The sequence below is a fragment of the Ruegeria sp. BB10 genome (assembly GCF_056535725.1).
The window spans coordinates 455,533-510,816 of sequence record NZ_JBQFIW010000001.1 but is presented as its reverse complement, the minus strand read 5'-3'; the positions used below and the strand labels follow the sequence as shown (position 1 = coordinate 510,816).

Annotated in this window: 59 protein-coding genes, 2 tRNA genes and 2 pseudogenes (2 of these 63 cut by a window edge); 26 read left to right on the top strand and 37 right to left on the bottom strand. The window is 56.8% G+C overall.

Features of this window, described 5'->3' with window-relative positions; translation table 11 throughout:
* On the top strand, positions 1-130 hold the 3' portion of the coding sequence (locus ACR3EP_RS02630; protein WP_226688819.1) for a hypothetical protein. 113 nt of this gene lie to the left of the window's left edge; 130 of the gene's 243 nt are visible here — the last part of the coding sequence; its start codon lies off the left edge, out of view; the stop codon is at positions 128-130.
* A gap of 4 nt (positions 131-134) precedes the next feature.
* Positions 135-722 (top strand): TadE/TadG family type IV pilus assembly protein, encoded by a 588-nt coding sequence (locus ACR3EP_RS02625; protein WP_170348246.1) that lies wholly within the window; start codon positions 135-137, stop codon positions 720-722.
* Here ACR3EP_RS02625 and ACR3EP_RS02620 read toward each other — a convergent pair.
* Positions 685-1,176: a hypothetical protein gene (locus ACR3EP_RS02620; RefSeq protein WP_170393488.1), complete on the bottom strand. Its 492-nt coding sequence runs from the start codon at positions 1,174-1,176 to the stop codon at positions 685-687. The genes ACR3EP_RS02625 and ACR3EP_RS02620 overlap by 38 nt on opposite strands.
* Before the next feature lie 146 nt (positions 1,177-1,322).
* On the opposite strand from ACR3EP_RS02620, the gene ACR3EP_RS02615 reads away from it, so the two are divergent.
* The gene (locus tag ACR3EP_RS02615) at positions 1,323-2,234 is read left to right on the top strand and encodes a pirin family protein (protein ID WP_480636189.1); all 912 of its coding nucleotides are present in this window, start codon (positions 1,323-1,325) and stop codon (positions 2,232-2,234) included.
* Here ACR3EP_RS02615 and ACR3EP_RS02610 read toward each other — a convergent pair.
* A complete protein-coding gene (locus ACR3EP_RS02610; protein ID WP_170357779.1) occupies positions 2,231-2,818 on the bottom strand; it encodes a TetR/AcrR family transcriptional regulator in 588 nt (195 codons plus the stop codon). The genes ACR3EP_RS02615 and ACR3EP_RS02610 overlap by 4 nt on opposite strands.
* A 99-nt stretch (positions 2,819-2,917) precedes the next feature.
* On the opposite strand from ACR3EP_RS02610, the gene ACR3EP_RS02605 reads away from it, so the two are divergent.
* The 6 genes from ACR3EP_RS02605 (at position 2,918) to ACR3EP_RS02580 (ending at position 7,741) form a co-directional block, all read left to right on the top strand.
* A complete protein-coding gene (locus ACR3EP_RS02605; protein ID WP_170348242.1) occupies positions 2,918-3,166 on the top strand; it encodes a hypothetical protein in 249 nt (82 codons plus the stop codon).
* 127 nt (positions 3,167-3,293) lie between these two features.
* The gene (locus ACR3EP_RS02600) at positions 3,294-4,580 is read left to right on the top strand and encodes a homoserine dehydrogenase (protein ID WP_480636187.1); all 1,287 of its coding nucleotides are present in this window, start codon (positions 3,294-3,296) and stop codon (positions 4,578-4,580) included.
* A gap of 70 nt (positions 4,581-4,650) precedes the next feature.
* Positions 4,651-5,634 carry a class II fructose-bisphosphatase gene (gene glpX / locus ACR3EP_RS02595; RefSeq protein ID WP_480636185.1) on the top strand — a complete coding sequence of 328 codons (984 nt, stop codon included), beginning with the start codon at positions 4,651-4,653 and terminating at the stop codon, positions 5,632-5,634.
* A 93-nt stretch (positions 5,635-5,727) separates the two neighbouring features.
* Positions 5,728-7,470 (top strand): single-stranded-DNA-specific exonuclease RecJ, encoded by a 1,743-nt coding sequence (gene recJ / locus ACR3EP_RS02590; protein ID WP_480636184.1) that lies wholly within the window; start codon positions 5,728-5,730, stop codon positions 7,468-7,470.
* 98 nt (positions 7,471-7,568) lie between these two features.
* A tRNA-Glu gene (locus tag ACR3EP_RS02585) sits at positions 7,569-7,643 on the top strand.
* Between the two features lie 23 nt (positions 7,644-7,666).
* Positions 7,667-7,741, top strand: a tRNA-Glu gene (locus ACR3EP_RS02580).
* 9 nt (positions 7,742-7,750) lie between these two features.
* Here ACR3EP_RS02580 and ACR3EP_RS02575 read toward each other — a convergent pair.
* From ACR3EP_RS02575 to ACR3EP_RS02545, 7 genes are read right to left on the bottom strand one after another with little or no spacing between them, the layout of a single operon-like run.
* Entirely contained in the window at positions 7,751-9,592 is a 1,842-nt protein-coding gene (locus ACR3EP_RS02575) for a V-type ATP synthase subunit A (protein WP_480636182.1), read from the bottom strand.
* Positions 9,589-10,281 carry a hypothetical protein gene (locus ACR3EP_RS02570; protein WP_480636181.1) on the bottom strand — a complete coding sequence of 231 codons (693 nt, stop codon included), beginning with the start codon at positions 10,279-10,281 and terminating at the stop codon, positions 9,589-9,591. The genes ACR3EP_RS02575 and ACR3EP_RS02570 overlap by 4 nt, the downstream gene beginning before the upstream one ends.
* Position 10,282: 1 nt before the next feature.
* Positions 10,283-10,960, bottom strand: a complete 678-nt coding sequence (locus ACR3EP_RS02565; RefSeq protein WP_480636180.1) for a hypothetical protein — start codon at positions 10,958-10,960, stop codon at positions 10,283-10,285.
* Positions 10,960-11,403, bottom strand: a complete 444-nt coding sequence (locus ACR3EP_RS02560; protein WP_170348235.1) for an ATP synthase subunit C — start codon at positions 11,401-11,403, stop codon at positions 10,960-10,962. The genes ACR3EP_RS02565 and ACR3EP_RS02560 overlap by 1 nt, the downstream gene beginning before the upstream one ends.
* A complete protein-coding gene (locus tag ACR3EP_RS02555) occupies positions 11,400-13,196 on the bottom strand; it encodes a V-type ATP synthase subunit I (protein ID WP_480636179.1) in 1,797 nt (598 codons plus the stop codon). The genes ACR3EP_RS02560 and ACR3EP_RS02555 overlap by 4 nt, the downstream gene beginning before the upstream one ends.
* Entirely contained in the window at positions 13,193-13,798 is a 606-nt protein-coding gene (locus tag ACR3EP_RS02550; RefSeq protein WP_480636177.1) for a V-type ATP synthase subunit D, read from the bottom strand. Before ACR3EP_RS02550 ends, ACR3EP_RS02555 begins: the two co-directional genes overlap by 4 nt.
* Positions 13,776-15,137, bottom strand: a complete 1,362-nt coding sequence (locus ACR3EP_RS02545) for a V-type ATP synthase subunit B (protein WP_480636175.1) — start codon at positions 15,135-15,137, stop codon at positions 13,776-13,778. The genes ACR3EP_RS02550 and ACR3EP_RS02545 overlap by 23 nt, the downstream gene beginning before the upstream one ends.
* Before the next feature lie 244 nt (positions 15,138-15,381).
* Between ACR3EP_RS02545 and ACR3EP_RS02540 the strand changes: the two genes are divergently transcribed.
* From ACR3EP_RS02540 to ACR3EP_RS02505, 8 genes are all read left to right on the top strand, one after another.
* Positions 15,382-17,121, top strand: coding sequence for an ABC transporter substrate-binding protein (locus ACR3EP_RS02540; protein ID WP_170348231.1), 1,740 nt, complete (start codon positions 15,382-15,384; stop codon positions 17,119-17,121).
* Positions 17,122-17,204: 83 nt separating this feature from the next.
* Positions 17,205-18,254, top strand: coding sequence for an ABC transporter ATP-binding protein (locus tag ACR3EP_RS02535; protein WP_170357763.1), 1,050 nt, complete (start codon positions 17,205-17,207; stop codon positions 18,252-18,254).
* Between the two features lies 1 nt (position 18,255).
* Positions 18,256-19,332 carry an ABC transporter ATP-binding protein gene (locus tag ACR3EP_RS02530; RefSeq protein WP_170374698.1) on the top strand — a complete coding sequence of 359 codons (1,077 nt, stop codon included), beginning with the start codon at positions 18,256-18,258 and terminating at the stop codon, positions 19,330-19,332.
* Positions 19,329-20,192 carry a carbohydrate ABC transporter permease gene (locus ACR3EP_RS02525; protein WP_170348228.1) on the top strand — a complete coding sequence of 288 codons (864 nt, stop codon included), beginning with the start codon at positions 19,329-19,331 and terminating at the stop codon, positions 20,190-20,192. The genes ACR3EP_RS02530 and ACR3EP_RS02525 overlap by 4 nt, the downstream gene beginning before the upstream one ends.
* Positions 20,189-20,986, top strand: coding sequence for a carbohydrate ABC transporter permease (locus ACR3EP_RS02520; RefSeq protein ID WP_155139158.1), 798 nt, complete (start codon positions 20,189-20,191; stop codon positions 20,984-20,986). The genes ACR3EP_RS02525 and ACR3EP_RS02520 overlap by 4 nt, the downstream gene beginning before the upstream one ends.
* An 8-nt stretch (positions 20,987-20,994) precedes the next feature.
* Positions 20,995-21,399 carry a DUF2160 domain-containing protein gene (locus ACR3EP_RS02515; protein ID WP_480636173.1) on the top strand — a complete coding sequence of 135 codons (405 nt, stop codon included), beginning with the start codon at positions 20,995-20,997 and terminating at the stop codon, positions 21,397-21,399.
* 66 nt (positions 21,400-21,465) lie between these two features.
* Positions 21,466-21,861: a BlaI/MecI/CopY family transcriptional regulator gene (locus ACR3EP_RS02510; RefSeq protein ID WP_170348226.1), complete on the top strand. Its 396-nt coding sequence runs from the start codon at positions 21,466-21,468 to the stop codon at positions 21,859-21,861.
* Positions 21,848-22,945 (top strand): M56 family metallopeptidase, encoded by a 1,098-nt coding sequence (locus tag ACR3EP_RS02505; protein WP_480636171.1) that lies wholly within the window; start codon positions 21,848-21,850, stop codon positions 22,943-22,945. Before ACR3EP_RS02510 ends, ACR3EP_RS02505 begins: the two co-directional genes overlap by 14 nt.
* Before the next feature lie 5 nt (positions 22,946-22,950).
* Here the strand turns inward: ACR3EP_RS02505 and ACR3EP_RS02500 are convergent, their stop codons facing one another.
* Positions 22,951-24,354 carry an MATE family efflux transporter gene (locus ACR3EP_RS02500; RefSeq protein ID WP_480636169.1) on the bottom strand — a complete coding sequence of 468 codons (1,404 nt, stop codon included), beginning with the start codon at positions 24,352-24,354 and terminating at the stop codon, positions 22,951-22,953.
* A gap of 311 nt (positions 24,355-24,665) precedes the next feature.
* On the opposite strand from ACR3EP_RS02500, the gene ACR3EP_RS02495 reads away from it, so the two are divergent.
* Entirely contained in the window at positions 24,666-25,130 is a 465-nt protein-coding gene (locus tag ACR3EP_RS02495) for a putative molybdenum carrier protein (protein WP_480636168.1), read from the top strand.
* A 29-nt stretch (positions 25,131-25,159) separates the two neighbouring features.
* On the opposite strand, the gene ACR3EP_RS02490 is transcribed toward ACR3EP_RS02495, so the two are convergent.
* Both ACR3EP_RS02490 and ACR3EP_RS02485 read right to left on the bottom strand, forming a co-directional pair.
* Positions 25,160-26,695, bottom strand: a complete 1,536-nt coding sequence (locus tag ACR3EP_RS02490) for a trimethylamine methyltransferase family protein (protein WP_480636166.1) — start codon at positions 26,693-26,695, stop codon at positions 25,160-25,162.
* A 2-nt stretch (positions 26,696-26,697) separates the two neighbouring features.
* A complete protein-coding gene (locus tag ACR3EP_RS02485; RefSeq protein WP_480636164.1) occupies positions 26,698-28,044 on the bottom strand; it encodes an MmgE/PrpD family protein in 1,347 nt (448 codons plus the stop codon).
* Positions 28,045-28,291: 247 nt separating this feature from the next.
* On the opposite strand from ACR3EP_RS02485, the gene ACR3EP_RS02480 reads away from it, so the two are divergent.
* Positions 28,292-29,170 (top strand): LysR substrate-binding domain-containing protein, encoded by an 879-nt coding sequence (locus ACR3EP_RS02480; protein ID WP_480636162.1) that lies wholly within the window; start codon positions 28,292-28,294, stop codon positions 29,168-29,170.
* A gap of 13 nt (positions 29,171-29,183) precedes the next feature.
* On the opposite strand, the gene ACR3EP_RS02475 is transcribed toward ACR3EP_RS02480, so the two are convergent.
* From ACR3EP_RS02475 to ACR3EP_RS02450, 6 genes are all read right to left on the bottom strand, one after another.
* Positions 29,184-30,200: a D-cysteine desulfhydrase family protein gene (locus tag ACR3EP_RS02475; RefSeq protein ID WP_480636160.1), complete on the bottom strand. Its 1,017-nt coding sequence runs from the start codon at positions 30,198-30,200 to the stop codon at positions 29,184-29,186.
* Between the two features lie 10 nt (positions 30,201-30,210).
* Entirely contained in the window at positions 30,211-30,945 is a 735-nt protein-coding gene (locus ACR3EP_RS02470) for a TSUP family transporter (protein WP_170409264.1), read from the bottom strand.
* Between the two features lie 111 nt (positions 30,946-31,056).
* The gene (locus tag ACR3EP_RS02465; RefSeq protein WP_480636158.1) at positions 31,057-31,797 is read right to left on the bottom strand and encodes an aspartate/glutamate racemase family protein; all 741 of its coding nucleotides are present in this window, start codon (positions 31,795-31,797) and stop codon (positions 31,057-31,059) included.
* A 37-nt stretch (positions 31,798-31,834) separates the two neighbouring features.
* Entirely contained in the window at positions 31,835-33,073 is a 1,239-nt protein-coding gene (locus ACR3EP_RS02460) for an NAD(P)/FAD-dependent oxidoreductase (RefSeq protein WP_480636156.1), read from the bottom strand.
* Positions 33,074-33,077: 4 nt separating this feature from the next.
* Positions 33,078-35,291 (bottom strand): TRAP transporter permease, encoded by a 2,214-nt coding sequence (locus tag ACR3EP_RS02455; protein WP_480636155.1) that lies wholly within the window; start codon positions 35,289-35,291, stop codon positions 33,078-33,080.
* Positions 35,292-35,372: 81 nt separating this feature from the next.
* The gene (locus tag ACR3EP_RS02450; protein ID WP_170348216.1) at positions 35,373-36,380 is read right to left on the bottom strand and encodes a TAXI family TRAP transporter solute-binding subunit; all 1,008 of its coding nucleotides are present in this window, start codon (positions 36,378-36,380) and stop codon (positions 35,373-35,375) included.
* Between the two features lie 127 nt (positions 36,381-36,507).
* Between ACR3EP_RS02450 and ACR3EP_RS02445 the strand changes: the two genes are divergently transcribed.
* Entirely contained in the window at positions 36,508-37,476 is a 969-nt protein-coding gene (locus tag ACR3EP_RS02445) for a LysR family transcriptional regulator (protein WP_170409257.1), read from the top strand.
* A gap of 110 nt (positions 37,477-37,586) precedes the next feature.
* Here ACR3EP_RS02445 and ACR3EP_RS02440 read toward each other — a convergent pair whose 3' ends face one another.
* From ACR3EP_RS02440 to ACR3EP_RS02395, 10 genes are all read right to left on the bottom strand, one after another.
* A complete protein-coding gene (locus tag ACR3EP_RS02440; protein WP_170348214.1) occupies positions 37,587-38,342 on the bottom strand; it encodes an ABC transporter ATP-binding protein in 756 nt (251 codons plus the stop codon).
* A 9-nt stretch (positions 38,343-38,351) separates the two neighbouring features.
* The gene (locus ACR3EP_RS02435; protein WP_170348213.1) at positions 38,352-39,107 is read right to left on the bottom strand and encodes an ABC transporter ATP-binding protein; all 756 of its coding nucleotides are present in this window, start codon (positions 39,105-39,107) and stop codon (positions 38,352-38,354) included.
* 10 nt (positions 39,108-39,117) lie between these two features.
* Positions 39,118-40,323 (bottom strand): branched-chain amino acid ABC transporter permease, encoded by a 1,206-nt coding sequence (locus ACR3EP_RS02430; RefSeq protein ID WP_170348212.1) that lies wholly within the window; start codon positions 40,321-40,323, stop codon positions 39,118-39,120.
* 4 nt (positions 40,324-40,327) lie between these two features.
* The gene (locus ACR3EP_RS02425) at positions 40,328-41,359 is read right to left on the bottom strand and encodes a branched-chain amino acid ABC transporter permease (RefSeq protein WP_170348211.1); all 1,032 of its coding nucleotides are present in this window, start codon (positions 41,357-41,359) and stop codon (positions 40,328-40,330) included.
* A 112-nt stretch (positions 41,360-41,471) separates the two neighbouring features.
* Entirely contained in the window at positions 41,472-42,818 is a 1,347-nt protein-coding gene (locus tag ACR3EP_RS02420) for a substrate-binding protein (protein ID WP_170348210.1), read from the bottom strand.
* 512 nt (positions 42,819-43,330) lie between these two features.
* Positions 43,331-43,705: a nuclear transport factor 2 family protein gene (locus ACR3EP_RS02415; protein WP_170393452.1), complete on the bottom strand. Its 375-nt coding sequence runs from the start codon at positions 43,703-43,705 to the stop codon at positions 43,331-43,333.
* Positions 43,702-44,598: an alpha/beta hydrolase gene (locus ACR3EP_RS02410; protein ID WP_170374673.1), complete on the bottom strand. Its 897-nt coding sequence runs from the start codon at positions 44,596-44,598 to the stop codon at positions 43,702-43,704. The genes ACR3EP_RS02415 and ACR3EP_RS02410 overlap by 4 nt, the downstream gene beginning before the upstream one ends.
* Complete coding sequence (locus ACR3EP_RS02405; RefSeq protein WP_480636151.1) at positions 44,595-45,080, bottom strand: flavin reductase family protein; 486 nt, start codon at positions 45,078-45,080, stop codon at positions 44,595-44,597. The genes ACR3EP_RS02410 and ACR3EP_RS02405 overlap by 4 nt, the downstream gene beginning before the upstream one ends.
* Complete coding sequence (locus tag ACR3EP_RS02400) at positions 45,077-45,754, bottom strand: glutathione S-transferase family protein (RefSeq protein ID WP_480636149.1); 678 nt, start codon at positions 45,752-45,754, stop codon at positions 45,077-45,079. Before ACR3EP_RS02400 ends, ACR3EP_RS02405 begins: the two co-directional genes overlap by 4 nt.
* Positions 45,747-46,937: an LLM class flavin-dependent oxidoreductase gene (locus tag ACR3EP_RS02395; RefSeq protein WP_480636148.1), complete on the bottom strand. Its 1,191-nt coding sequence runs from the start codon at positions 46,935-46,937 to the stop codon at positions 45,747-45,749. Before ACR3EP_RS02395 ends, ACR3EP_RS02400 begins: the two co-directional genes overlap by 8 nt.
* A gap of 114 nt (positions 46,938-47,051) precedes the next feature.
* On the opposite strand from ACR3EP_RS02395, the gene ACR3EP_RS02390 reads away from it, so the two are divergent.
* Positions 47,052-47,657, top strand: a complete 606-nt coding sequence (locus tag ACR3EP_RS02390; RefSeq protein ID WP_170393444.1) for a helix-turn-helix domain-containing protein — start codon at positions 47,052-47,054, stop codon at positions 47,655-47,657.
* Positions 47,658-47,823: 166 nt separating this feature from the next.
* Here the strand turns inward: ACR3EP_RS02390 and ACR3EP_RS02385 are convergent.
* The 3 genes and pseudogenes from ACR3EP_RS02385 to ACR3EP_RS02375 all read right to left on the bottom strand — a co-directional run bounded on the left by ACR3EP_RS02385 (position 47,824) and on the right by ACR3EP_RS02375 (position 49,403).
* Positions 47,824-48,531, bottom strand: a pseudogene (locus ACR3EP_RS02385) (IS6 family transposase).
* Positions 48,532-48,794: 263 nt separating this feature from the next.
* Positions 48,795-49,175 (bottom strand): TetR family transcriptional regulator C-terminal domain-containing protein, encoded by a 381-nt coding sequence (locus tag ACR3EP_RS02380; RefSeq protein WP_480636146.1) that lies wholly within the window; start codon positions 49,173-49,175, stop codon positions 48,795-48,797.
* Positions 49,176-49,205: 30 nt separating this feature from the next.
* Positions 49,206-49,403 (bottom strand): TetR/AcrR family transcriptional regulator, encoded by a 198-nt coding sequence (locus ACR3EP_RS02375; RefSeq protein ID WP_480636144.1) that lies wholly within the window; start codon positions 49,401-49,403, stop codon positions 49,206-49,208.
* A 60-nt stretch (positions 49,404-49,463) separates the two neighbouring features.
* Between ACR3EP_RS02375 and ACR3EP_RS02370 the strand changes: the two genes are divergently transcribed.
* From ACR3EP_RS02370 to ACR3EP_RS02350, 5 genes are read left to right on the top strand one after another with little or no spacing between them, the layout of a single operon-like run.
* Positions 49,464-49,847 (top strand): NAD(P)H-binding protein, encoded by a 384-nt coding sequence (locus ACR3EP_RS02370; protein ID WP_480636142.1) that lies wholly within the window; start codon positions 49,464-49,466, stop codon positions 49,845-49,847.
* A 23-nt stretch (positions 49,848-49,870) separates the two neighbouring features.
* Positions 49,871-50,569, top strand: a complete 699-nt coding sequence (locus tag ACR3EP_RS02365; RefSeq protein ID WP_480636140.1) for an NmrA family NAD(P)-binding protein — start codon at positions 49,871-49,873, stop codon at positions 50,567-50,569.
* Between the two features lie 47 nt (positions 50,570-50,616).
* The gene (locus tag ACR3EP_RS02360; protein WP_480636138.1) at positions 50,617-50,784 is read left to right on the top strand and encodes a hypothetical protein; all 168 of its coding nucleotides are present in this window, start codon (positions 50,617-50,619) and stop codon (positions 50,782-50,784) included.
* Positions 50,781-51,188, top strand: coding sequence for a carbonic anhydrase (locus tag ACR3EP_RS02355; protein ID WP_480636136.1), 408 nt, complete (start codon positions 50,781-50,783; stop codon positions 51,186-51,188). The genes ACR3EP_RS02360 and ACR3EP_RS02355 overlap by 4 nt, the downstream gene beginning before the upstream one ends.
* A gap of 54 nt (positions 51,189-51,242) precedes the next feature.
* Positions 51,243-51,731, top strand: a complete 489-nt coding sequence (locus tag ACR3EP_RS02350) for a hypothetical protein (RefSeq protein ID WP_170348200.1) — start codon at positions 51,243-51,245, stop codon at positions 51,729-51,731.
* 316 nt (positions 51,732-52,047) lie between these two features.
* Here ACR3EP_RS02350 and ACR3EP_RS02345 read toward each other — a convergent pair whose 3' ends face one another.
* The 6 genes and pseudogenes from ACR3EP_RS02345 to cydB all read right to left on the bottom strand — a co-directional run.
* On the bottom strand, positions 52,048-52,815 hold the full coding sequence (locus ACR3EP_RS02345) for a GMC oxidoreductase (RefSeq protein ID WP_480636134.1): 768 nt from the start codon (positions 52,813-52,815) through the stop codon (positions 52,048-52,050).
* Positions 52,749-52,946, bottom strand: coding sequence for a GMC family oxidoreductase N-terminal domain-containing protein (locus ACR3EP_RS02340; RefSeq protein WP_480636132.1), 198 nt, complete (start codon positions 52,944-52,946; stop codon positions 52,749-52,751). Before ACR3EP_RS02340 ends, ACR3EP_RS02345 begins: the two co-directional genes overlap by 67 nt.
* Positions 52,943-53,362, bottom strand: a complete 420-nt coding sequence (locus ACR3EP_RS02335; RefSeq protein WP_480636130.1) for a GMC family oxidoreductase N-terminal domain-containing protein — start codon at positions 53,360-53,362, stop codon at positions 52,943-52,945. The genes ACR3EP_RS02340 and ACR3EP_RS02335 overlap by 4 nt, the downstream gene beginning before the upstream one ends.
* Positions 53,363-53,810: 448 nt before the next feature.
* Positions 53,811-54,517, bottom strand: a pseudogene (locus ACR3EP_RS02330) (IS6 family transposase).
* 410 nt (positions 54,518-54,927) lie between these two features.
* Positions 54,928-55,029: a DUF2474 family protein gene (locus tag ACR3EP_RS02325; RefSeq protein ID WP_170362893.1), complete on the bottom strand. Its 102-nt coding sequence runs from the start codon at positions 55,027-55,029 to the stop codon at positions 54,928-54,930.
* A protein-coding gene (gene cydB, locus ACR3EP_RS02320; RefSeq protein WP_170374659.1) for a cytochrome d ubiquinol oxidase subunit II crosses the window boundary here: on the bottom strand, positions 55,026-55,284 show its final stretch. 743 nt of this gene lie beyond the right edge of the window; 259 of the gene's 1,002 nt are visible here — the last part of the coding sequence; the start codon falls outside the window, past its right edge; the stop codon is at positions 55,026-55,028. Before cydB ends, ACR3EP_RS02325 begins: the two co-directional genes overlap by 4 nt.

Genomic DNA, 55,284 nt, shown 5'->3' with positions numbered 1-55,284 from the left:
GCTGATGATCTTGCGCGCTTGCGCACAGATTGATCCGGTTTTCCCCGGATCAGACATGGCAGTCGCCTTGGTCAGTGACGATGGCGTGATCTCTCTAACTTCAACGACCGCTTTTGTTCAGGAGCCTTGATACAATGCGTTTTCTTACTAGAATCCGACAGTATCTGAGAAGCTCCGCACGGCGTGAGAGCGGGAGCCTCACCCTGGAGTCCCTGCTGTTATTCCCGATCTTCGTTATGACGATCTCACTGACCTACACGTTCTTTGACGGCTTTCGCCAAAGCACTTTGAACGTGAAAGCCGCGTATACGGTAAGCGATCTGCTCTCGCGGGAAAAAGACACTGTTACTGACACTTACATCGAGTCCATGCACACCCTTATGCAAAGGATGGTAAACAGCACCGCCGAGATGAGATTGCGTGTGTCATTCATCCGGTATTTCGAAAACGGTGGCGACGACTACTACGATGTGGAATGGTCAACAACCTGCGGATTTCCCGGGATATGGGACAACGGCAATATCGACAGATTGCGCGACCGACTTCCACCCATGGCCGACCTAGAGCCGATGATTATCGTAGAATCGTCAAACGATTATGAATGGACAGTCAAGCCCGCCTGGCTGGATACCGACTATCAATTCGAGAACTACATCTTCACGCGTCCGCGCTTCGAAAATCAGATTATTGGGGTTGTTTCTCAACAGGGCTGCCAGTCGTAACCAGAGCCTGCAGTATTTCGCACATAAACTTGGTTTCGGCGGCCGTTGTTACCCCGCCGACACCCACCCGGCGTCCCAATCGCCACCACAGGCCAGGCGCCCAGCTATTTTCGGCACTTTGCCGTGTCTTTAGAAGAAACCCGTTTGAGGGTTTGAACGCAAAGACACCCCGGTCAATGCTCTCGATATCTTCGACTTTGGCAATCAGCCGCCCTGCCCCGGTTCTGAGTTCGGTTTGCGTCAACTCGATCGCATCATCGGTCGCGAACCACATTCGGTAGGCCAACCAGAAAGACGCACCACCCACCACAAGCAGGAAAACCAGCCATATCGGTTCGGATGGATGTGACAACGCGACATACAGAACAAGCACACCGACACAGCCCAACATTCCGGTGCCCAGCCAACGTCTGGCGATTGAGGGCCTGATGGTGGCCAAAACCTCTTGATGCATGTGACTCCCCGATATTTTCGTCACGGTTTAACGGTTTTGTTCCGGGAAGGACAGAGGGGTAGATTTCCGCACAGCACCCGTTCTTTTCTGCTGATTGACCCGACCCGCGCTTATCATACATGCAAGCCAAAGCTATGGAGGTCACAATGTCCCTACGACCAGTTTTGGAAACCCGTAAATCCACACCAACGCTTGAGGGCGCGGGCGTAAAACTGCACCGCGCGTTCGGGTTTCAGGACCCGACTGAACTGGATCCCTTCTTGCTGTTTGACGACTTTCGCAATGAGAACCCGCAGGATTATCAAGCGGGTTTCCCATGGCACCCTCATCGTGGCATCGAAACGATCACCTATGTTCTGGCTGGCACGGTTGACCACTCGGACTCATTGGGCAACAGCGGGACATTGGGCGCCGGAGATGTGCAATGGATGACAGCCGGGTCTGGGATTTTGCATCAGGAAATGCCGACGGGTAACGCCGCTGGCCAAATGCATGGTTTCCAGTTGTGGGGCAACCTGCCCTCGGCACAGAAAATGACTGCGCCGCGCTATCAAGATGTGCAAAGCAAGGACATCCCGGAAATCACTGATGATGACGGAACAACTGTGCGTGTGATTGTAGGAGAGTTCTGGGGTAAAACCGGTCCGGTCGATGGGATCGCAGCCGACCCGCAATACCTGGACATTCAAATCCCCGCAGGGGTCAAGAAAACACTCCGGATAGATACCTATCGCCGTGCCTTCGCATATGTGTTTGAAGGTCAGGCTGCCTTTGCCGACGCGTCGCATCCTACTGGCGTCCTGCTGGAAAAAGAGGTTGCAGGGCAAGAAGTTAACATTCGGGACATGTCCGGTGATCGAACCCTTGTGCGCTTTGGCAGCGGCGATGAGATCACGGTGCAGGCCGGGGCTGAAGGCGTGCGGTTCCTTTTGATCTCAGGTGCTCCGATTGCCGAACCTGTAGCTTGGCATGGGCCAATTGTCATGAATACTCAGTCTGAATTGGAACGGGCCTTTCGCGAATTACGTAATGGCACGTTCATTCGACCGGCACACTAGATCGAGACCGATCTACGCACCATGTCCCAATAGACCTGCTCAACTTCGTCCAGCGACAAGCGTCCACCTGCGCGATACCAAGTCATCACCCCGTTCAGCATGGCAATGACGGCGAGAGTGGCGATCTTGGTATCCGCGATATCGAACACCCCGCCCTGCTGCCCGCTGCGCAAGATGGTCTCTAGCGCGTTTTCATAGCTGCGGCGCAAGGCCTCGATTTCCGAGAAGTTTTCCGGTGTCAGGTTGCGCAATTCCATATAGGCAATGAACACCTCATCTGGGCGCTCTAGGTGAAAGCGGATATGAAACCCTACGAACTGGCGCAACGCCTCGGACGCATCGGCAGGATGGTCAAGGTCGTCATAAGCCAAAAGCAGCTCTTGCATGTGTTCGTGCATCAGACGGTATAGCAGGCTTTGTTTATCCGGCGTGTAGTTATACAGAGCCCCTGCCTGCACCCCGACCTCGGACGCGATCTGGCGCATCGAGACGGCCGCATAGCCGTGACGGGCGAACAAACCCAGCGCCGCCTTGCGGATGCGTGGGCCGGTAATATCGGAATGTGATCCTTGCGTACGTGCCATTCCCACACAGTATCTGAACGTTTGTTCAGATAGAACCCCGCTTGAACCAAGTCACTAAAAGGTGCATCACAGTTTCAGTTGATGTTGAAAGAGTTCTGCATGAAACCCCTGCCTTTGCTGATACTGATGCTCGCATGTGCCGGATGCACCGATATTCCAGAATTGGAAGGGCGCGAGTTGCCGGAGCTGGAGTCGGCACGCTATCCTAAGCTTATCCCGCTGCAGGAAAAACTGGGCCCCGCCGTTGATCCGGTGAACGAGGCCGCCGTGGTCGAAGAAGACTTGATTGCGCGGCGTGAGGAACTTGAGAAAAAGTCAGAAGAACTCCAGAACGCGGAAATCAACTAAGCCCCTAGGATTAAGCCCCATCCGGGACCGGTACGCATTGCACCCTAGCTCTGAACCCGCTAAGGCAGCGCTGAACGGGCAAAAGGCCCGAAACCACGGAAATTTCGAGCGGAAAGGAACCCACGGGATGACACAGGCGCTGCGGCTGGGAATTGCGGGCTTGGGAACGGTTGGCGTGGGTGTCGTAAAGATCATCCGCCGCCACGCAGACTTGCTGCAGGTTCGCACGGGCCGATCTGTCGAGATCGTTGCCGTTTCGGCGCGCGATGCGAATAAGGATCGCGGTGTGAACCTGTCGGACTACGCCTGGGAAACCGATCCCGTGGCGTTGGCGAAGCGCAATGACATCGATGTGTATGTCGAACTGATCGGCGGCGAAAACGGCCCGGCCAAAGCCTCGGTCGAGGCGGCGCTGGCCACTGGCAAGGACGTGGTGACCGCCAATAAGGCACTGCTGGCGATCCACGGTCAGGACCTAGCCGAAAAGGCCGAAGCAGCCGGTAGTGTCATCCGGTTCGAGGCCGCCGTTGCAGGCGGTATCCCGGTGATCAAGTCGCTGACCGAAGGGCTGGCCGGAAATGAGATCACCCGCGTCATGGGCGTGATGAACGGAACCTGCAATTATATCCTGACCCGCATGCAATCGCAGGAGCTGGGCTATAACGCGCTGTTCGAAGAATGCGCGCAGCTTGGGTACCTTGAGGCCGATCCGAACCTGGACGTTGGCGGCATCGACGCGGCGCATAAGCTGGCGTTGTTGTCTTCGATCGCCTTTGGCACCAAGCCGAACTTCGATGGAATCCAGATCGAAGGCATTCAGCAGATCACCCTGGAAGACATTCATCAGGCCGCCGATATGGGCTATCGCATCAAACTGCTGGGCGTCGCGCAACGCTCGGCTCGTGGTTTGGAACAGCGTATGCAGCCGTGCCTTGTGCCCAGCAGCTCACCCTTGGGGCAGTTGGAAGGCGGCACAAACATGGTGGTGATCGAGGGCGACGCGGTCGAGCAAGTCGTGCTGCGCGGCCCCGGTGCTGGCGAAGGCCCTACGGCAAGCGCAGTGATGGGCGATGTCTGCGATCTGGCACGCGGGCTGCAAATCCCGACCTTTGGTCGCCCCGCAACCTCGTTGCAAGATGCCAAGCCAGCGGTGACCGGACTGCCCGCCCCCTATTATCTGCGGCTTGCCCTGTTCGATAAACCTGGTGCGCTGGCCAAAGTGGCGGCTATTCTGGGCGATGCAGGTGTTTCAATCGACCGGATGCGCCAATACGGGCACACGGAAAGCACCGCTCCGGTTCTGATCGTCACCCACAAAACCACGCGCGCCACGCTGGACGTTGCCCTGAACGGGCTGCGGGACACCGATGTGGTGGCGGATGAGCCAGTTGCATTGCGCATCGAAGAGGTTTGACCCTTGCGGCCTGCCCAAGACGCAGGCTATGCCGAAGAAAACGCCGATACTGACCTGAGGATAGTGAAAAATGAGTGCTGCCAAGATTGATTTCAACGACCGACTGTTGTCTCTGGGCCTTGCGCGGGTCGCAGAACAGGCCGCACTGGCGTCCGCCTCTCTGGTTGGGCGTGGCGACGAAAAAGCCGCCGATCAGGCAGCAGTAAACGCCATGCGCGAACAGCTGAACCTGCTGGATATCGCGGGTGTGGTTGTTATCGGCGAAGGTGAACGCGACGAAGCGCCGATGCTGTATATCGGCGAAGAAGTCGGCACCGGAAACGGACCTGGTGTGGATATCGCGCTGGACCCGCTGGAAGGCACCACCTTGACCGCCAAGGACATGCCAAATGCGCTGACCGTGATCGCCATGGGCCCGCGCGGCTCGATGTTGCATGCGCCGGACGTTTACATGGACAAGCTGGCCATTGGTCCGGGATTTCCCGAAGGTGTGGTCAATCTGGACATGTCGCCCCGCGAACGGGTCGAAGCACTGGCCAAGGCCAAGGGTTGTGAGCCTACCGATATCACCGTCTGCATTCTGGAGCGTCCCCGTCACGAAGCGATGATCGCTGAAGTCCGTGAAACCGGCGCCTCGATCCGCCTGATCACCGATGGTGACGTGGCCGGTGTCATGCACTGTGCCGAAAGCGAAGAGACCGGCATCGACATGTATATGGGTTCGGGTGGCGCGCCCGAAGGCGTTCTGGCTGCAGCTGCGCTTAAATGCATGGGCGGGCAGATCTTTGGCCGCCTGTTGTTCCGCAACGATGACGAACGCGGCCGCGCTGCTAAGGCAGGCATCACCGATCTGGACCGCGTTTATTCCCGCGACGAAATGGTCACCGCCGACGTGATTTTTGCTGCCACCGGTGTCACCGGCGGTTCGTTGTTGCCGCGCATCAAGCGCGAACCCGGCTGGGTCGAAACCACCACGCTGCTGATGCGGTCGAAAACCGGCTCGGTCCGCCGCATGTCGTATCGCACGCCGATGTGGCCCCACGACAAAGCGTGATGGCTTGCGCCATTGCCTTCGGCGAGAGTATTTGGAAAAAGATGAAGAGGCCGGATCCGAGAGGGTCCGGCCTTGGCGCATAAGAGGCACACCATGAGTTATCTTGGGGTTGAGCAGTCACTATCCGGGCGACGTTGGGTCGGCCCAGTGCCCGACGTTGAGCGGGCCGCGGAAATGCTGATCCAACAGGCCGGTCTGCCCCGCGCGGTGTGTCAGGTTCTGGCGCGACGCGGCATCTCTGCTATGGAGGCGTCCGGGTTTCTGGAACCCAAACTGAAAGAACTGCTGCCTGACCCGCGCGACATGAAGGATATGGAAAAAGCCGCAACGCGATTCCTGTTAGCGGTCACGAACAATCAGCGGATCGCAGTGTTCGCGGACTATGACGTAGATGGCGCCAGTTCTGCGGCTTTGCTGCTGGTTTGGCTGCGGCAGATGGGCCTGCAGGCTACTTTGTACGTGCCCGACCGAATTGACGAGGGCTATGGCCCCAACGTGCCCGCGATGCAGGAACTGGCCGCCACGCATGACCTTATCATCTGCGTCGATTGCGGCACACTGAGTCACGAACCGATTGCAGCCGCCAAGGGCGCGGATGTGATCGTGTTGGATCACCACTTGGGCGGCGAAACTCTACCCGATTGTGCCGCCGTGGTGAACCCGAACCGGCAGGATGAAAGCGGCGATCTGGGCTTTCTCTGCGCCGCCGGTGTCGTGTTTCTGATGCTGGTCGAAGCCGGACGTCAACTGCGTGAGGCAGGTGTAAAGGGGCCTGACTTGATTGGTCTGCTGGATCTCGTGGCGCTGGCGACCGTGGCTGATGTGGCCCCGCTGATCGGGGCAAACCGGGCGCTTGTGCGACAAGGCCTGAAGGTTATGGCCCAACGGCAAAGGCCCGGTCTTGTGGCGCTGTCGGATGTGGCGCGCATGGACTCGGCGCCTAACAGCTATCACCTGGGGTTTCTGCTGGGTCCGCGCGTGAACGCGGGCGGGCGCATTGGTCAGGCGGACCTGGGCGCGCGGTTGCTTAGCACAGAATCGATGCATGAGGCGCAGGCGCTCTCGCAACGCTTGGATGAATTGAACACCGAGCGTCGTGACATCGAAAACGCCGTACGTGCCGCAGCGTTAGAGCAGGCCGAGGAACGTGGTCTGGATGCGCCGCTGGTTTGGGCTGCGGGTGAAGGCTGGCACCCCGGTGTGGTCGGCATCGTGGCCTCACGCCTGAAGGAGAACGCCAACCGCCCCGCGATTGTCATCGGTTTCGACGGGGATGAGGGCAAAGGCTCGGGCCGTTCGATCTCGGGCGTTGATCTGGGTGCGTCGATCCAGAGGCTTGCCGCCGAAGGGTTGCTGGTCAAAGGCGGCGGTCACAAGATGGCGGCGGGTCTGACCGTGATGCGCGACCAGTTGGAACCTGCCATGGCGCGGCTCAGCGAATTGCTGGCCAAGCAAGGCGCGGGTGACGACGGTCCGGCCGATTTGAAACTGGATGGCACCCTGATGCCTGGCGCAGCCACTATTGATCTGATCGAACAGATCGAAAAGGCAGGTCCGTTCGGGGCCAGCGCCCCTGCCCCGCGATATGCGCTGCCCGACCTGCAGGTGCGTTTTGCCAAACGCGTTGGTGAATCCCATCTGAAACTGTCCCTGTCCGACGGTGTTGGCGGCGGTCTGGACGCCATTGCCTTTGGGGCCTTTGACGGTCCGATGGGCGAAAAGCTGTCAAATCACGGCGGCGCGCGCTTTCATTTCGCCGGACGGCTGGAAGTGAACACGTGGGGTGGACGCCAAAGTGTGCAACTTCGGCTGGAAGACGCAGCAGAGGCCATTTAAGCCCGATTTCAGGCCTTGGAAAAAACTTTCACGTCCTTGCATTTTTCGGCTTGCGGGGGTCCGGGCGAAACCGTAAAAGGCCCTCCACAAGCCAGCGTGGCCCGTTCGTCTATCGGTTAGGACGCCAGGTTTTCAACCTGGAAAGAGGGGTTCGATTCCCCTACGGGCTACCACTTGTGCTTGCGCCATACCAAATGGCCCGTTCGTCTATCGGTTAGGACGCCAGGTTTTCAACCTGGAAAGAGGGGTTCGATTCCCCTACGGGCTACCACTTCCCTATTTAGACACCAAACTTCTCGCGGCACAGATTTTGTATCTGCCCCCAGATCGACTTGAATTCCGGTGTGTTTTCCGCCGCATAGTGAAAGTTCTTCATCAATCCTGTGAGCTGCGTAAACACCTGCCGAACCTCGGCCTTGTCAGCGAACTCCGTAGTTGATTGGGTCACGTCGTAGACCAGCTTGAAGGTCATTTTCTGACGTTCCAGCGGCACCGTCGCGTCCACTTTGTCAAACGCGTCCTGCTGCAGATAAACCATATCCACAAACAGCGCTTTTTGCTGGGTTACGAAATCTTGGATCGTGACGCCCTCTTCCCCCGTCACCTGCATCATCTGATCGACCTGTTCGCCTTTTTCGATCAGGGCCAGCAAATCCCGGACCTTGCCGGTCCAACCCGGTTCGGCGTTTTTGTCGTACCAGTCGGACAATTGATCCGTATAGCGCGACCAACTGAGCATCGGATCGACCGCAGGATAAAACCGCTTGTAGGCGCGTTCCGAAGACAGGCCGAGGAAACATTTCACTGTGGACAGGGTCGATTGCGTGACCGGCTCGTCAAAGTTGCCGCCGGCGGGGGAGACGGTTCCGATCAAGGTAAGGCTGCCCAAATCGCCGTCATTGGTTTTCATTGCTCCGGCACGCTCATACAGTCCCTTGATCGAGCTTTCCAGATAGGCAGGAAAACCCTCTTCGCCCGGGATTTCTTCAAGTTTTCCGGATGTTTCGCGCATCGCTTGCGCCCAGCGGCTGGTACTGTCGGCAATCAGCAACACGTCATAGCCCATCTGTCGATAGTATTCGCCCAGCGTAATACCGGTGAAGATCGAGGCCTCGCGCGCGGCAACCGGCATGGACGACGTGTTGCAGATGATGATCGTACGATCCATCAGACTGCCACCCGTGGTTGGGTCGGTCATCTTGGGAAACTCATGGATCGTCTCAACCACTTCACCCGCACGTTCGCCACAGGCTACGACAATGACGATATCCACCTTGGCATTGCGCGCGATCAGGTTTTGCAGAACGGTTTTGCCCGCCCCAAACGGCCCAGGAATACAGGCCGTCCCCCCGCGTGCGATGGGAAAGAACGTGTCGATCAGGCGCTGAGAGGTCAGGACCGGTTCGGTCGGATACAACCGCTCGGACAGCGGGCGTTTCAGAATGCTTTCCGATAAAGGCCGCCGCACTGGCCATTTCTGGCATAAGGTCAGCGTGTGTTCGCCGCCTTGCTCATCTTCCAGACGGGCCACTATGTCGTGGATCGTGGCCGCGCCTTTTTGTACCCAGATGACCTTGTAATCACCCATCCAGTTAAACGGCAGCATGATCTTGTGGGTGAAATGTCCCTCGGGGACCGTTCCGATGCTGTCACCGGCCGTCACCGTATCCCCGACCTTGATCGAAGGGCTGAACGACCATTTTGCCTGATCGTCCAGCGGAGCGACATCAGCCCCGCGGGGCAGGAAGGTGCCAAAATCAGCCGCTACTTTGGGCAAAGGCGATTGCAACCCGTCGAACACCTGCCCCAACAAACCCGGCCCCAGCTCGACCGACAGCAATTGGCCAGATTGTTCGACCGGGTCACCCACGGCAACCCCGTCAGTGCTTTCATAGACCTGCACATCCGCCGTATCACCACGCACCCGCAGCACCTCGGCCTTCAGGCGTTCCTGCCGCCCACCCGGCCCGGGGCGTGTTGGCAGAATAAAGACCACTTCGTTCTTGACCAACTGCCCGGGCTGGCCCGAGGCGTCATGGTTAGCCTGAATCTGCACCAACCCCTCTTGCACCGAGACGACACGGGCGGTGGCGGTCTGTTTGGCAGAGGTTGGGGCGGTCATGCGTTTGCTCCGTCAAAATCGATATCGGCGACATTAGCCATGGCCTGCTGGGCCAGATGCTCAAATCTTTTGGCCGCCTCCTGCGCGTTGCTTTGCGCCCAGCGGTCGAAAATGTTCCAGATCAGCACGTAGATCACCACTGCTTCGAAATCGAAATAATGGCGGGCAGCGTGGCGTTTCAGTTGCTTGTGGCTGACCGACAAGAGCAGCCGCTCCAAGCCCAAAGGATCTGCGGCGTCCAATAGTTGCTGGGCCTCCTTGATCCAAGGCATCGGACCTTCCAATCGAAAGCTCGGGTCGTTCCAATTGGCAGGGATATGGCGGGCCCAACGCCCCATACCGAACGATCCGGCAGGTGGGCTGACCCCCTGTTTGCGCAGGCGCAGCGCGGCCACTACAGTACGCAAGTCCATCCGCTCAATAAGCATCTTGCGCAAGGTGGGCTGCGAGATATCGTGCAACGCCTCGTTGCAGCGCCCAATGGCCTGCGCGTCGGTTACCCCGATGTCGTAGTCGCCCCAGTTCAAAGCATGCTCCAACACCTTCAAAACGCGCGCATCCTCGGGTGTCAGCGCCGTTAAACGTCGATCCAGCCGCAACCGCGACAAGGGCGGCTGTTTGGCGACAAACAACCGCTCCGACCCCGGTAAGCTGCTGATCAGCGCGATATAGGCGTCAGGGTTTGGCATTCTAACGGATCACCCCCTCCAGAACGGCCCGGAAACGCGGCTGTAGATGCTCCATCAGCAACGAGGCCACCGCTTTATCCGTCAGATCCAAAGCCACGCCTTGATCGTCCGCCCGCACCCGTATGCCACCCTCGGCATCATCCGAGGCGTGCAATTCGACCTGCTCGCGCAGCATTTCAGCGGTCAGGCCCAGTACGTATTTGGTGAGCTTGCCAGATTGGATATCGTCGGCATTCTGTTTGATATCCTCTTGCGTGGCGATCTTGGCGGGCAAAATGACTTCTACCTTTCCGTCCAGATTGGCGCCTTCTGCCGCACGGCCCACAACTTCGAGTATCATCTGCTTCAGCAGGTCTGGATCAGCCATTTCCTTGGTGACCAGACGTTCGACATCTTCGCGGAAGTGGTCCGTCAGCCCGGCTTTCATGGTCAGCACCGCATCCCGCATGGCGGTGTTCAGCGCCTCTTCGCCCGCTGCGCGGTAGTTGTCAGAATCCGTGCGGGCCTTCTTTTGATACGCGTCCGCCTCGCGTTTGGCGTCGGCCAGTATCTTCGCCGCTTCGGCCTTGGCATCGGCGCGCAGTTTATCTGCATCCGCCTGGCCAGCGGCCACCCCATCGTTGCGCAACTTGTCGATCAGCGCGTCAACACCGTGAGAGATCATGCCATCCTGTGCCATCAGCTTATCCCCGCGCTGATGACCAAGGCAAAGACGAAGGCGAAAACGCCAAAGCCTTCGATAATCGCGGCCGGTGCCAACGACAGCCCGAAGATTTCCGGCTTTTCCTTGGTTGCATTGATCGCTGCTGCACAGGCCCGGCCCTGCCAGATACCGCAATACATCAAGGCGATGCCCGACAAGATGCCGATCCCGAACAACCCGCCCGCATTTTCAGGCGTCACCTCACGGTTCAGGGTGAACATGATGACGATGCCATAGATCACCATGGTCGACGGAAAGGCTGAAACGCCGACGAACCGGCCATAGCCCCCCTCGGTCTCGGTCATGGCACCGATGCTGGCCATACCAGCAATGGAGCAGCCAATGGCGCTTGCCGCCGCCCCCAGTGCCATCGGTGCGTAAATCCCCAGCCAACCCAATGTAAGAACAAGCTCATTCATTCCTGAACCTCCTTGCGGGCAAACGGGCGAAAGACGATGCCTTCATCCGGCAAACCCCATTTAAAGAATTCGATGTAATTAAGACGCAGCCCGTGGACGACGCCGCTCATCATCGCGAGGGCGAAGTTCAGGGCGTGACCGACGATCAGGATCAGCAGAGCGAACAGGATCCCGGGTCCCTTCAGCGCGTGCATCACTGACACCGCCAGATCGTTGAATGTGATCGCCAGCGAGGCCGAGGCCAAGCCCAGCGCGAACAGGCGCATATAACTGAGGACGTCACCAAACGCCCCCATCGCTCCGGCAAGGGCTTGGATGCCGCCAATCAGACGCCATAACCAATCGATTGGCTTGTTGATCTGGCGATCGCTGGAAAACCAAAGGATCGCCAGAACACCCGCGCTAAGGATCACCGCACCGGGTGTTGCAGAGTTTCCCTTCATATAGCTGAGCCACAAAATAAATCCGCCAATCAGCGCAGCGATCCAGCCCAGATTGGCAATCGCCTTGCGCTGACCCCAGGCGGCGTGGGCGGCCAGTGCATTGGCCAGCACCAAATGCAGAACTCCCACAACGATCGAGACCATCATCATGGCACCAAAGTTGTTCAGATCGAGCAGTTTCACCTTGGCGAGGATCGACCCTTCCGGCGGTGACACACCGAAATAACTGCCCACCAGAAAGCCATAAACAATCGTCGCGCCCGAAATAATCAGCCCATACCGACGCCATGATTTCTGCCCTGCAGTTCCGTCCATTCGTTTCCAAAACAGCAGCAAGCCCAGCAGTATGATCGCGCCGTACCCTGCATCAGCCACAATCATTGCAAAGAAGAACGCGAAGGACACGGCGACGATGACGCTTGGGTCCCAATCTTTGTAACCTGGCACTTGATAAAACAGCGCCAAATCTACGGCAGCGTTACGTTTTTCCGGCTGCTCCAACAGCGTGGGTGGCGAGTCTTCGGGGCCTGGGTCCTCGATCAGAATCGCGGCTTCCTTACCCTTCGCCATGTCCAACACGGCATCAACGCGATCTTCTGGCACCCAGCCCTGAAGGGCAAACATCGCCTCTTCGTCGCGCACTTTCTGCGTCGCATGGGCAAGCTCTGCCGCGCTCTCAGCCACCGAGAGGTTACGCCGCATCAGCGTCAAGTAGCGGGTCTGGGCGACCCGTTCGGCCTCAAGCGCTTCGATGGCAATTTCCGCCTCTTCCAACTGGGCCTCAAGCTCATGAATGGGCAGTGACCCCGTATGGGTGCGCGGTACTGGCAGAATGTCGTCGGCGGGCTCATCCGACGAGATCAGGACCGCATAGATAAACCGATGATCCTGCTCCAGAATCGCCCAGGGCAGCGTCAGGTCATTCAAAGCATCTCGACGCTTTAACGGCAGTTGGTAGAACCATAGCCGGTTGCCCGCCAGAACGTCATCGGGCGGAAAATCCAGATCGCCCCACGGCCGCACCTTCGCAATGCGATCGGCCAGAAAATCCCGCCTGTCGGTCATGTCGCGGCTGCGCTGCATCAGGTCGCGCACATCCTTGACGAACTGATCCATATTAAAGTCCGTGTCGCGCTGAATTTGGCGGCGTGGCTCAGGTACATCTGTCAGGAATCGCAACGCCTTATAGGCATCTCTTGCACCGCGCGCGCTGATCTTTTCCGGCTCAGATGGTGGCGGGGCCAGTGGCAATACATGCATGCACCCCAGTTCCTGCAAAGCCTCAAGCGTTTCGGTTTTCTGCGCTGCTCGTCCTACCAGCGAGAGCTTTTTGAGGCGGGCGATACTCATGACGCCGCCTCTTGCGCATGTTTACGCTTGGAGATTTTCGAGCGGACGACGGCCTGCATCTGCTCGTCACTCAGGTAGATGCGGATCTTCTTAATATTGGCCTTGGCGCGCGGGATCAGAACCTTTTCGAACAGGTTCACCCGCTGCGTGATCGTGGCAACGGCCTTGTCGAAAATCCTGACCCGCTCTTCGGCCACTTTGACCCGCAAGCGCGCCTCGATCATGTCATGCAGCAACTGCGCCGCGGCATCCACCCAATGAGGTTTTGCCAACAGCGAATAGGGGCGCACAGCAACCTCGATCCGCTCCAGATCAGGCATTTTGACGCCCACCACGTTGACCTCTTTGATCCTGTAGTCTTTCAGTTCCACCAGCCCGTCCAGATCGATGCTTTGCTGTGCCAGCATTGGCAGCTTTGCCCCCACCTGCTGGGCCAGCTCTTGCACCTCATCCTCTAGCCGCCTCACCTCCTCACGGGCTTTCACACGTTCCGCCATCAATTGCTGGCGCTTGAGGTCCAGTGACGGCAGGAACCGCTCATAGCTTTTCAGCTGCGTCTGCTCGCGGGCGAGCGACGATTTATTCAGCTGCAACCGCGCCATCGGCATCCTTTGGGAAATATTTGTCGACCAGAGATTGCTTCATCAGCAATTGTTCTGGGGCAAAACACTCAGCCAGGGTTTTCCAGCCCAGATCAAGCGCATCCTCCAGCGGGATCGAGACGTTGATATCCATGAAACGCTTACGGAACAGCGCGCCAAACTTCAGCAGTTGGTGATCGTAATCCGACAGGTCAAACGCCATCGCCTGCTTCTGCGCGGCGTCCCGGCTTTCCGAATAAAACCGGATCATCGTGTTCATAATCTGCCCGTGGTCTTCGCGGGTCGTCTTACCAACTACGTTCTGCTTGAGGCGCGACAGGCTGCCGAACGGGTCTATCACACCCGAATGCAGGTAAATCTGGCCTTCGGTGATATAGCCCGTGTTGTCCGGCACCGGATGGGTCACGTCATTGCCTGGCATTGTCGTCACGGTCAACACGGTGACCGACCCGCCCTTGGCGTAATCACACGCCTTTTCGTACCGGCGCGCCAACTGCGAATATAGGTCACCCATATATCCGCGCTGCGATGGAACGCGTTCCTGACTGATCCCCACTTCTTTCATCGCATCGGCGAAAGCGGTCATGTCAGTCATCAGAACCAGCACGCGCTTGCCCTCTTCCACCGCAAATTTCTCGGCCACGGCCAATGCCATATCCGGCACCAATAAGCGTTCGACTAGAGGGTCCATCGCCTGATTGACGAACATCACGGTGCGCGAGAACACGCCCGCATCCTCAAAGGAGGTGCGGAACGTGTAATAGTCATCAAAGATCAATCCCAGCCCGCCGAACACCACGATATCGGCATCCGCCTGAATACCGATTCGGCTGAGAAAGGCGTTGAACGGCTCACCTGAGACCGAGAAAATCGGGATTTTCTGGCTTTCGACAAGCGTGTTGAACACGTCGATCATCGGCACATCCGTGCGGATCATCTTGTTGGGAACCGCACGCTCGGCCGGGTTTACGGTGGGACCACCGATGTCGATGCGCGGCTCGGCAGCCAGGTCGGGTCCGCCGTCGATCGCCACCCCCGCCCCGTCGAACACGCGCCCCAAAATGTTGGCCGAATAGGGCGTCTGCATTGGGTGGCCAAGAAAGGTCGCCGTCGCCTCGGTGGATATGCCCTTGGTGCCCGAGAACACCTGCAACGTCACCACGTCCCGATCAATTAAGATCGCCTGAGCTAGAGTTTTGCGGCCATCCACCGTCTCGATCACCGCCAGATCGTTGAAGCGAACGGCTGGGTCGCGCGCGCCATCAATCGGCACCCGAACCTTGATCGTGTCACCGACAATTTCCAGAACACGCGTGTACTTCAACAGGCTTCGGGACATCACTTACCCCCATGCGTCAAAGAGATTTTCAGTAAATTCGCCACGGTGGTCAGTGGCATTTTTTGTAATTGTAAGGACAGCTTACAACGAATTCAGAAATTGGCAACCGAGGATAAATCAACCCTTCGAAACCGGCTGAATTATCATTTACTAAAAATTTAGTTTGACAGGTGCGCAGAAAATCGCTGATGCTGTCGGTCATCCGGTTAGCACCGGACAACCATAATTTTTTGGGAGGAGACAGATGCGGAGACATCTACTTTCCGCAGTGGCGGCGGCTGCCGTCATTGCGGGGCACGGTCCCGTTTGGGCCGACGAAGCCGCAGCACAACGTTGGATCGACGACGAATTCCAGCCATCGACCTTGTCGAAAGACGAACAGATGTCGGAAATGCAGTGGTTCATCGAAGCTGCACAGCCTTACGCTGGCATGGAAATCAACGTCCTGTCCGAAGGCATCCCGACACATTCTTACGAATCCGAGGTCCTGACCAAGGCGTTCGAGGAAATCACTGGCATCAAGGTCAACCACCAGATCCTCGGTGAAGGCGAAGTGGTTCAGGCGGTTCAAACCCAGCTGCAGACCGGCCGGAATCTGTATGACGGCTATGTCAACGACAGTGACCTGATCGGCACCCACTCGCGCCTGCAACTGGCCTATCCGCTGACCGACATGATGGCTGGCGATTGGGCGGCGACAACTTCGCCGACGCTGGATCTGGATGACTTCATGGGCATTCAGTTCACCACCGGTCCGGACGGCAAGCTGTACCAGCTGCCTGACCAGCAGTTCGCGAACCTTTACTGGTTCCGCAAGGACTGGTTCGACGACGAAGCCAACAAAGCCGCGTTCAAAGAAAAGTACGGCTATGACCTGGGTGTTCCGGTCAACTGGTCGGCTTACGAAGACATTGCCGAATTTTTCACCAATGACGTGAAGGAAGTCGACGGAGTGGCGATCTATGGCCACATGGACTACGGCAAGCGCGCACCTGACCTTGGTTGGCGTATGACCGATGCGTGGCTGTCAATGGCCGGTGCCGGCGACGTTGGCGAGCCGAACGGCATTCCGGTTGATGAGTGGGGCATCCGCATGGAAGCGGGCACCTGTAACCCTGTCGGTGCATCCGTGTCCCGCGGCGGCGCTGCAAACGGTCCCGCTGCGGTCTATGCGATCCGCAAATGGGATGAGTGGCTGCGTGCCTATGCGCCTCCGGGTGCGGCGTCCTATGACTTCTACCAGTCGCTACCAGCGCTTAGCCAAGGCAACGTCGCCCAGCAGATCTTCTGGTACACCGCCTTTACTGCCGACATGGTGAAGCCGAAATCCGAAGGTAACAACACCGTGGATGACGAGGGCACGCCGCTGTGGCGGATGGCACCCAGCCCGCACGGCCCCTACTGGGAAGAAGGCCAGAAGGTTGGTTATCAGGACGTGGGGTCTTGGACCTTCCTGAAATCGACCCCTGCGGATCGTGCTCAGGCGGCTTGGCTCTATGCTCAGTTCGTGACCTCCAAGACTGTCGATGTGAAGAAGTCCCACGTGGGTCTGACCTTCATCCGCGACAGCTCGGTCAATCACGAGTCCTTCACCGAGCGCGCACCCAAGCTGGGTGGTCTGGTCGAGTTCTATCGCTCGCCTGACCGTGTGGCATGGTCGCCCACCGGCATCAACGTGCCGGACTATCCGAAGCTGGCCCAGATCTGGTGGCAGCAGATCGGTGACGTGAACTCGGGTGCGTTTACCCCGCAAGAGGCGATGGACCGTCTGGCTGAAGAGATGGACATCACCATGGCCCGTATGCAGGCTGCGGACGAAAGCGCCGGTGTCTACGGTGGTTGTGGTCCACGCCTGAACGACCCGCAGGATCCTGCCTTCTGGCTGGAAAAAGAGGGTTCGCCAAAGGCCAAGCTTGAGAACGAAAAACCGCAAGGCCAGACAGTCAACTATGACGAACTGGTTCAGCGCTGGCAGGCTCAGTAGACCATTGAAACCCGGGGGTGCCGGTTCAGGCATCCCCACCCCAAAGACCAGTGCGATGCACTGAAGGACCGGAACTCACGGACATGATTGAACTTCAAGATGCCACGAAACGCGTTGGCAACGTCATCCATATCAAACCCACCAACCTGACACTGCAAACGGGCCATTTCAACGTGCTGTTAGGCGCGACGGGCTCGGGCAAGACCTCTCTGATCAAGATGATGGCCGGGCTGGACCCGATCGCCTCGGGCAAGGTTCTGATGGATGGGCAGGATGTGACACGGCTGAACACGCAAAAGCGTCAGATCAGCTTGGTACACCAGTTCTTCGTGAACTACCCGCATATGAGTGTTTTCGACAATATCGCCTCGCCCCTGCGCGTGGCTGGTATGGCGCAATCCGAGATCGAGGGCCGCGTGGAAGAGGCCGCCGATCTGCTGCAATTGCGCCCGATGCTTAACCGTCGCCCGCATGAGCTGTCGGGCGGGCAACAACAACGTACCGCGCTGGCCCGTGCCATCGCGAAAGAAAGCCGCGCCGTGTTCCTGGATGAACCGTTGGCGAACCTTGACTACAAATTGCGCGAAGAGCTGCGCGAACAATTACCAGACCTGTTTGCAGGTCGCGGTGCCGTCGTGGTCTATGCCACCTCGGAACCAGAAGAGGCCCTGCTGTTAGGTGGGTACACCGCTCTGATGGAAGACGGCCACGTTACTCAGTTCGGCCCAACCGCTGATATCTATCGCAATCCCGAAAACATCGCCGCTGCGAGGGTGTTCTCGGACCCGCCAATCAATGTAGCTCGAGTCTCGGTCACTGGCGCTCAGGCGCAACTGGCGGGCGGGGGCGGCTGGACCGTTACGGATATGGCTGATGGAGAATACATGGTCGCTGTGCGTCCGCACCGAGTAACCCCGGTCCGCACCTCGGACGCAGATGTGGAACTGACCGGTCGTGTAATCGTCACCGAACTGTCCGGTTCCGATTCCAGCGCGCATTTCCAACATGGGGATGAAGCGTGGGTCTCGCTGGCTGCCGGTGTGCATCCCTATCAGGTCGGTGAGGATCACAGCTTTTATATGAACCCGGCCCATTGCCGGTATTTCGGCCAAGACGGCAAAAGGGTGGCCTGACATGGCACAGATCAAACTTTCAAACCTACGACACAGCTATATGCCAACGCCAAAAGGCCCGGAAGATTACGCGCTGAAGGAAATCGATGTGACCTGGCGCGATGGTGGGGCCTACGCGCTGCTCGGCCCGTCGGGCTGCGGCAAGTCCACTCTGCTGAACATCATCTCGGGTCTGTTGACGCCGTCCGAGGGGCAGATTCTGTTCGATGACCGCGACGTCACCACCCTGCCCCCCGATCAACGCAACATTGCGCAGGTGTTCCAGTTCCCGGTGATCTACGACACGATGACGGTGGGCGAAAACCTTGCCTTCCCCCTGAAAAACCGGGGCGTCGATGCCACAACGATCAAACGTCGGGTCGATGAGATTGCCGAGATGCTGGATGTGACGGATATGCTGAACACCCGTGCATCGGGTCTGAGCCCGGATAACAAGCAGAAAATCTCGATGGGGCGCGGTCTTGTGCGCGATGATGTAAACGCGGTGATGTTTGACGAACCCCTTACGGTGATCGACCCGCATCTGAAATGGAAACTTCGGTCAAAGCTGAAAGAACTGCACCAGCGCGTGCAAGCCACGATGATCTATGTGACCCACGACCAGACCGAGGCGCTGACTTTCGCGGACGAAGTCGTCGTAATGCAGGAAGGCGAAGTGGTTCAGATCGGCACTCCAGTCGAACTGTTTGAACGCCCCCAGCACACATTTGTCGGACACTTTATAGGTTCACCCGGTATGAATGTCCTGCCCTGCGAGGCCAAAGGCGACCGCGCCGTGTTCGAAGGCCACGAGGTGATGCTGGAAGGTCCCACCCTTGGTGACGGAGGCCGTACACACCTGGGAATCCGCCCTGAGTATGTGGGTTTTGGGGACACCGGTATCCCGGCGCATGTGACCAAAGTGGCCGATATCGGCCGCCACTTTGTTGTCAGTGCGATGGTCGGCAACACGGCCCTTAAGGCTGTGACCGAACACAGTGTACCCGAGCCCGGATCACAAGTCTTTCTGCAATTCAAACCTGAACAATCCCGCGTCTATCGCGACGGCTGGATCGCAACCGAGGAGCGGGTGCAATGAGAACCGAAAACCAAAAGGCATGGTTCTTTGTCTTGCCCGTTCTGGCGCTGGTCGCGTTCAACGCGCTGGTGCCGATGATGACCGTGGTCAACTACTCGGTGCAGGAAACCTTCGGCAACAACCAGTTCTTCTGGGAAGGTCTTGGTTGGTTTGAACAAATCCTGCGATCTGACCGATTCCAGGCCGCACTGGGGCGGCAGTTTCTGTTCACCTTCCTGATCCTGATCATCGAGGTCCCGCTGGGTATCATCGTGGCCCTGTCGATGCCACGCAAAGGGTTCTGGGTGCCGGTTTGTCTGGTGCTTATGGCGCTACCGATGCTGATCCCGTGGAATGTGGTCGGCTCGATGTGGAATATCTTCACCCTGCCCCAGATCGGCCTGCTGGGTTACTTTCTGAATGACGTTTTGGGCATCAATTATGACATGACCCAACAGCCAATCTCGGCTTGGATCACTGTCGTCGTCATGGATGTCTGGCACTGGACCTCGCTGGTGGTCTTGCTGTGCTATGCGGGGCTCGTGTCGATCCCTGATGCGTACTACCAAGCAGCCAAGATCGACGGTGCCACCCCGTGGTCGGTGTTCCGCTATATCCAGTTGCCCAAGATGAAAACGGTTCTGACCATCGCAGTCTTGTTGCGATTCATGGATAGTTTCAACATCTACACCGAGCCATTCGTTCTGACCGGCGGCGGCCCCGGCAACTCGACCACCTTGCTTTCGATCGACCTTGTGAAGATCGCGCTGGGGCAATTTGACCTTGGTCCTGCGGCCGCGATGAGCCTGATCTATTTCGCCATCACGCTGCTTGTGTCGTGGCTATTCTACACTCTGATGACAAAGGATGACGCAGAATGAAAAAGCGTTCCATCATCCCGATCCTCTATATCGCATTCCTGATGCTGCCGATCTATTGGCTGGTGGCGATGTCCTTCAAGACCACGAATGAAATCCTGTCGGGCTTTTCCCTGTTTCCCCAGACCTTTACGTTGGAAAATTACATCACCATCTTCACTGATCCAACATGGTATTGGGGCTACATCAACTCGATCACCTATGTGACTCTGAACACGGTGCTTTCTGTCTGCGTGGCTTTGCCTGCCGCCTATGCGTTCTCGCGCTATCGGTTTCTGGGTGACAAACAGCTGTTCTTCTGGCTGCTGACCAACCGTATGGCCCCAGCGGCGGTCTTCGCCCTGCCGTTTTTCCAGCTTTATTCGTCGATCCACCTGTTCGACACGTATCTGGCCGTGGCGTTGGCGCATACGCTGTTCAACGTGCCGCTTGCGGTGTGGATTTTGGAAGGCTTCATGCGTGGCATCCCGAAGGAACTGGATGAGACGGCTTATGTCGATGGCTATTCCTTCCCGCGTTTCTTCGTGACCATCTTCCTGCCCAATATCAAAGCGGGCGTGGGCGTCGCGGCGTTCTTTTGCTTCATGTTCTCATGGGTTGAGATGCTGCTGGCCAAAACCCTGACCGCGGTCGAGGCCAAACCTATCGCAGCCGTAATGACCCGCACCGCTTCCAGCGCGGGGTATGAGTTGGGCCTCCTGGCCGCCGCCGGAACGCTCACCATCATCCCCGGCGCCATCGTCATCTGGTTTGTCCGCAACTACATCGCGCGTGGTTTCGCGATGGGTCGTGTATGAGGTTCGAAATGCGAAAATTGCTACTCATCCTTCCCTTCCTGCCCTCGACGGCTTTCGCACAGGCTCAGGCCGGATGGGGCAATGTCGGCCAGCAAGAGGAAAAGGGTTTTTCCTGGACCGCACCCCTGTGGCCCGATTTCTGGATGGCCTGGACCCCGGCCACATTGGCCTTATTCGTAGGCATCTTTTCGGCCATTGCCCTGATCGGCGTTTTCGAAGGTTTCAAGTACCGCGACGGCATCGAACGACGGGGTGTTTTAGGCCTGACAACCACGCTGGGCGACCGGCTGTTCATCACCCTGCTGGGATCAGCCTATATCTTTCTGGCCTGGCTTGGTCTGGTGGGTCAGCCGGTCTGGACACCACTTTTTCTGTCCGTCGGCTGGGGCATCTTCGTCTTCTGGAAAGTTTAAGCTTTGCGAAACAGCGAAAGGATGCTTGTCTGTCAGGCATACTAAAAAATGCGACACGAAAGACCGATGCGAAAGAAAAAAACAACAAACCTGCTGACCGAAGTAGAACTTGAGTTCATGAACGAGCTCTGGGCGCTGGGTCAGGGCTCGGTTCGTGACGTGCTTGATCGCCTGCCAGCCGAACGCAATCTGGCTTATACATCTGGCGCCACCATCCTGCGTATTCTCGATGAAAAAGGATTTGTCGAAAGCCGCAAGGATGGAAAGACGCTGATCTATACGCCGCTGCTGGAGAAGGACAGATATCAGGCGCGGTCGCTGCAAAACCTGTCGCGGACCCTGTTCGACGACACGCCCGCCACACTGGTCGCGCGTTTGGTTGACGACGCAGGACTCAGCGAAGCCGATCTGGAGGAAATTCGAGCACTGGTAGAGAGGAGACTGCAAAATGACAGCGGTTAAACCGGTTCTCGACGCGTATCTGGAATTGAATCTGGTCCTTGGGTTAGCCGCGCTTGTGTGGCTGGCAGCCCGAGGCATTCTGTCCAGAACATCCTTCAGCCACGGATTTGTGGCGCAACTGCACGCGCTCAAGGCGCTTTGCCTGTGCGTCGTCCTCAGCCCCGTTCTGGCATTGGGTGTGTCCGTGCTGGCCACTCACACCCCGGCAAAAGGCACTCTAGCCATCGGTGACATCGCCGTGGCGGCTTATCTGCGTGGTGACATTGCGATGCCAGCCACCCAGTTCGAAGCCTTGCTGAACACACGCCAGCGTTGGGTCGATGTGTTGTTCAGCGGGGATCACCCCGTTGTTTTGGGGATCCTTGCGCTGCTGGCGCTGGCAGCGTTGATTTATACCCTGCGCGTCATCCGCGACGGACTGTCGATCCGCGATACGGTGAATACCAGCTTTCTGTGGCGACGCTCTGCCAAGGTGGACATCCGCCTGTCCGACCGTATCGCCGTTCCCTTTGCTGTACGCGGCCTGCGTCGACGCCATGTAGTGCTGCCCAGCCATCTGCTGGATTCCCCGCACGAAATGCGCTTTGCCCTTGCGCATGAGCTGCAACACATCCGCGCCGGTGATGTAGAGTGGGAGCTGGGGTTTGAACTGCTGCGCCCCCTTCTGTTCTGGAACCCCGCCTATCTGGTCTTGAAATACCAATTCGACCGCCTGCGTGAGTTGGCCTGTGATCAATCGGTCGTTGCCCGCAAAGGCATCGACACGCAGGACTACACCAGCTGTCTTTTGGACTATTGCGCCCGAACAGTTGTGCGCGGCAGCCCGCGTGTGCTGAATGTTGCTCTGGTTACAGGAGGCAAAGCTAAGCGGGTTCTGCGGCAACGCGTAATCGCGCTGGCCGATGCGCCTTCGGTTAACTCATCTATGCCGTTCATGTTCCTAGGCCTGACAATCTTGTTTGCACTGGTGCTGGGCCTCGGTGCCGCTTCGATCCAACAGACCGAGGATTGGAGCCACGACCGGCTGATGCTGTCGACTGTCGTTAACCTGGAACGGCTAGAGGCGCGCAATCAAGGCAACTGATTGATCTACCAACCTCGCCGCCCAAACAGCGCTTGCAACCGCGTCTGCCCGGCAAACGGGTCCATCGGTTGCGGCGTAGCCAGTTTTGATACGACCCGGCGGACCAGAACCCAGCAGACCCCCGCAAAGATCACGCCACCCAAAGCCTGCCCCAGCAGGACCCCCGGTGCCCCTGCGATATAGGCACCGGCCACAGCAAAGGGCCATGTGCCCAAAGTATGCCGCCCCCAATTCACCCAAGTCGAATACACAGGGTGACCCAGATTGTTGAAACTGGCATTTGCAACAAAGATCACACCGTTAAAGAACGACGCCATGGCCAGCGGCCCGCAAAACAGGTAGATCAGTGCGCGCGTTTCCCCCTGCGCCTGAAACAGATCGGCAATCGGCGCGCGCAATAAGAATAGGGTGACGGCCATCACGCAGACATAAACAGCGGTGAATTTGACCCCGGCCAGAAAACTCTGCTTTACGCGGTCGAACTGCCCCGCCCCGAAATTCTGCCCGACAATAGGTCCAATGGCCCCGGACAGGGCAAAAATGACCGAAAATGCCACGGGCAATAGCCGCCCGATCACGGCCATGCCAGCCACCGCATCCGTTCCGAACTGTGCAATCTCACGAATGACGATGGCATTGCCGATGGGGGTGGCGATATTGGTCAGAACGGCAGGTACAGCAATTGCGCTGACCGGACGAATATCCGCCCCAAGCTGCTGCAAAGAGGGCCGACCAAACCCGCGGTGTACCCGCGCCGCCGGTCTGACCGTCGCGATCAACATGCAAATACGCGCAATGACCGATGCGATGGCCGCCCCATCCAGCCCCAGCCCGACAGCAAAAATTAGGATCGGGTCCAGCACGGCGTTTGCCACACCACCATAAATCGTGGCCAACATCGAACGCCGAGCATCTCCGTAAGCGCGCAGAACCGCCATACCGGTCATCGCCACAGCCATCACCCACATGGTTGGCAAAATGATCGAGGTATAGCGGGCAGCCAACCGCAGCACCTCACCTTCTGCGCCCAGAAGCGACAGAAAGAACGTCAAATTGAACAGGACGGTTACAGACACGATCAACCCGACGACGGCACCCAGAACAGCCACACTGGTGCCGAATTGGCGCGCTTGTTCGTGCCGCCCGGCGCCAAGTTCCCGAGCGACCAGGGCCCCTGCCGCAATCGAAAGGCCAACATTGACCGAGTTGGTGAAGAACAAAAGCGTCCCGGCATAGCCAACAGCTGCGGCCAGTGCATCGTTTCCCAACATCGAGATGAAAATCATGTCGACGAAATCAACGGCGAAAATTGCCATAAGACCAATGCTGGTGGTCAAGGACATCCGGGTCACGTGCCCCATCAGGCTGCCCGTCAGAAAGACCGCCTTGCTGTCAGATTGTGTCACCATGCCTTATTAGCCTTTTTGAATGCGGGCACTTCTCTGGTTCTGTTGGGGGAACTGCCCGGTAAGCCCCCAGTTCCTCTTGCACTACCTGAGAGCCGTACAGGAACTACAGGACAAATTCGGACCACTCTGACCGTACGGCAATTGCGTCCAAGGCGACAAACCGACCTTCAGGTGACAGTTTGACGATCCCATGAACCGCTCAAAATCCGTTTCGTGCAAGGGGTGAATACCTCCAGCCCTTTGAATTTCGCCGGTTTGCGGTACACCGGCAACCTGACTAATCTAGACCACAACAAATAGGGGCGTGAGTCATGAAAATTGTCTCAGGTGGACAGACTGGCGTAGATATGGCTGCTTTGGAGTTCGCACGCCAAAACGGTTTTGCATACGGTGGCTGGGTCCCCAAAGGGCGCATGAACGAGGAGGGAAGGATTCCGGCCCAATTCGACGGTCTGACCGAAACGCACTCCGAAGACGTTGTGGAACGCACCCGCTGCAATGTCTTATCGAGCGATGCTACCTTGATCTTTGTGGATGGCTCAATCAGCCCCGGAACGCAGCAAACTATTGTTTTCGCTGAAGAAACTGGAAAGTTACATCTGACCGTCGATGTCAGAAAAGGAATAGCGACCAGTGCCGCGCAAGTCAGTGAGTGGCTGCAGGCAAACCCGGTGTCGGTTCTGAACATCGCCGGCCCCCGTGCCTCGGAAGCACCACAAATCGGGGCGCAGGTACGGGCGGTGCTGGATCGGACTTTGCGACAACTCTCGCCGTGAAACCCAAGGTTCGATTTCGTCGCCCATTCTCATGGAAAATATCTGCCAATCTCGGGAAACCGCTGCGCGATGTCGGTTGCTGTTTTTACGCCGAACACGGGCGTTGGATCGCCGGCAAGAATCGCGTCGGTCCGGACGCGTGCAGAATCGATCAGACTGGGTGATCCTGCATCGGACCACGCCTGTGGTGTCGTCCGATCCGCAAGTGCGGGATAGTAATAGTCGCTTTGCATGCGGCCCAGGGTTTGACTCGCGCCCAGAAAATGCCCCGGACCGTTCAGGCACATGTCGCGGATCACATCGAAGGCGAGCGCATCCTCGGTGATCTCAAACCCGCGTGTCGCACGCATCACCGATCCAATCAGGTCGTTATCCAGGACAAAACTTTCCTTGCTCGCCGCCAGAAGCGAGCCGTACATGCCAGCGGCTTCGTAAATCAGATTGGCCCCCGCCAACGCGCTGAGCAATTCGGTGATGCCCTTTTCATACCCTGCCTGAAAGTCTGGCAGCTTGCTGTCCGTCATCCCCGCGCTCACCGCACAGGGAACGCCATAATATTGCGCCATCTGCGCACAGGCCGCCATCAGCACGCCCTGCTCGGCACTGCCACCGGACATCGCGCCGGTGCGTAGGTCGCTGACAAAGGGCAAGGCACCAAATAACGCCGGGTGCCCGGGATTCAGCAGGTTCAGATAGACCAGCCCGGCCAGAACCTCGGCCGTTTGCTGAGCGACAGCGCCCGCCAAAGGCGCGGGGCTTGTCGCACCCGCCTGCCCTGCCGACACCAGTTTTAACGGTGTCCCGGTCTCGGCTGCGCATTCGATTATTCCCAGTGCTTCGGCAGCAAAAGTCAGCGGCGGCACGACAAAACACGTGGAAACACAGCAGAACGGCCTTGCCCGCCAAGCCGCTTCGCCGCCCGCAATCATATGGAACATCTCAATCGCCTCACGCATTGTTTCGGCAGAACTGAAGGACGTTCCGATTGGCTTGGCGGTACCCGCTGCGCAGGCGAAGGCCGTGCTCATCTCCATTGCATGCGTGTCAGGAATATCCCGGGCGACCACTGTGCGCTGAAACATGTGAATGTTAGGCAGCGCTTCAGCCAACCGCGCCATGTCGTGCAGGTCCTTCAGCGTGCTGTCGCGCACCTCACCTGTCGCGCTGTCGATGATATGGACCGCCGCGCCCGAGGTACCAAGGTGGATGCGCGTACCACTTGGATCAAGGTCGTATTCCGACCGTTGACCGTACAACGTGAAACCCCGGCCAACCGTTGTGAACACTTGCTCCACCAACTTGGACGGAAACAAAAGCCGACCAGCATCCGAAACCAATCCCCCGGCGGCGACGACGGTGTCAACACAGCGGGGCGTCGCGTTGGCCATGCCAATCTCGGCCAGAATGCGGCGTGCGGTTTTGTCGATGGCAGCAATCCCGTCAGTTGAGATTGGGCGATATCGCCCACCTTCGATGCCCGGCCAGATCGCGGTGGTTGGGCCTGTTCCTGCCCCACCCTTTCGCTGAGTTCTGCGGGCGGTCCGTCCTGATCTTACGCGGCTCATGCTTATTCTCCCTGACGGCAGAACAACGAGGACACGGCAGGTAGCTCGGGCCAGATGCGCAACTTTTCGACCCAGCTTTCGGGCACCGGCCCAGTATTGGCCGCAAACTTCTCCCAAAGCTGTGATTGTGACATCGGCGACTGCGGCGCACCTGTGGGAAAGCTGCAGCTTTCCTCGATGATCTGCCCATCTTGGAACGTCACCACAAGTCGGTCTGGGTCCTTGGCCGAATAGTTTTGACCGGACTGATTGGGCACAAAAGCATGCACACGAGACTTGCCAATCAGGCGTTCAATCATTGGTTTCTTCCACGCCTGCTGCGTGAGATCGGCAAGCGTCAAATTACCATTTACCAACCCCATAGCCGCTACAAATGGCAGGCTGAACAGAGCCTCTGGGATGGACCTGGGTTGCACGAATGGCAGCACGGCGGCGTGAAAATCGGGCACATAAAGGTCAATCGCGGTGATCTTCGTCGGATCAATCCGTCCATAAAGGCGACGTGCGCAGGTCATGATCCGATGGGTATACCCGCAGCTTGGCCAGGGTTTCAGAACCAGCCCGTATTCGGCCAGAGCGTATCCCGTTCCCAGTTTGCCCAGCGCCGCCTGCAACCGATCAGGCACAAGCCCGCCCATCAAAACCGCCTGCCCCCGCTCATGATCCAGCACATGTGCTTGACCGGTTACACCAGCGCGAGCCAAACAGGCGGCCTCGACCCCTGCTCGCGCAGCGAACCCCGCCTGAACCGGCTTGGCATCAGAGCCGAACTGACAGGTATATCCACCAATCGCACTGATTGAGAGAGACATCGCATGGGTCGTTTCCGATGCGTCCAGCCCCATCAATCGCGCGCAAGCTGCAGCAGCGGCCGGAGCCCCAAAAGTCGCGGTAGAATGCCAGCCAGCGTCGTAATGTTCGAAATTCAACGCCTCACCCAGACGTGCGATGACTTCAAACCCCGCCAAATAAGCTTGCGCCAGATCACGACCCGTTGCCTTTGACCCCATAACAGCCAGCATCGCGGGAAGCAAAACAACGGTCGGATGCGTATTGCCGGGCAATTCCCAATCGTCGAAATCCAGCGCATGTCCCGCAACCGCATTCAGAAACGCGGCATGCGGGCGCGAGGTTGTCATTTTGGCACCCAGCACCTCAGCCCCGCCTTCCACTGACATAGCCTGCACTGCTGCGCGTGTTTTGAAGGCCACTTCGGTTCTTACACCTGCCAGAATGCAGCCCAGCGTATCGATCACCCCATCGCGCAGCACGGCCAGGGTATCCGGGTCGGGCCTAAGCGGATCGTCGACCACAAAGCGGGCCAACCGACAAAGGGCGGGTCGGGTCATGGCACACCTTTGTTTAACAGGATGATACCCGTGGTTTTCATTCAGAAAAACCTTCATCCGGCGTCTGGCACGGCGGATCCAATGCTTCGGCCCGCATCCGTGATTGCGGATCACAATGAACTGCTATTTGCACTTTCATGACGCACCTCATTCTTGGAATGCTGTTATTCTTCAAGAATGCTAATTCCGCTTGTTTTTTCCGGAAAGATCGAAAAACCTTATACTCGACATTCCAATGAGGAATGATATGGCCGCGCCAAATTGGAAACTACTTACTGCTTTTGAGGCAGCTGCACGACACCGCAGCTTTACGCGTGCCGCGCAAGAACTGAATGTTCGGCAACCGGCAATCAGCCGCCGCGTTGCCGCGCTTGAAACGGAACTTGCCGTCAGACTGTTAAATCGGACCCGCCCCAACGTCTCATTAACACGCGAAGGCGAAGTTCTGTTCCGCGCCGTTGCCAGCAGCATTCTACAGGTTAGCAGCGCGGCAGTACAGATTTGCCGCCGTCCGGACAAAGATGTTGTCACCGTCAACACCACCATCGGCTTCGCCAGCTGTTACTTGATGAAGCGCCTGCCTGCCTTTCGTACCGCGCATCCCGAAATCTCGGTCGAGTTAATATCCCGGGACCAAAACAACGCATATGGGCCTGATGCCGACATCATCATTGCGTTTGACCACCCGGACAGGTTGCCGGGGGTCAGGCACCGCCTGATTTTTCAGGAAACCATGGTTGCAGTGGCGCATCCTGAAGTCGCGAACACCATCCCTGACACCCCGGCGGCCCTGGCGCAAAGCCCACTTCTCCATCTTACAATGGGCAATCACACCGACGACTGGAATACGTTCTTCGCAGATACTGGCCTTACACCGCCCCCGCCAGTGTCCGAGCGGAAGTTTACCAGTTTCATGGTCTACCTGCAGGCTGCTTTGAACGGGGATGGTGTGATCCTGGGATGGCAAACACTGTTGCAGGACCATTTTGACATTGGGCAATTGACGCCGGTGACGTCACGGCGCCTAAATACTGAACGGGGGTACTTCGTGTGCCTGACAGAGCGCGCGCAAAGCAATGCGGCTGCTTTGAAAATTATGGATTGGCTTGTAGACGCCACCCCATAAGCAGCAGGCCGTCTTACTGCAGGCTGCCCAACAACTCGCTTTGGTAACCAAACAGCGCAGGCAATCCTCCGGTATGCAGCATGACAACCTTCTGTCCTTGTTGGATTTTCCCTGTTTCAACCAAATGCAACAACCCCGCAAAGGTCTTTGCGGTATAAACGGGATCAAGGAATATTCCTTCTGTCCGGGCCATCTTTTGCAATGCGGCTTGTGTCTTGGCGCTCAACTTGCCGTAACCCGGGGGCAAGGCTTCGTCCATAACCTCAATTCTGTCTTTCAGAGGGTCCGCTTCGATGCCCAGCAAATCTGCCAGCTTTTGCAGGACAGTTTCCATGCGCGTATGCTGTTGGGTTTTGTCGCGACGCACGCAGACACCGAAGACCGGCGCGGACACCTCTGACAGCGCGACGCCGGTTAGCAAGCCACCATGTGTCGCCCCACTGCCCGACGGCACGACAACCGCATCAAAATCACGCATCTGCTGGCACAGTTCCTGACCCGCTGTAACATACCCCAAAGCACCCAACGGAGGGTGATGTAGCCCCAGATGAATGACGTAAGGCTTGCGCCCCTGTGCCTTTAACTCATCCGCGCGCGCATGCAGGGCTGCATCTGCCCCGGCTTCGTCCTCGCCCAGAGGATAGCTCATGTGTTCCGCGCCGAGGATTTTGGCCAACAGAACATTCCCCGAGGTGTAATAGTCGGGGGCCATGTCTGGCACACGCTCCTCCAGTTGCAGGACCGACTGCATGCCCAACCGTGCAGCTGCCGCGGCGGCGGAACGCACATAATTGGATTGGACCGCACCTGTGATCAGAACAGTATCAGCGCCTTGCTGTATGGCGTCACCGAAATAGAATTCGAGCTGCCGTGTCTTGTTTCCCCCAAAACCAAGCCCCGTCAGGTCATCGCGTTTCAGCCACAGATCAATGCCCAGTTCGTTGGACATTTTGTTCAGGCGCTCCAGCGGCGTTGGGCCGGACATAAGCTTAGTGCGTGGGAATCGGGCCAGTATATCAGTGCGTGTCATCATTTGCCCCTCAGAGATAAGCCATCGCATAGGCACGTTGAAAGAGAACACAGCAGGCAATCAGCGAAACCAGCCGAATTGCTGCAGTGATAAGTGGTTGCGGCAAGTACGGGCCGATGGCGCGGCCGATCAGGCTACCGACCAAAGTAACCGAAGCGAACGCCCACAACTGCGGCCCGAACGGGTTTGTCTGCACCGAAGACAAACTATGCAGCAAGAACGCGATGCCATAGGCGACCAGAGCAATGGGTTGGACCAGCTTCGCGACTTCCTTGGCCTGATGACCTTTCGCAATCAGACCGAACACCATCAGGGGCCCGGGCGTCGCTGCCCAAACGGTTGCAAGCCCGGATAACCCTGACACGGCTGAGAAACCCGCCGTACCAATGGCGCGGTGAAACGGGATAAGGGTTGTAATCAACCCGGTCAGTAGCAAGCAGGCCGTCAGGGTCAGAACGAACACCTCGCTTAGAAACGGGTAGATTGCCAGGCCAGCGATCACTCCGACAAGGCACCCGGCAATGCCGATGAGGATTGTCTTTCGTTCGATCGCAAGGATGCGCCGGTCAGTGGCGACCACGGACACTATGGTGTTCAACAGCAATAAAACGGGCACGGCCGTGGATGTACCCAACATGATCATCATTGGCGGGCCTGCAATGATGCTGAACCCGATTCCTACCCCGACCTGAAGTACTGCGCCTAAGCAGATGGCGACCATCAGGATGGATAGTTCGACAGACACTTCCACACCCCCTTGGTCATTGTCACCCCTTGCAAGGATTGGCATATCCGCAATTGCAGACCGGGGTCCATGCCTTTCCGATATGGCACGAAGCGCCTGGCCTGCAGATTTTTACGTCCAGGGCATGATCCCGGAATAAACGCTACGCGTGGCAACGGAATGCGCCATCTGAGCCAATGTCGTCAGATCAAATACTGGCAGCTGAAGTTCTTGCTGAATCCGCGCGGCGTAGGGCGGCAGATCGGTGCATTCCAGAACGATGGACCGGATGTCAGGCGACTGCCGCTTCAGGTTGCGCACTGCATCCATCAATTCGGCCTCGATCAGATCGGTGTCCATACGGGTTTTTGTGTTGCGCAGGATCACTTCGGCGAATTCACTGGTGTGCTCTAACCCTTGTACGACCACGGGAATACCAGCCGCTCCGACGCCTTCGAAATGCCGGTCCGTCAGTGCCGATGCATCTGCGGTCACCACGCCCACCGGCGCCTTGGCTCCGGTCATGTGAAAGGCCAGAGGCACCTGGATCAGGCTGGACGCAAATACAGGAACAGACACTGCTGCTGCCAGTTCCTTCTGAAACAGGGCGAGAAAACCACAGCTGCCGGTAATGGCTCGTACGCCTTCAGCTTCTAGCCTCTGCGCACCTTTGATGAATGGGTCAAGCAGCTCGGGTGTGGGGTTGTTCAGCAGAGTCGGGACAGTAACGCCGTCGATCATTTCATAAAGGACCGGAAACGGCAGGCTGGATGGATTCTTGATATGCCCCGGAGGTTTGGGGAAATAGCTCTCAAGACAAAGAACGCCTATTGAGGCCCCACAGATATTCTGACCGCCTTCATAAATCGGCATGGTATTCAAATCCTTTCAAGGTGAGTGTGCCGCAGGTTCAAAACCGGGTCGGTGAAAATGGCGCCAGATCGACGTTGGGCTTGCGTCCCGACACAAGATCGGCAACCAGTTCGCCGGTTTTAGGGGCCATCATCAGGCCATAATGAGAATGCCCGAACGCCGTATAAAGCCCGGCCTGCCCGTCAAGTTGCCCAATCGCAGGAAGGCTGTCTGGGAATGAAGGCCGCCGACCCATCCAGAACTGTGCCTGGCTGGTATCAAGATCCGGCACCATCGCCTTGGCTTGCTCTGTCAGAATTTTTTCTTTGCGCGGATCGGCCGGTGCGTCGACCTTTGCAAACTCGGCCGTTCCGGCAACCCTAAGCCCATCGACCATCGAGCTGGCAACGACCTTTGCATCCACATCCATGACCGAATTGTTCAGGCTGGCAGCAGGGTTCTGAAATTGAACATGGTATCCCCGCTCGGCGACAAGCGGGACGGTTAGACCCAGCGGTTTCAAAAATTCAGCAGACCATACGCCAGCCGCCAGAATGATGTTGCGCGCGTGCAGCGTTTCTTGCGGTGTGGACAGATGCCATCCGCCACCTTGGACAAAGGTCAGTCCGGTGACCTCGGTCTTTACGATCTCTGCCCCCTGCGTGCGGGCTTTTTCCGCCAGAACTGCGCCAACGCGCCCCGGCGAGGTTAAACGGGCCTGACCTTTGATCAGCACCGCCGCTTTGAACTCGGGCGTCAGCGCAGGTTCAAGACGCCGCAGCTCGTGCCCGTCAACGCGCTCAAGATCACCACCCTTTTCCTGACGAATAAGATAGTCGAGACCTTCCAAATCAGCCTGTTCGGGACGACGGAACGCATGAACATAGTAGCTGTCGGTAATCAGATCTTCGCAGCCAGTGCCTTGCAGATGCCGACGGTACAGGTCAATTGACGGGCGACACAAAAGATCCATCGCATCCGACACTTCGCGAACGGTCTTTTCACCGGAATTGCCCAGAAAACGTAAACCCCAGGGGATCATCTTTGGCCAGAAATTGGGCCGCACCGAAAGCGCGCTTTTCGGATCCAAAAGCATTTGGGGAAGCTTCTTCCAGATCCCCGGCATCGCCTGCGGGATAATCGACCAGGGCGACACCACACCCGCATTCCCGAACGAGGTTTCCTGACCCGGCTCGCCTCTATCGACAAGCCGGACCGGAATGCCACGCTCTTGCAGCGACAAGGCGCAGCAGATGCCGACGATGCCGGCACCGATAATGGTGACTTGTTCTGTCATTTCATCAGGCCGCCGAATGACTGCGATTGCGGGCGATCAACTGCGTGATGATGACTGGCGAAGCCACGGCCAGTGCGACCAGATCGGCAGTCAGGGTCGGCGCCACGAAAATGAACCCGGCGACCGCCATCAGGATACGCGACACCATGTTCAACGGGCTCAGCCAGTATCCCACGACGGCTGCGGACAGGGCGATAACCCCGGCGATACAGCTTGATGCCGTATAGGTGAATTCCCACAGGTCAAACCCGGTCGAAGACACAAACAGAAGAACCGGCGCATAGACAAAAGCCATCGGTGCAATCACCTTGCCCAACCCGAGCGTAAAGGCAGATAGCCCGGTACGGAACGGGTTCGAGTTCGCAATGGCCGCCGCCGCATAGGCCGAGGTACAGACTGGCGGCGTGATTTCCGAGACCACCCCATAGTACAGCACAAACAGGTGGCTGGCGATCGGCGGGACACCAAGCTGCGCAAGCGCAGGCTGCGCGACGGACACCAGCATGATGTACAGCGCCGTGGTGGGGATACCCGCGCCCATCAGGATGCAGACGATGGCGATGAAGACCAGCGAGATGAACAGTTGCAGGTCTTCCATCGCAAACAGTTGGAAGCTGCCGAACGAGATCATGTTGTACAGATCCGATGCCAGATTGCCTGCGCCCTGCGTCACCATAAACCCGATGCGGAACCCGATGCCGGTAGTGTTGATCACTCCGACCACGATGCCCACGGCTGCGGCAGCGGCACCCACGGCCAGCGAATATTTCACGCCCAGCTCGACCGCCTGCAGCATTTCGGGCACTTCGATCCGTTTTTGCGGGTTGAGCGTTGCGACAACCGAAAGGCCGCACAGAATGGCCGTCATAGTCAGATCAAATCCGCCATCCGAGAATTTCCAAAGGACAAAGGCCAGGAAGGCGGCTGCGTAGATCAACGTCGGAGGTTGCTTGATCCGCGACATGCCCGCAATCACTGCCAGCGAAATACCACAGAAGGCCGACATGAACGGCGTGTAACCGGTGAACAGGACCACCAGCAGACCGATCAGGGGCACAATGTTCGCCCACCCTTCGGCCCACACAGCCTTGAGCTGCGGCAACTGCTCTTTGGCCAGACCTTGCAGGTTCAGTTTACGCGCCATCAGATGCACAACGGCGAAGACGCCGACATAGTGCAGGATCGCTGGGAAGATCGCCGCAATCACGATGGTGGTGTACGGAACCTCAAGGAACTCGGCCATGATAAACGCCGCAGCGCCCATGATCGGCGGTGTAATTTGACCACCAGCCGAAGACGCGGCCTCGACCCCGCCTGCAAAATGGCCGGGGTATCCTAGGCGCTTCATGTTTGGGATAGTCAGCGCGCCGGTTGATACGGTGTTGGCCACCGAAGAACCCGAGATCGTGCCGAAGAAGGCCGAGGATACCACCGACACTTTTGCCGGACCGCCAGTATAGCGGCCCGCCAAAATCGTGGCGTTATCGATGAAAAGTTGTCCCAGACCTGTGCGCTGTGCGATCACGCCGAACAGGACAAAGTGGAACACGATGGTTGAGACAACCCACAGAGTGACGCCATAAATACCCTCTTGCGGGAAATACATCGACGACACGAAAGTTTTGAAGTTCACACCGGGATGTTGCAGCAGACCGGGGAAATACGGCCCCAGCAGCGCGTATGAAATGAATACACAGATGATCAGCGGCAGAACCCAACCCAGCGTGCGGCGCGCGATGTCCAGCACCAGCAGGATGATGACGACACCTAGGAACACGTCATACCCGTTCGGGTTGCCCATTCGGAACGTCTGCTCCTCGATCCCTAGAAAGGGAATGCCACGCCAGGCGAAGCCGACGTACAGCGCGGCAATGATACCCAGCGCCATGAAGACCAGATCGTAAAGGGGGATGTTGCCGATGCGGAACCGGCTGACTTTGAGCGCGTACAGGCTTTGCGATCCGATAATCGGAATGGTCGCGTAAACCAGAATGAACAGCAGGGCGAGATAGATGCCCATATGCCAGTGGTCGGCAGGCAGGCCGAACCCGGCAGTAAAGAATTCGTAAAACGCAAAGATCAGGGCAACAACGCGCAGGACCTTACCGGTGGTTGGTGTGACCTGCCGAACAGCGGCGCCTTCGTCGAACTGTTCTTCGATGGCCGCAAGTTCTTCGGCCGTCAGTTCGTGGTCATCAAGTTTCTGGGTCTCGGTCATGATGGCCCCCTGATTTCGCATAATTCAAGTGTGCGGTGCCCCGAAATGGGGCACCGGACGATAGGTTACGGTGAGATTTGATTATTGAAGAAGCCCAGCTTCTTTATAGAACTTCTCGGCACCCGGATGCAGCGGAACGCCCAGCGCTTCGACGCCGTCCAGCGCGGTATCCGGCGTGATCTGCTTGCCTTTGGCATGGCCATTGTCCAGCAGCTTGCGTGTGTTGTCGTTCCACATCGCCTTGGTCAGTTGATAGACCAGATCATCCGACAGGTCCGAGGACACAACCAACATCGCGCTGACCGCCGGGGTCTTGGTTTCGCCATCGATACCTTCATAAACACCACCCGGAATGGCCGAGGGGATATAGGCCGGAATGATCTCGTTGATCTTGGCCAGATCTTCGTCACTGAAGGAATGCAGGTTCATACCCTTGGTCGAGGACAGCTGTACCATCGCGGCAACCGGCCAGCCTGCGGCATAGAAGTAGGCGTCCAGCTGACCATCGGCCAAACGCTCGGCGCTTTGGCTGTTGTTCAGCTCGGCTTCGTCCATGTTGTCGCGGTTAACACCCCAGGCGTCCAGCATCTGCAGCACGGCAACCTGCGTGCCGGAGCCAGCCTGCGCGATACCGACACGCTTGCCTTCCAGATCACCCAGATCGTTGATCGTCGATCCGGCGGGCAGCACCAGGTGCAGGTCTTCGGGGAACAGATTGGCGACAATGCGCAGCTTGGGGTGCGGTTTGCCTTCGAACTTGCCCTCACCCAGATACATCGAGCGGGTGACATCCGCCGCCGCAAGGCCAGCTTCCAACTCACCGTTCTGAACAGCCGCGTTGTTGAACACCGACGCGGTGGTCGATTGTGCAATCGCGATCAGACCAGGAACACCGCACTGGCCGCCTTCTTCACAGGGGCGCGAACCCGGAGGGGCCGAGATACCGTTTGCGATGGTGCCGCCGATGGGGAAGTAGGTTCCGCCAGCACCGCCGGTGCCGATGCGGAAAAAGGTCGGGTCCTGCGCCAACGCCGGTGCGGCCAGCGCGCCAGCCAAAGCCAGTCCAGTCAAGCATTTCACTAGTTTCATTGTCATCTCCCAAGTTGGAACGTCGGATTCGGTTCGCCCGACTTCGATCCTGCAAGCGTAAAGGCAATTCTCATAAATACAAATTTGTTATATTTCACAAAACTAAATTTTAACTTATACATTGAGCATGAACCTCACCCAACTCACCGTTTTTCGCGAGGTGATGGAGTCCGGCTCCATCTCTCAGACTGCCAAGAAATTGCATCGGACGCAGCCTGCGATCAGCCTTGCCCTCAAGAACCTCGAAAAATCTTTGGGCCTGACATTGTTTGAACGCAAAGGACGTCGGCTGGTTCCGGTCCCCGAGGCGCATTACCTTCTGGCCGAGACCGCAGGCATTCTGGATCGCCTGTCAACGATCTCAAACACCATGGAGGGTTTGATCAAAGGGCATTCCGGCAGCCTGAATATCGCAACGATGCCGGGCCCTTCGGCCTTTTTGTTCCCGCGGTTCATCAGTCAGTCGGTGGGTGAAAACCCGGACATTCAAATCACGTTGTCCTCGCGGAGCTCTCCGCAAATTATGGAACTTGCGGGAACGCAGAATATCGATTTCGGCTTTGCTGATTTCGAGCATTCAGCCGGACGAAAAGCACAATATTCGGTCGAACTGATTCAGGCAGACTGTTTCTGCGCAATAGATTGCGATCATCCGCTTGCGTCCCAGGACAGCATTACGATTTCCGATTTGGACGGAACGCCGATGGGCGGGCTATACGCAACCCATCCGTTTCAGCGCAAAGTCCGGCGAGAGTTTCAGGACATATCCGCCAACTATAACCCGACCGTGACCTGTCAGTATTTCCTACCGCTCATTCCGTTTGTAAGTTCGGGCCAGTGCTGCACGATAGTTGATCCGCTGACCGTCGCAACGGAACGTGAGATGAATCTGTCCAACGACAAGGTTGTGTTCGTGCCTTTGGGCAATCCGCTCAGGTATGAATATGCGATCCTTGAACCCGCTCACCGCCCGCCGTCTCAGTTGGCCTTAAAGATCAAGGCTGGTTGGAAAGCCGAAGTTCTAAAAATGCTTGAGGAAGTGAAGGCCAACCCCCACACAGAATGGGTTGGTGACGTGCGTGGCCAGCAGGTTTGACTGTCTTTGAAAGACGGGCAATGGTTTATCCGAAACCGCCCAAGTCAGCGAATTTCAAGCACCTAAAAAGCCTAATATTTTTAGACTTTTCAGGCGGCTAAACAGGATACTTATATCGCCAGATACTCTTCCCGAAGATTGGTATCTTCCAGCACCTCGTTCGCAGTCCCATCAAACACAATGCTCCCGGTATCCAGAATAATCGCCCGGTCCGCCAGTTCCAAAGCACGAACGGCGTTCTGTTCGACGATGATCGTGGTCATGCCCTGTTGCTTGACATGAATAAGCGTTTTTTCGATCTCGTCGACGATGACAGGGGCCAAACCTTCATAAGGCTCATCCAAAAGCAAGACCTTGATGTCTCTGGCCAGTGCTCTGGCGATTGACAGCATCTGTTGTTCGCCGCCGGACAACGTAATTCCCTCTTGTTTACGGCGCTCGCCCAAGCGCGGGAACAACTCGTATAACCTTTCCAGCGACCATCCAATCGGCGGCGCGATTTGCGCAAGCTGCAGGTTTTCTTCGACAGTTAGGCCCGGAATAATTCGCCTATCTTCCGGGACAAGACCAAGACCCGCAGCAGCCGCTTCGTAGCTTGTCATATTGTGCAGCGGTTGGTGATCCAGCCAGATTTCGCCATGCCTTACTTCCGGCTCTCCGACCCTTGCGATGGAACGGAGCGTCGAGGTCTTGCCAGCGCCGTTTCGCCCAAGAAGAGCTAGAATCTCACCTTCGTGTACATTGAAGCTGACACCCTGAACTATGTAACTTTCTCCGTAGTATGAATGCATATCCCACACCGAAAGAAACGCAGGTGCGGTACTGGCCCTGTTCGCGTTTTTCGAAAAGTCAGGTTTCTCGTTCATAGCTTTTCCTTACGCTGCTTCACCCAAATAGGCCTCTCGGACCTTTGGGTTGCCACGAATGTTTTCAGGCGTGTCTTCAACCAGGGGTGTGCCTTGCGCCAAAACCGTGATGCGTTCGGCCAGGCTGAAGACCACGTGCATGTCATGTTCAATGATCGCGATGGTGATGTCGCGCTCGTCCTTGATTTGCTTCAGCAGATCAATGGTATTGTTGGTATCAGCCCGCGCCATGCCCGCCGTGGGTTCGTCCAACAGCAGCAAGCGCGGGTTCTGACTGAGGCACATGCCGATCTCTAGCCGCCGCTTGTCACCACGGGACAGCGAAGCGGCGTGCATTTCGCGTTTGTCAGCCATATTCATCTCTTCCAGCATCGCCTCGGCCTGTTCCACAACCGCCTTTTCATTGGCGATGGTCTCATAGGCGTGCATCCGAAAAGCCCCATCCCGCATTGCGAAGATCGGGATCAACATGTTTTCCATCACCGTCAGCTCGCCAAATATCTCGGGCGTCTGAAACACGCGGCTGATGCCCATCTGGTTAATCTGGAACGGCTCCAAACCAAGTACCGAATTGTTGTTGAACAAAACGGACCCGGTGTCCGGCATCAGCTTGCCCACCAAACAATTCAACAGCGTCGACTTACCTGCACCGTTGGGACCGATGATGGCGTGGACCGAGTTCTCTTCGACATTGAGGTTTACATCCGTCAGCGCCTTGAGACCACCGAAGCGCTTGCTGACATCTTTGACTCTTAGAATTGCCATGGTTCGCCCCCTACTCGGCCGGTTCTGTTTTGCCCGACGTTGCATCGTCGGTATTAGATTTCTTGCGCTTAAAGCGGTTGAGCAATCGTTGGCCACCTTCGACAAGACCGCCTGGCAGATAGATGACGACCAGCATGAACAGGATGCCCAGCGTCAAATGCCAACCTTTACCGATGAAGGGATGGATCACGAAGACAACCGCATCCTCCAGCCCGTCAGGCAGGAATGCGAACCAGCTGTGCAGGACGTTATCGTTGATCTTCGAGAAGATGTTCTCAAAATACTTGATAAATCCAGCACCCAGAACCGGACCGATCAGTGTTCCGGTGCCGCCAAGGATAGTCATCAGGACCACCTCTCCCGAGGCTGTCCATTGCATCCGTTCAGCACCAGCCAGCGGGTCCATCGCGGCCATCAGACCACCGGCCAGACCGGCATACATGCCCGAGATTACAAAGGCCGCCAGCGTGTAAGGCTTCGAGTTCAAACCCGTGTAATTCATCCGCTGTTGGTTTGATTTCACCGCCCGCAACATCATGCCAAAGGGCGACCGGAAGATGCGGATAGACAGGTAGAACACCACCATCAGAACAACCGCGCACAGGTAATAGCCCGCGTTGAAATCAAAGCTCCATGCGCCCACGTCCATTGTGTAGGTCGCACGCATCGGTAAGCCGAACAGGTGCGGCAGGTCCGGCGCATTGGCGCCCTGCAGGATCTGCGGATCATCTGCATAGACTTGCAGGCCGGTTTCCCCGTTCGTCAGGTTAAACTTGGGGTTCGATAGCACCGAATAAGCCAGCGCAAAACTCATCTGCGCGAAGGCCAGTGTCAGGATTGAAAAGTAAATTCCTGACCGGCGCAGGCTGACAAAGCCGATCAGCAGCGAAAACAATCCGGCGACGACCACACTTAGCGCAATGGCCGGAAGGATGTTGTAGCTGAGTAGCTTGAACATCCAAACGGCGGAATAAGACCCCACCCCCAGAAAGGCCGCGTGACCGAAAGACAGGTATCCCGTCAAGCCGAACAGGATGTTGAAGCCGATGGCGAAGATGCCGAAGATCACGAAACGCTGCATCAGATCCGGATACCCAGCATTGAATTGCGCCATAGCGCTGCCTTCAGGGAATGGGTTCAGGATGAAGGGGGCCAGCAATGTCAGGATCGCAACGATGATCAGCAGGCCGGTGTCTTTTTTGTTTAGTCCCAACATGGGCTTATTCCTCCATCACGCCCTTGCGGCCCATTAGACCGCGTGGACGCGTCAGCAGCACGATGATGGCGACAAGGTAGATGATGATCTGATTGATGCCCGGGATTGTAGTGGTTGCCCAGGTTGTCGAGGCAAAGCTCTCCAAAATACCCAGCAAGAACCCGGCCAGCACCGCGCCTGGCAATGAACCCATGCCGCCCACAACGACCACAACAAAGCTGAGAACCAGAAAGTCCATGCCCATATGGTAATTTGGCGGATTAAGCGGGCCGTACATCACCCCGGCAAGGCCGGCCACGGCAGCGGCGATGCCGAACATGATGGTGAACCGGCGGTCGATGTTGATACCCAGCAGACCGACAGTTTCGCGATCCGCCATCCCGGCACGCACGACCATACCAAACGTAGTGAATTGCAGGAATGAGAACACCGCACCGATGATGCCCACCGCAAATCCGAAATAGACCAAACGCCAGATCGGATAGATGATCGCGTTGGGGTCGAACCCAACCATGATGCCCAAATCGACCGACCCGCTCAGCGCATCTGGCGGCGGGGTCTGGATCGGATTAGCGCCGAAGAAATACTTGACGATTTCCTGCAGCACGATAGCCAGTCCAAAGGTCACAAGGATCTGATCCGCATGAGGGCGCTTGTAGAAATGCTTGATCAGCCCACGCTCCATCACATAGCCAACCAGCAACATGATGGGGATCGCAAAAAGGATCGCCAGCGGAACGGACCAGTCAATGATGGTGGCTCCGACCTCGGGGCCGAACCAGGCCTCGACATAAGGCGTTTCAACTTTCAGCGGGTTGCCCAGAAAGTCCTTCTGGGATTCGTCAACCGTTTCGAAACTCAGGTTCAGAAGCTTCTGTAAGGTCACCGCACAGAACGCTCCGATCATGAACAGCGCCCCGTGGGCAAAGTTCACAACACCCAGCGTTCCGAAAATCAGCGTCAGGCCCAGCGCGATCAGCGCATAGGCCGAGCCCTTGTCCAGCCCGTTGAGAATTTGCAGTAGGATGGCGTCCATCGGCCCCACCTCAAGATTGGTCAGTGTAATTGAGTGGTCGTGACCGGGTTTTAGCGCCTGGCCACAAGGGGTCTGGCCGCCGAGACCGGCGGTCAGACATCAGCCAAAGGCCTTAAGCGCCCGGGTTGCACTTACCCAGTTCACCGCCGGCGAACATCGGGTGTTCCGGATCGTATTCGACCTGCGCACGCGGCGTGATCTCGACGATTTCCAGCGTGTCGTACTCGTTGGTCGGGTTCTCGTTGCCCCGCACGACCAGCACGTCCTTGAAACACTGGTGATCCGCACCGCGATACCAAGTCGGACCATTGCCCAGCCCGTCGAACTCAAAGTCTTCCAGAGCTTCGACAATACCGCATGGATTGAAGGTTCCTGCCCGCTCACACGCATCCGCATAAAGCAGAACTTGCGCATAGCAGGTCTGGGCCGAGTTGGACGGAGGCTTGCCGTACTTCTCGCCAAAGGATTTCACGAAGGCTTTGGTGCCCTCATCCTGCAGCTGCCAGTTCCAGTTCATCGACCCCAAGACGCCTTTGATGTTTTCACCCGCACCAGCGGCCATCAACTCGGAATACAGCGGCACGACGATCTTGAAGTCCTTGCCATTGGCGACCTTGTCCAGCAGGCCGAATTGAATTGCGTTGGTCAGCGAATTCACCATGTTCCCGCCGTAATGGTTCAGAACCAGAACATCCGCGCCCGAGTTCAGAACCGGGGCGATATAGGACGAAAAGTCCGTTGACGCGAGTGGTGTCTTCACCGTGTTGACCGTTTCCCACCCCAAGGCTTCGGTCGAGGCAACGATCGACTCTTCCTGGGTCCAACCCCAGTTATAGTCGGCCGTCAAATGATAGGCGCGACGTTCTTTGCCCATCTCAGCCGCCAACACCGGTGCAAGCGCTGCACCCGACATGTAGGCGTTGAAGAAATGGCGGAACCCGTTGGCTTTTTTATCCTTGCCCGTGGTGTCGTTCGCGTGGGTCAGACCCGCCATAAAGATCACGCCGGCCTCTTGGCACAGGCCCTGAACCGCGACAGCCACGCCCGAAGACGAGCCACCGTTGATCATGATCGCGCCGTCTTTTTCAATCATCGATTTGGCAGAAGCACGCGCGGCGTCCGATTTGGTCTGCGTGTCACCCGTAACAAATTCGACTTTCTTGCCAAGGATGCCGTTCCCCTGAAGCGCCTTGGATGTGAAGGTATTAAGGCAACCCCCGTCCCCTTCGCCGTTCAGATGTTCGACCGCCAGTTGCTGAGCAAGCAGTTCGTCATTGCCTTCTTCGGCGTAAGGTCCGGTTTGCGGGACATTGAAACCCAAAGTGACAGATGCCCCTGTCGGCTCGTTGGTGAAAGCAGCAGCCGACGAAGCCGTAAAGATTGTAGGCAGGGCCAGACCGGTACCTGCAACGGCACCAGACTTCAGCACGCCGCGGCGTGTGACAGATTTGTTGGTCATTCATTCCTCCCATTTTCGTTCTTTCGCCCTCTGGCTCCTCTTCCAGCGGACAAAAGCGCACTTTTGTGCATCTCAATAATGGAAAGCGGAATGAAAATTCCTCAATAAATTCCTATTTTTGAAACATAATTTTGTAAAAAAATTCACGAATAATAATATTTTTTGTAAATAATATGGTGCGCCGCCATTTAGCATTGCCGATTTTCATATGCTTAGGTGTGAATTTCAATGGCAACAATTTTCGGCCTTCACCACCCGATCGATCCGCAATCATACATCTCGGCTGAGCGTTCAAATCGGCCTCGCCCTAAGATTGCATCCAGTGGACACATGACGTTCAAAGGTCGGGATTTCAACACCTGAATTTCCACGTCAGAAGCGCTTAGCCCCAATCTGGAAATGAAACCTGGCTTTAGAAGTCACAGCCGCTCGGGCCAGCAACCCCAGCGGCACCAAACTGGGAAAGGTTCGGTAAAACGACTGCGTGTCTGGCTGCGTCCGAGACTGTCGGATCAGCTTGTGCGTTGCTTATAATACGTGTCTTTGTGAACGATCAGCCCATCGCGGTAGGTCAAGATGTCGACGCTTAGAAACTCTTCCTTGGTGCCATCCTTGTGCGTGGCCGTGCGGCGATATTCACAACAGGCTTTGTTTCCAGAAATGGTGCAGTCAAGTGTTTCCCAATGCACGTTCGCAACCTTTTCAAACAGGGATGAAAAGGCGTTGCGAATGGCCTCGGCACCTTCCAGACGTATGCCATGTTCTTCGGGGCCAACGGCATGGTCAAATGTCGCGTCGTCTGCAAAATGCTTCATCACAGCGTCAATGTCGTTCGCGTTAAAAGCGTCGCCGACCGAGTCGACAAGGTCACGGGTCAAAGCGGTCATGATTGCAGTCCTTTTCCTTGAAGCATGTCGCAAGTGTGTTTGAAGAAGGGGCTTGCCGGGTCGACAAGCACATTCAGTTCGTCAAAGTGATCCACGCCCGGCACGAAATAGAGACCGACCTTGCGATCTGCTGTTTCGTATTTCTCGACATACATGCGTGCCTGTCGGTGGAATTCCTCGGTTTCCGCACCGCCGACCACAACCAGTTGAGGCGCATTGGTGACCGGGGGGTGGTTGGTCATCGGGCTTTCAGCCTCGGCTTCTGTTGGATCCATGCGGATGCCCGCATTCAGCGCTTCGGTCAGACGGACCGGTTCGAGATAGCTGAGCGGTGACACCGGGATACCGGATTTTATCAGGTCCGCGGGAAGATCATCACCAAACGCAGGCCAATCAGTCGCCATCATCATCTGGGTGATATGTCCGCCAGCGGAATGACCCATCACGGTGATGCGGTCTGGATTGATGCCCAGATCGCGCGCGTTGCGCCAGATATAGGCCATGGCCTCACGCGCTTCTTCTGAAATACGCGTAATGGTCACGGATGGGCAAAGATCGTAGCCGACGACAACAACATTGAACCCCGCGGCAACAAAGGGTGGCGCTATGAAACTGTAAATCGATTTGTCACCACGCTGCCAATAGCCGCCGTGGAAATAGACCAATGTCGGCGCAGCCGCGTCCAAGCAGCGGAAGACATCCAACCTTTGCTTCTCGCCTTCCCCATAGCGGAGGTCCAGGCTGCAATCGCAGGTGGCGCGCGCTGTCTCGCTATCGCTGCTCCAACCGGGAATGACGGTCACTTCATAGTCCGGTCGCCCTGCCCTTAGATTATATTGAGCGTCGAATTCATCAGGGCCGAAGCGTGTGTGAAAGGTCAGATGATCGCTCATGATGAAGCCTCGGGTTGGGGCGCGGAGAAGAACGCGCCGCGGCAAAAGACAAGGGGCGGAGCGGGCGCGTGGGCGAAGTTGATGACGCGGCCCAAGAGGATCTCGTGATCGTCTGCGTCGACCCTGCTGTGAACCGTACACTCCAATTGCGTCGAGGCACCGGGGATCAAGGGGGTCGCGGTTCCGGGGATCCAATCGGTGTCGGTAAATCGGTTTTCGACATCGCTTGCAAAGTGCATAGCAAGGTCTTTCTGCTCGGCCGACAGGATATTGACCGCAAAATGATCCGATTGCGACAGCGTTGGGAAGACCCGGCCTGACTTTGCAACACAGACCGAGATCACCGGCGGCTGCAATGAGACCGAAGTGAATGAGTTGGCGGTCAGACCCCACGGTTCTCTGTCCGCGTCATAGGTGGCTACAATGGTAACACCCGTCGGAAAGGCGCCAAGTGCGCGGCGATATTCTCGGACGTCCATCATAGCACCCCTTCGCTGGCACAGGCTTTTTCCAAAGCAGCCCATTCATCGGGGTTGGTCCCGAACGGGCGCATGACGTGATCCTGATAGGCGGGGCGTTCCGCCAGCCGCTGATACCAGGCCTCGACATTCTGCAAGGACGGGCGGTCGACCTCGACGTTAAAATAACGATAGGCCACACATCCCAAGGGAATATCCGCCATGGTGAAGCTGTCACCGCAGACATAGGTGCGCTCCGCAAGGTGCCGGTCCAGAAGGGTCAGGGCCTCGTGCGCCTCATCGCGCAGCTTGGCGATCTTTTCGGGGTCACGCTTGCCCGGTTGCGTGCGCACCGTTGCGAAGAACAGATAGATCACCGGCCCAAAGGCGCGGCTTGCCGACCACTCCATCCATTGATCCGCAATCGCGCGGGTCTGAATATCGGATGGGCTCAGCGTTCCTGCCCCGTATCGATCACAGAGGTATCGTACGATGGCAAGGCTTTCCCACAGCGCAAAATTCCCGTCGCGGATCGCCGGGATCATCTTGTTGGGATTGATCTGCGCATACATCTCGGTGTCGAGCTTGCCAAAGCTGCCCCCGGCAAGTTGCAGCGCGTAGTCCAACCCCAGTTCATTCGCTGTCCAGATCACCGGAATGACGTTCGACGAATAGGGTCGCCCCCAAATCTCAAGCATGTTCCAGCATCCTTTTTTGCGCGATGGACTGCGTGCCGAACCTGGGAACGACATGCTCAAACAGACGATACCAGCTGGCCAGAATTTTCTCGTAAGGTACGCCGGTATATTGCTGCATCAGCATGAGGTGATCGAGGCCGATGGTTTCCTGCCGTTCTGCAAAACGATCCGCAACATATTCGGCATCACCCACCACAATGATCCCGCGTTTGTTGAGGAAATCGAACCAGTCCATGTCCTCATCTTCGGGGGTCATCTCTTCGCCGACATCCAGATAGCCGTGTTTGGTCCATTCCCCCTTGGGACGCGACCCGCCGAGAAATTCGTAATAGGCATTGATCGGACCACGGATTGTGTTCACCGCTTCTTCCATGCTTTCACCGACATAAAACGCTGTGCAGACACCAACGCCCTCGCCAAGACTTACCTCGCGCCCTTCGCGTTGCGACAGGGCCTGGCGGTAGGGCTCCCAACAGGCCAGCGTCGCCTTGGGGCCAGCCGCCATCGAGATCACGCCCCAACCGCGTTCCCCGGCCAGTTTGAATGTGGGCGGTGCATTTGACATCAGCCAGACCGGAGGGTGAGGGTTGGAATAGGGGCGCGGATGCACATACATCGCTTTGTATTCGCCATCTTCATCGTGATAACGCGGATCCAGAGGGTCAAAGAACCGGTTGCTCTCTTTCCAGCCGGGAACAGGGAATCGATAGAACTCACCATGATGGGTGAACGCTTCGTTGGTCCAGGCTTTCAGGATAATCTCAAGGCTCTCCTGATACAGCCGCATAACCTTGGCATTATCGCGCCGGTCGGCATCTTTATTGAACTGGAGGGTCGAGCGTTCATTGATGCCCTTGGCGACGCCGAAATCAAAACGGCCCAGCGTCATATTATCCAGCATCGCGGCATCTTCAGCCACGCGCAAAGGATGCCAGTCAGGCAAAATGATGGGCGCTGTTCCAACCCGCAGCGTCTTGCAATGCGCGGCAACGTGGGTCCCCATCTGGATCGGGTTGGGCGGCGCATTCATGTAACCGTTATGGGCAAAATGATGCTCGGTGAACCATGCGGTCGTGAACCCTGCCTGTTCGGCCAGCGAACACTGTTCGAGGATCATCTCCAGCGTGCGCGTCCATGGAATCGTCTCACCGGGGCTAAAATTGGCAATCAAATCAAAGCGCATAACTTTCTCCCAGCCGATGGAAAATCAGTTGATTTTTCCCCTTCTTTTCAACTAAGTTGATTTGAGCTCGAAAAGTCAACTAAAATCATTTATTCTGAAGTCATGAAAAGTGACGTGTCTCAGACCGACGCCCAAAGGCTCGGCAGTGAAATTCGCGAAGTGCGCAAAGCGCGTGGATTGACCCTACAACACCTGTCCGAGGTGGTGTCGTGCTCCAAAGCCTATCTCAGCCGAATTGAACTTGGGGCGGCCAATGTGTCGGACGACCTGCTTGGTGAAATCAGCGATGCGCTTGCAGTTGACCCCAATTGGTTCTTTCCCAAACAGGAAGGCAACGGGCCTCTTGAGCGAAAGCACGTCGTGCGACGCGAAAACCGTAGGGCGCTGTCCGCGATGTACACGCGCTCAACTGATGAATTAGGTTTTGAGGACGAGTTGCTTTCAAGCACATTGTCCGGCCATTGTTACTTGATCCTATCACGGTTCCGCCCCGGCGCAGGAGAACCACCCGAGCCACTCGAAGGCTATTCTTTTGAAGGTGAGCAACACGCCATAGTTCTTAGCGGTGAAGTTGAGCTACGTCTCGGGGACGAGATCATTTCATTGCGCGAAGGAGACAGCTTTTCCTACCCATCCATGATCGCGCATCGCTTTCGCAACAAGACGGAGAAAGAGGCAACAATGGTTTGGGCGATGTCACCGATACGCATCACGTGGTGACTGTTGGCCAGAGGTTACCAAAGCCAGAAATTTTCAATTGCATTGTGAAAAGTTGGCACACTGGCCGGTTCAAAAGGCATTCAGAAGGTGGTCGATTTCGCCTTTAATATGGCGGTGCTGTCAGACGAATTCGAACTAGTCTCAGTTTGCCTCGGAAACCGCGAACCTATCCGGAACAAAGTTGACGCCACTCGCTAAGAGCGGCGGCGCGGGTCAGCTTGAAGGTGTCTCGGCTGGTCAGCGATCTTTCCTGGTTGAAGTGGTTGTATACGGAGGAATGGACGGAGGCGAATTTCTGTAGACTTCGCATGCGCCTGAACCGTTGCATGGCGCGTTCGCGTCGTCGGAAAGGAAGGTGTGAATTCTCGACGCGGTTTTTGAGCCACCTTTCCGTCTGCTGCTTTTCGGTAGCTCCGAGCTCTCTGAGAGCAGCTAGATACGACGCGAAGCGATCGGTGACTACTTCTTCAGCTTAACCGTGCCGCTTCATCAATTTCCTGAGGAAATTCAATGCAGCTTGCTTGTTTCGGCGTTTGGTGACGATTGCTTTCAGCACTTCGCCTTCGTGATCAACAGCCCGCCAAAGATAATGCCGCTCGCCATTCACCTTTACGAAAACCTCGTCCACGTGCCACTTCCATTTGGAGAACGCGCGTAGCTGCTGAACACGCTTCCGCCTGATCTCAGCAGCAAACATTGGGCCAAACCTGTTCCACCAATATCGGACAGTTTCGTGGCTCACGTCGATGCCTCGCTCGTGCAGCAGATCTTCGACATTCCGAAGCGAGAGCGGGAAACGGATGTACAGCATCACCGCAAGGCGGATGACCTCGGGACTGGTTTTGAAGTACTTGAAAGAGGCGGGTCTGGTCATTGGCAAAAGCTACGCAACACCCCTGCCCCGCTCAAGCGAAGTTAGTCTGACAAGACCTTACTTTGGGCTCCTTCGCAGTCATTGGCAGACCTTCAGCATTACGCCAGCCGACGTCGGCCCAGAGCCGACCTTGACCACAGGTTCTGATTGCGGCTGTGCGGCCCGTCGAAGCTGCCATTCGCTGCGGCTGCATGATCGACGACAGAACGAATTCACACAACGCACAACATAGCCGCCAATCTCGCGGAATACCCTGCCGCAGCTTAAGACCTGCCTTTCGGCCAATGATCCTGCAGCAAAACTATGGCAGTGCGTCCGGCCTCCAGAGCTCGGTCAGCCTCCTCTTCAGTTCCTGCCAAACGAGCCAGAGTGATCGTACCCATCAGGAGTGCCATCGCAGCCAGGCCCTGGTCCGAGCCGGTTTCCGGCGTGTCCCGCAAAAGGGCCGCCATGCGATCCGAAGCTTGAGCGCCCGCGTACCGAGATGCGCCCTTGGTGCGGGCAAGCTCGGTTCCCATCGCCGCCAACGGGCATCCATGCCGACTGTCTTGAACATGAGCTTGGGACAGGTACTTGGCTGTAGTCCTGACGTTCCTTCCCTCGCCCTTCGCTGGATTCCTCGCGTTCCATGCCTGAAACAACATCGTCGATCGCGTGCCGGAAGGCTGTCGCGATCAAATCCTCTTCGACTCAAAGTGCCGGTAGAAACCACCATGTGTCATTCCGGCTGCCTTCATGACGTCAGCGACGCTTGTCGCTTCGACCCCGCGTTCGCGGAACAACTGCGCTGCAGCATCCAGTATCCTGTTGTGACTGCGCTTTTTCCGCTTCCGACATTCTCGGCATTTCGCGCTCCTAGGCGGGGTTGACAATTAAGATTACATGTATCATCTAAATTATAGATTGCAAGCATCATCTAAAGGAGTGTGCCCGTGCCTGCCAAGCCTAAGATCCTCGTCACCAGCGCAAGCGGCAAGACCGGGCTGCAAGTCGCGCTTCAACTCAGAGCCAAAGCCTATCCTGTCCGCGCTTTCATACGGCAGAGGGATCATCGCTCTGATATTCTCGAACGCGCGGGCGCTGAACTATTCGTGGGTGACCAGTATTCCCTGAGCGACATGCGCTCGGCGATGAAAGGCGTGCAGCGGGCGTATCAATGCGCTCCGACAGCACCCAATGGGCTGCACTTCAGTGCGGTCTTCACCGCTGCGACTTACGAAGCAAAGGTCGAACACGTCGTTACACTTAGCCAATGGCTTTCGAGCGTAGATCACCCATCACTGTTTACACGTGAAGTATACCGGGCGATATCCTGATCGGCATGCGTCCCGAGATGTCTGTGACCACGGTGAATGTCGGCTGGTTTGCCGAAAACTACCTGATGGTACTGGGCATGGCGGCCCATCTTGGGACGTTCACGATGCCGCTCGGCGACGGCGACGTGAAGAAGAATGCCGCCCCCTCAAACGAAGACATTGCCCGCGTGGTTGTCGGTGCCTTGACGGATCCGGCACACCATGCAGGCAAGACTTATCGTCCCACGGGTCCAACGCTGCTGTCGCCCAACGAGATCGCCGAAGCAATGGGCCGCGCGCTGGGGCGGCGGGTACGCTATGTCGATATTTCCGAACGAATGATGATCAAAGCGCTGAAAGCCCTTCGCCCTGCAAACTATTCGGAAGCGGCAGTCACCCAGCTTGCAATCTATTCAGAAGAGTACAGGCGAGGCGCCTTCGCGGTGAATGCCCCAACCGAAGACGTGTTCCAAGTCAGCGGGCACGAACCAGAAGCCTTCGAAAGCATTGTACGACGCAAGGTTGCTGAACAACCCGACCTGGTGCGCAGCCTGTCCGGCAGCATTGGCGCGATCGGCATTTTCCTGAAGATTCTCACGACGCGCCCGTTCGATCTTGATCACGCTCAGAAGCAGCGAGACTACGTGCAGCTCTCATCCGCTTCGTACTGTCAGGACAATGCGGCCTGGACAGAAAAGCACCAACCCAAGGACGTACAAACCGAACCGAAGCGTGTTGCCTGAGACCGCAAACGACGAAGGATTGTCTCCCAAGACGAAAGGACCTCTAAATGAACATTCAGGACGAACTTATCACTCGAAACCAGGAATTCTCTGCGGGCTTTGACAGTGCTGACCTGCCGATCCTGCCAAAGTTGCGAACGGTTGTTCTGACCTGCGGTGATGCCCGGGTCGATCCGCGCACATCCTCGGACTGGAGCTTGGCGACGCGGTTGTGATCCGAAACAATGGCGGACGGGTTACGCGCGCCGCAATCGAAGAAATCGCCACCCTCGCCTTTCTGGTGAGCGCTATGACGGAGGGCCGCGAACAGGGGTTCAACGTCATCCTGATGCAGCACACACAATGTGGAGCCGAGCGGCTGTCCAATCCGGACCTTCAGGACGCGCTGTTAAAAAAGCTTGGGATTAACGTATCCGAATACGCAATCACGGATCAGGAAAGCGACCTTTCGGCAGACATCAAGCGTCTAGCGGCAGCACCGGAGGTACCGGACGCGATCACCGTCTCGGCCTTGCTTTACGATGTCGCCACTGGAAAAGCCCAAGAGATTACTCCAGCCGCTTCACTGGGGACAATCCGGGCCGAGGCGAGCGTATCGCAAACTGCAGCTCGAGCATGAAGGTCTGCCCACCCCTATTCACGTAAACAGACGCATATCGAAAGGATCGATCAGATGACCCCCACAGTGATATTCCTTCTTCAATTCGCGATGAGTCTCTTTGTCTTTGCTCTGATCGCGGCATGGTACGTTGCACCTTGGCTTGCACGGCTGTCGGTGGCTGCGGCGCTCTCAATGCTGCTGCTGCCGCATGCTTTCCGACACATCGGAATGAGCTTCATGGTACCAAATCTCAACAACGGAGGTTTGCCCGAGGTGTTCGCAACCAGCGCCAGCTATGGCGATCTACTCTCGGCGTTTCTGGCAATCGCCGCGCTTATCGCTTTGCGATGGAGATCAGTGGTTGCCCTTCCGTTGGTGTGGGGTTTCAACATCCTTGGTACTGTCGATCTGGTGAACGCCTTGCGCCAGGCCGAGGCAATTAACTACTTTGGCCCCACTTGGTTCATTCCAACATTCTTTGTGCCGGTACTTTTGGTCACGCATGTGATGATCTTTGCACGGCTGTTGAAGGCAGATGGCCCCAAGACAGCCTCGGCATGAGAGGACAGGTATTGTTCCGGGGCAGGCAGCGCTGCTGCCCGCCCCAACTGAGTCTCACGGCCCTTTCCAGACCTTCGTCCCACCCTCACGATGCTGCAGCCGCAATCCGGTTACCGGTCTTTCGCTGCGATTGCGCGCTATGGTGCTGTCCGAACTCACAGTTTGGGGGACGAAGCGTAAATTCGCTACAGTTGACGCAAAAGTCAGCTTAGATGCCCAGTGTGCTGTCAGCGACCAGAAAGCCTGAGTCAACATTCAACAGAATTGTATCGCGCGCGCTCCTTACCTGTGCGGACCGCCTCTTCGTGCATCGGTTTCAACTGTGGTGCACTCCGCATGAAATCCACAGCCCGGCCGCGATCATCATCGTAGGTGCATTGAGATTGGCGCTTGTAATCTCTGGCAAAACCGAAGCATCCACTACGCGCAAGGCTTCAATTCCGTGCACACGAAATTTGTTATCAACCACCGCCAGTCCATCATAGCCCATCCGACAGGTGCACGACGGATGAAAAGCGGTTTCCACTCTCTCGCGCAGCATGGCCTCGATATCCTCACTTGTTCGACAATCGGCACCCGGAGTCATTTCCGCGCCGCGAAATTCGTCAAAGGCCGGTTGCGCCACAAGCTCTCGCGCGCGGAGCACACCTTCTCCCATTTCGCGCAGGTCGTCGGGGTCGGCAAGATAATTGAAATGCAACCTTGGTGGTCCCCGAGGCGTGGTGCGGTTAAGTTCGATGTAGCCTTTCGTTCGTGGTCTTGCATGATCTACGTTGACTGAGAACGCCTGATTGATCGTGATACGATCCCCTTGAACCGTAAATCCCAAGGGGCCGAAATGGTACTGAAGATTGGGATGGGAAACATCATCATTGCTGCGTATGAGGCCACCCGCTTCCCATATGTTGGACGTAGCGATGCCTGGCCGGTCAGGGCCCATTGCACCTGCGGTCGCCCTGACCAAAGGATTGCCGATGCGGTGAAATGCAAGCCGTTTGCGGCAGGCAAACTGCAGCTTTATCTTGGCATGATCCCGAAGATTTTGGCCAACGCCAGGCAAATCAGCAAGAACTTGATGCCGCAATCACGCAAATGATCCGCCGGACCTATACCGGACAACATGAGCAATTGAGGCGAGTTGATCGCTCCGCCACACAAGACAACTTCTCGTTTCGCCCTTACAGTCTTATGCTCCCCAGCCAGCTGGAACGTCACACCTCAACGCGGTGACGGCGAATTTCCAGTTTTTCGACATGGGCTCCAGTTTGCATTTTGAGGTTCGGGCGCCGTAATGCCGGGGTCAGGTAAGCTGTTGCGGCGCTGCACCTGCGATTGCGGCTTTTCGTAGCGTCATAGCGCGCCACGCCCTCAGGATGCTGACCGTTCAGATCATCACTTGCTCCCTGTCCGGCTTGTGCGCCAGCCTCAAGAAAAACGTCGTATAGTGGGTCAGTGTTATCTGTGCGCGTTACTTTTAGAAGGCCCGAGTTTCCTCGCCAATCATTGGCTCCTTGATCATAGCTTTCGGCTGCCTTGAAATAAGGAAGGCAGTCGGCATACCCCCAACCCGCAAGTCCATGATCGCGCTCCCAGCGGTTAAAATCGTCTGGATGGCCACGCATATAGACCATTGAATTGATCGAAGAAGACCTCCCACAACTCGCCCTCGCGGGGTTGGTATCCGGCGGCCATTCAACCCGGCTTCGGGTTCCGATACGTAATTCCAATTGATCCGTTTGTTTCGGAAGGCCCGATAAACTCCGGCGGGAATTTGTATCATGACGTTACGGTCAATTGGCCCGGCTTCGAGAAGTAAGACAGAAACTGACGGATCGCGACTCAATCCTTCGGCAACGACACAGCCGGCCGAACCGGCGCCAACAATGACAAAATCGTATTCGTCTATCTTCATGCAATCCTCGAAACATGCTCATGCACAATGCATTAACTCTGTCAGAGAAGAAAGAAGTCCATACACAGCCTGAAGTTTAGACCAGTGTCTGCTTTAGGTCAGATTGCAGCAGTTGGTGCTGTCAGACTAATTCGAACTAGTCTCAGTTTGCCTCGGAAACCGCGAACCTATCCGGAACAAAGTTGACGCCACTCGCTAAGAGCGGTGGCGCGGGTCAGCTTGAAGGTATCTCTGGTTGCGAGCGATCTTTCCTGGTTGAAGTGGTTGTAGACGGAGGAGTGGACCGAGGCGAATTTCTGCAAATTTCGCATGCGCCTGAAACGTTGCATCGCGCGTTCGCGTCGTCGGAAAGGAAGGTGGGAATTCTCAACGCGGTTGTTGAGCCACCTACCCGTCTGTTGTTTTTTGAGCGCGCCCAGCTCTCTGAGCGCGGTTCTGTATGAGGCGAAGCGATCCGTGACGACGTTTTCCGCTTTACCGTGTCGCTTCATCAATTTCCTGAGGAATTTCAACGCGGCCTGCTTGTTTCGGCGTTTGGTGACGATTGCTTCCAGCACTTCGCCCTCATGATCGACAGCCCGTCAGAGGAAGTGTCTCTTGCCATTCACCTTCACGAAAACCTCGTCCACGTGCCACTTCCATTTGGAGTATGTTCTAAATTGCTGAATACGCTTTCTTCGGGTCTCAGAAGCAAACACCGGACCAAACCTGTTCCACCAATATCGGACAGTTTCGTGGCTCACGTCGATGCCTCACTCGTGCAGCAGGTCTTCGACATTCCGAAGCGAGAGCGGAAGCGGATGTATAACATCACCGCAAGGCGGATGATCTCTGGACTGGTTTTGAAGTATTTGAAAGAGGCGGGTCTGGTGATGGGCAAAGCTACGCAACACCCCTACCCCGCTCACGCAAAGTTCTTCTGACAAGACCCTTCGTAACAGTTCCCGTAAGGGTCGAAGTGAATGGCAATAGAACGAAGGTCGCAAACCCTGCTGCAAGGAGCCCTGTGAATAGCTTTGGCAACAGGCCAGACGAGCGGCTATCGCCCAGCTTTTGTTGCTTAGGTAGAGTGGGCAGAGCCGGGTCAATCTGATCCCACTGCACAGACATTTGTTTTTGACGAGAAAGCATTACAGCCCCCTTGCATTGTTAAGTTTGAGACGACCCAGCCAGCCGCGTGTTATTGAAAATCTGGTGAGCTGAAACGGGGTTTCTTTCGGCGCTTGGACTAATATTTGCGCGAGTTGGACATGCCGACGCGCGAGCATTGGTATCTTTGCAATTTCAGGTGATGAACAACCTGATTACGTAAGCGACATTGGCTAGGCACAAGACGCTGCCGAACCATATCGCGCTGAACCAGAAAACTTGCTTTATCAGTTTCAATGGAAGCTCTCCTCTGGATCGATCTTTCCGCGGAATACCCAGTACGTGTAGGCGGTGTAAGCAAGGATCACAGGCAGCAGAATGACGGCTCCGACCAGAGCGAAAGCCAAACTGCTGTCAGGTGCTGCGGCTTCGGCAATCGTGAGACTTGGGGGTAGCATATAGGGATAGAAACTGATCCCAATGCCAATGAAGCACACGACGAACAAGGCAATGGCGCAGAAGAAGGGCTGATAGTCGCGCTGTGTCTTCAGG

What these genes read in the sequence shown, in the direction of transcription:
- ACR3EP_RS02625 (WP_170348246.1), top strand. Translation starts at nt 135, where the DNA reads ATGCGTTTTCTTACTAGAATCCGACAGTATCTGAGAAGCTCCGCACGG.
- ACR3EP_RS02620 (WP_170393488.1), bottom strand. Translation starts at nt 1,176, where the DNA reads ATGCATCAAGAGGTTTTGGCCACCATCAGGCCCTCAATCGCCAGACGT.
- ACR3EP_RS02615 (WP_480636189.1), top strand. Translation starts at nt 1,323, where the DNA reads ATGTCCCTACGACCAGTTTTGGAAACCCGTAAATCCACACCAACGCTT.
- ACR3EP_RS02610 (WP_170357779.1), bottom strand. Translation starts at nt 2,818, where the DNA reads ATGGCACGTACGCAAGGATCACATTCCGATATTACCGGCCCACGCATC.
- ACR3EP_RS02605 (WP_170348242.1), top strand. Translation starts at nt 2,918, where the DNA reads ATGAAACCCCTGCCTTTGCTGATACTGATGCTCGCATGTGCCGGATGC.
- ACR3EP_RS02600 (WP_480636187.1), top strand. Translation starts at nt 3,294, where the DNA reads ATGACACAGGCGCTGCGGCTGGGAATTGCGGGCTTGGGAACGGTTGGC.
- glpX (WP_480636185.1), top strand. Translation starts at nt 4,651, where the DNA reads ATGAGTGCTGCCAAGATTGATTTCAACGACCGACTGTTGTCTCTGGGC.
- recJ (WP_480636184.1), top strand. Translation starts at nt 5,728, where the DNA reads ATGAGTTATCTTGGGGTTGAGCAGTCACTATCCGGGCGACGTTGGGTC.
- ACR3EP_RS02575 (WP_480636182.1), bottom strand. Translation starts at nt 9,592, where the DNA reads ATGACCGCCCCAACCTCTGCCAAACAGACCGCCACCGCCCGTGTCGTC.
- ACR3EP_RS02570 (WP_480636181.1), bottom strand. Translation starts at nt 10,281, where the DNA reads ATGCCAAACCCTGACGCCTATATCGCGCTGATCAGCAGCTTACCGGGG.
- ACR3EP_RS02565 (WP_480636180.1), bottom strand. Translation starts at nt 10,960, where the DNA reads ATGGCACAGGATGGCATGATCTCTCACGGTGTTGACGCGCTGATCGAC.
- ACR3EP_RS02560 (WP_170348235.1), bottom strand. Translation starts at nt 11,403, where the DNA reads ATGAATGAGCTTGTTCTTACATTGGGTTGGCTGGGGATTTACGCACCG.
- ACR3EP_RS02555 (WP_480636179.1), bottom strand. Translation starts at nt 13,196, where the DNA reads ATGAGTATCGCCCGCCTCAAAAAGCTCTCGCTGGTAGGACGAGCAGCG.
- ACR3EP_RS02550 (WP_480636177.1), bottom strand. Translation starts at nt 13,798, where the DNA reads ATGGCGCGGTTGCAGCTGAATAAATCGTCGCTCGCCCGCGAGCAGACG.
- ACR3EP_RS02545 (WP_480636175.1), bottom strand. Translation starts at nt 15,137, where the DNA reads ATGTCCCGAAGCCTGTTGAAGTACACGCGTGTTCTGGAAATTGTCGGT.
- ACR3EP_RS02540 (WP_170348231.1), top strand. Translation starts at nt 15,382, where the DNA reads ATGCGGAGACATCTACTTTCCGCAGTGGCGGCGGCTGCCGTCATTGCG.
- ACR3EP_RS02535 (WP_170357763.1), top strand. Translation starts at nt 17,205, where the DNA reads ATGATTGAACTTCAAGATGCCACGAAACGCGTTGGCAACGTCATCCAT.
- ACR3EP_RS02530 (WP_170374698.1), top strand. Translation starts at nt 18,256, where the DNA reads ATGGCACAGATCAAACTTTCAAACCTACGACACAGCTATATGCCAACG.
- ACR3EP_RS02525 (WP_170348228.1), top strand. Translation starts at nt 19,329, where the DNA reads ATGAGAACCGAAAACCAAAAGGCATGGTTCTTTGTCTTGCCCGTTCTG.
- ACR3EP_RS02520 (WP_155139158.1), top strand. Translation starts at nt 20,189, where the DNA reads ATGAAAAAGCGTTCCATCATCCCGATCCTCTATATCGCATTCCTGATG.
- ACR3EP_RS02515 (WP_480636173.1), top strand. Translation starts at nt 20,995, where the DNA reads ATGCGAAAATTGCTACTCATCCTTCCCTTCCTGCCCTCGACGGCTTTC.
- ACR3EP_RS02510 (WP_170348226.1), top strand. Translation starts at nt 21,466, where the DNA reads ATGCGAAAGAAAAAAACAACAAACCTGCTGACCGAAGTAGAACTTGAG.
- ACR3EP_RS02505 (WP_480636171.1), top strand. Translation starts at nt 21,848, where the DNA reads ATGACAGCGGTTAAACCGGTTCTCGACGCGTATCTGGAATTGAATCTG.
- ACR3EP_RS02500 (WP_480636169.1), bottom strand. Translation starts at nt 24,354, where the DNA reads ATGGTGACACAATCTGACAGCAAGGCGGTCTTTCTGACGGGCAGCCTG.
- ACR3EP_RS02495 (WP_480636168.1), top strand. Translation starts at nt 24,666, where the DNA reads ATGAAAATTGTCTCAGGTGGACAGACTGGCGTAGATATGGCTGCTTTG.
- ACR3EP_RS02490 (WP_480636166.1), bottom strand. Translation starts at nt 26,695, where the DNA reads ATGAGCCGCGTAAGATCAGGACGGACCGCCCGCAGAACTCAGCGAAAG.
- ACR3EP_RS02485 (WP_480636164.1), bottom strand. Translation starts at nt 28,044, where the DNA reads ATGACCCGACCCGCCCTTTGTCGGTTGGCCCGCTTTGTGGTCGACGAT.
- ACR3EP_RS02480 (WP_480636162.1), top strand. Translation starts at nt 28,292, where the DNA reads ATGGCCGCGCCAAATTGGAAACTACTTACTGCTTTTGAGGCAGCTGCA.
- ACR3EP_RS02475 (WP_480636160.1), bottom strand. Translation starts at nt 30,200, where the DNA reads ATGACACGCACTGATATACTGGCCCGATTCCCACGCACTAAGCTTATG.
- ACR3EP_RS02465 (WP_480636158.1), bottom strand. Translation starts at nt 31,797, where the DNA reads ATGCCGATTTATGAAGGCGGTCAGAATATCTGTGGGGCCTCAATAGGC.
- ACR3EP_RS02460 (WP_480636156.1), bottom strand. Translation starts at nt 33,073, where the DNA reads ATGACAGAACAAGTCACCATTATCGGTGCCGGCATCGTCGGCATCTGC.
- ACR3EP_RS02455 (WP_480636155.1), bottom strand. Translation starts at nt 35,291, where the DNA reads ATGACCGAGACCCAGAAACTTGATGACCACGAACTGACGGCCGAAGAA.
- ACR3EP_RS02450 (WP_170348216.1), bottom strand. Translation starts at nt 36,380, where the DNA reads ATGAAACTAGTGAAATGCTTGACTGGACTGGCTTTGGCTGGCGCGCTG.
- ACR3EP_RS02445 (WP_170409257.1), top strand. Translation starts at nt 36,508, where the DNA reads ATGAACCTCACCCAACTCACCGTTTTTCGCGAGGTGATGGAGTCCGGC.
- ACR3EP_RS02440 (WP_170348214.1), bottom strand. Translation starts at nt 38,342, where the DNA reads ATGAACGAGAAACCTGACTTTTCGAAAAACGCGAACAGGGCCAGTACC.
- ACR3EP_RS02435 (WP_170348213.1), bottom strand. Translation starts at nt 39,107, where the DNA reads ATGGCAATTCTAAGAGTCAAAGATGTCAGCAAGCGCTTCGGTGGTCTC.
- ACR3EP_RS02430 (WP_170348212.1), bottom strand. Translation starts at nt 40,323, where the DNA reads ATGTTGGGACTAAACAAAAAAGACACCGGCCTGCTGATCATCGTTGCG.
- ACR3EP_RS02425 (WP_170348211.1), bottom strand. Translation starts at nt 41,359, where the DNA reads ATGGACGCCATCCTACTGCAAATTCTCAACGGGCTGGACAAGGGCTCG.
- ACR3EP_RS02420 (WP_170348210.1), bottom strand. Translation starts at nt 42,818, where the DNA reads ATGACCAACAAATCTGTCACACGCCGCGGCGTGCTGAAGTCTGGTGCC.
- ACR3EP_RS02415 (WP_170393452.1), bottom strand. Translation starts at nt 43,705, where the DNA reads ATGACCGCTTTGACCCGTGACCTTGTCGACTCGGTCGGCGACGCTTTT.
- ACR3EP_RS02410 (WP_170374673.1), bottom strand. Translation starts at nt 44,598, where the DNA reads ATGAGCGATCATCTGACCTTTCACACACGCTTCGGCCCTGATGAATTC.
- ACR3EP_RS02405 (WP_480636151.1), bottom strand. Translation starts at nt 45,080, where the DNA reads ATGATGGACGTCCGAGAATATCGCCGCGCACTTGGCGCCTTTCCGACG.
- ACR3EP_RS02400 (WP_480636149.1), bottom strand. Translation starts at nt 45,754, where the DNA reads ATGCTTGAGATTTGGGGGCGACCCTATTCGTCGAACGTCATTCCGGTG.
- ACR3EP_RS02395 (WP_480636148.1), bottom strand. Translation starts at nt 46,937, where the DNA reads ATGCGCTTTGATTTGATTGCCAATTTTAGCCCCGGTGAGACGATTCCA.
- ACR3EP_RS02380 (WP_480636146.1), bottom strand. Translation starts at nt 49,175, where the DNA reads ATGTTGTTTCAGGCATGGAACGCGAGGAATCCAGCGAAGGGCGAGGGA.
- ACR3EP_RS02360 (WP_480636138.1), top strand. Translation starts at nt 50,617, where the DNA reads ATGAACATTCAGGACGAACTTATCACTCGAAACCAGGAATTCTCTGCG.
- ACR3EP_RS02350 (WP_170348200.1), top strand. Translation starts at nt 51,243, where the DNA reads ATGACCCCCACAGTGATATTCCTTCTTCAATTCGCGATGAGTCTCTTT.
- ACR3EP_RS02335 (WP_480636130.1), bottom strand. Translation starts at nt 53,362, where the DNA reads ATGGTCTATATGCGTGGCCATCCAGACGATTTTAACCGCTGGGAGCGC.